Genomic DNA, 51,580 nt, shown 5'->3' with positions numbered 1-51,580 from the left:
GCACTCTGCAAACACGAAAGTGGACGTATAGGGTGTGACGCCTGCCCGGTGCTTGAAGGTTAATTGATGGGGTTAGCGTAAGCGAAGCTCTTGATCGAAGCCCAAGTAAACGGCGGCCGTAACTATAACGGTCCTAAGGTAGCGAAATTCCTTGTCGGGTAAGTTCCGACCTGCACGAATGGCGTAACGATGGCCACACTGTCTCCACCCGAGACTCAGTGAAATTGAAATCGCAGTGAAGATGCTGTGTATCCGCGGCTAGACGGAAAGACCCCGTGAACCTTTACTATAGCTTCACAGTGAACTTTGAACCTATTTGTGTAGGATAGGTGGGAGGCTTTGAAGATAGGACGCTAGTTCTATTGGAGCCAATCTTGAAATACCACCCTGGTATGTTTGAGGTTCTAACTCAGGTCCATTATCTGGATCGAGGACACTGTGTGGTGGGTAGTTTGACTGGGGCGGTCTCCTCCCAAAGAGTAACGGAGGAGCACGAAGGTGTGCTCAGCATGGTCGGAAATCATGCGTAGAGTGTAAAGGCAAAAGCACGCTTAACTGCGAGACAGACACGTCGAGCAGGTACGAAAGTAGGTCTTAGTGATCCGGTGGTTCTGTATGGAAGGGCCATCGCTCAACGGATAAAAGGTACTCCGGGGATAACAGGCTGATACCGCCCAAGAGTTCACATCGACGGCGGTGTTTGGCACCTCGATGTCGGCTCATCACATCCTGGGGCTGAAGCCGGTCCCAAGGGTATGGCTGTTCGCCATTTAAAGTGGTACGCGAGCTGGGTTTAGAACGTCGTGAGACAGTTCGGTCCCTATCTGCCGTGGACGTTTGAGATTTGAGAGGAGCTGCTCCTAGTACGAGAGGACCGGAGTGGACGAACCTCTGGTGTTCCGGTTGTCACGCCAGTGGCATTGCCGGGTAGCTACGTTCGGACGGGATAACCGCTGAAAGCATCTAAGCGGGAAGCCTCCCTCAAGATAAGATCTCACTGGGACATAAGTCCCCTAAAGAGCCGTTCGAGACTAGGACGTTGATAGGTTGGGTGTGTAAGTGCTGTGAGGCATTGAGCTAACCAATACTAATTGCTCGTGAGGCTTGACCATATAACACCAAAGTGGTTTTAGATGATAAGTGAAGAGAGAATGAAAAAGACTCTAAGCAAATGCATCAAAGATTACAGAGACACATTACGATAAAAACTGGTTTAACCTTGATTACCGTTATTTCAAAAAAGAATTGTTAAAGATCCAAGCATGTCTTCGCGTGTTTTGGTTGGAAGAAAGAGATGATAGAGATTATGATCTTAAGAAACCGCCAGAACGAACGCAGCAGAATTGCTTGACGATCATAGAGGCGTTGAACCACCTGATCCCATCCCGAACTCAGAAGTGAAAAGCGCCATCGCCGATGGTAGTGTGGGAGATCCCATGTGAGAGTAGGTCGTCGTCAAGCTTAAATTAAGAGAGCCCTGATAGCTAACGCTGTCAGGGCTTTTTTTTGGCTGGAGATAAATGATTGAGAGAAAGTATTTTGAGGTTAAGATATTTTTTGTATCACGAGTTGTTATTAATCGTTTCAAAGTTTGCAAGCAAATGTCGAAATTTTTCTCCTTGAATGGCAACGTGTCCGCGTAGTAATTGAGCTGCTTTGTCTGGGTCTGCAAGCTCGAGTGCGGCCACAACTTGCTCATGCTCGGACATGGATTGAGGCATACGTCCTCTGACTTGAAGCTGAAGGCGTCGATAAGGCTTTAACCTTTGGTGTAGCTGTTTGGTTTCCTGTTCTAAAAAGCGATTGCCTGATTGCTTATAAATGATCATGTGAAAAACTTCGTTAGCATAATAATAGGTATCGGCTTCTCCTGCCAACATTGCTGCTTTACACTTACTATTTGCTTCTCGTAGCTGTTGTAAGGCCTCTTCTGATATGCGTAATGCAGCCAGTCTGCCGCAGGAAGCCTCAAGTTCTGCCATCAGTTCAAATAGTTCAACCAATTCTACAGGGCTGTGCCTGCGGACAAAAACACCCCTTCGGTGTATTTGTTCTACCAACCCTGATTTACTTAACTTTTGTAGCGCCTCTCTAATAGGTGTTCGAGACACACCAAACTGACTAGATAGGCTGACTTCACTGAGCCGCTCTCCAATCTGGTAATCTCCCCGCAGGATAGATTCTTCTAACGCACTGGCAATAATGTCTGAATTTTTCATAAGTTTTAGTGTACCACAATGCATCAGAAGCGGAATAAATTGTATACAAGAATATCATTTCGTGTATCTTTATGGTCAAAGTGTATTACAAATGAGTCATTATTTATTCTAACACTTGTCTAAATAACTAAAAATTTATTTAGAAAAAATCTATGTAGTTCTCGATTCTCTAAAAAATAAAAATAAATTCCTAGGAGAAAAAAATGATCAATATCCTTTCAAAATCACTTATTGCATTAGCTTTATTGGGCGGCACAGTCGCCGCAAGCGCTGAAGAGCTAAGGTTATCCCATCAATGGTCAAATAACGATATTCGCCATCAAGTTGCTCAAATGGTTGCGGACGAAGTAAAGGCGGCAAATGTCGATTTGACAATCAGAATTTTTGGCTCCAAATCATTGTTTAAACCCCGTGAGCAGTATCGACCAGTTAGTCGAGGTCAGTTGGACATGACTTTGATTCCGCTTAGTTATGCTGGCGGTCAGCAGCCCGCTTACAACCTTACCTTGATGCCTGGATTGGTTAAAAACCATGACCATGCAGCTCGTTTGAGCGGGTCGCCTTTTATGAAGGCGATTGAGGCAAAAATGGCGGAAGATGATGTGATTGTTCTGGTTCATGGTTATTTAGCTGGCGGCTTTGCAGGTAAAGATGCATGTATTACTAAACCTGATGATGTCAAAGGTTTGCAAATGAGGGCGGCAGGGAAGTCCTTCGAACAAATGTTAGCTGGTGCTGGTGCTTCGATTGCCTCAATGGCGTCTTCAGAAATTTATAATGCGATGCAAACTGGTGTTCTTAATGGCGCAAATACGTCATCTTCATCATTCGTTTCCTATCGAATCTATGAACAATCTAAATGTTATACACCTGCAGCCGATGTCGCACTTTGGTTTATGTATCAACCTTTATTAATGAATAAAACGACGTTTGAAAACTTAAATAGTGAGCAACAAGCGGCGCTATTGGCAGCATCGAAAAAGGCTCAAGCTTTTTACTTGCTTGAAGCGAAAAAAGAAGACGCTGCATCGACAGAAGTATTCCGTAAAGCGGGTGTTGAGATTGCCGAAATGACACAGGATGATTTTGATCAATGGCGAGCTCTTGCTAAAGAAACATCATATAAAGCCTTTGTTGCTGATGTCCCTGATGGCCAAGCTTTGCTTGATTTAGCATTGGCGGTTGAATAGGGATTTAAAAAATGACGTTACCAAATCAATACTCTGAAGGTAACCAAGGGATACAGCATAAATTTATTTATGCTGTATCCTGGCTGTCGACCTTATCAGGCTGGCTGGCAGCGGTGATGATAGTTGCAGCTGTGGTTATTACTTGCCAGATGATTTTTGTTCGATCCATCCTCAATCTTTCTACGATCTGGCAAACAGAAGCCGTTGTCTATCTTATGATATCGGCTACCTTAATGGGGCTGCCTTATGTGCAGCTTCTACGAGGTCATGTCAATGTCGATCTTATCCCTATTTTGCTACCTGCATTTTTACGTAAATATCTTTATTTCCTCACACTTGTGTTATCGGTTTCGATTGTTCTTGTAATGGTCTTTTATGCCTTTGAGCATTGGCATCTAGCCTATGAGAGAAATTGGAGGTCAGATACCGTTTGGGGCATTAAATTATGGATTCCTTACCTGGCATTGCCTGTGGGTTTTTTCTTACTTCTTCTTCAATTAGTTGCAGACTTTTCAGCTGTGCTGGTTGGTAAAGATACGCCGTTTGGCTTGGAGGACAAATAATGGATCCGTTAGTTTTAGGCGGAATAGTCGCCATAATGACTATTGTTGTTTTATTTTCAGGTGTGTCTGTCGCACTTGGTTTATTGATTGTGTCTGGCGGTTTTTTATTAGCGTTTGATGGTTTACGCTCTTTGGAGCTTTTGCCTGAAATATTTTTTGGTAAGCTCGATAGCTTTGCATTATTGTCCATTCCCATGTTTATTATTATGGGTTCTTCTATCGCTTCTACTCGAGCTGGAGCCGATTTATATGAAGCCCTAGAGCGTTGGTTAACACGTGTTCCTGGTGGTTTAGTTATATCCAATCTGGGTGCTTGTGCGCTTTTTGCCGCCATGTCTGGTTCTTCTCCTGCGACTTGTGCGGCGATAGGTAAGATGGGCATACCCGAAATGCGTAAACGAGGCTATCCTGACGGCGTTGCGGCTGGTTCTATTGCTGCGGGTGGTACGCTCGGCATCCTTATCCCTCCCTCTGTTACTATGATTGTTTATGGTATTGCGACAGAAACCTCAATTGGACGATTGTTTTTAGCCGGTGTTATGCCTGGTTTATTGTTGGTTTTTTTGTTTATGGCGTGGTCTTTGTATTCGACGTGGAAGTCTGGCAATAAGCAGTTATTGGTGGCGGGCAATTATAGTTGGCGGGAACGTTTTGAAATTTTGCCTCGTGTAGTGCCATTTTTAGTGATCATAGCTGGCGTTTTGTATGCTATGTATGGCGGAGTGGCAACACCATCTGAAACGGCGGCTGTTGGGGCATTGTTATGTCTAATTATTGCGGTAATTATTTATCGTTTATGGCACCCAAAGGATCTCTGGGTTGTGCTTCGCGACAGTACTCGTGAAAGTGTGATGATCTTATTTATCATTGCGGCCGCTGGTGTGTTCAGTTATATGCTTTCTAGCCTATATATTACCCAATCAATTGCTGAATGGATTGGTACCCTAGACGTTAATAGATGGGTATTGATGATAGCCGTGAATATTTTTCTATTAATTGCAGGTTTTTTCCTGCCTCCTGTCGCGGTTATTTTAATGTCTGCGCCAATTTTATTACCCATTATTACCACTGCTGGTTTTGATCCCATTTGGTTTGCTGTGGTATTAACCATTAATATGGAGATTGGTCTGATTAGCCCGCCCGTTGGGCTAAATTTGTATGTAATAAACGGCATTGCGCCTGATATTTCGTTGAAAACTATTCTGATGGGGTCTTTGCCCTATGTCGCCTGCATGATTCTCGCGATCGTCCTGTTGTGTTTGTTCCCAGGTATTGCAACTTGGTTACCGAATGCCGTTATGGGAGCAAGTGTATGAGTATGATGATGGAGTTATTAAATAGTATTTTTGATCGACGTTATCGACCTCTAGCAAAAGATAAGGCTGAAGACAGTTCCATTATTACCTTGGCTGATAAGTTGATCGGAACGGCGGGAGAATCTTCAGGTATTACCTTAGCAACACAAGTCCTTGACCGTTTTGATACTTTAAATGATGTGGATAAACTGGCTTTCTTTCATCATCTAGCTGACAACATGGATATTGATTATATTGTCGTTGAGAAGGCCCTAGGGGCATACAAAGAACAACCATCTAAAAAGACATATTTTGATTACATGGCGGCCGCTGAACCTAGGCGACAAGAACTGATAAGACGCTTAAACCAAGTGGTAGGCGCCACAGGAAAGCTTGTTAATATGCGTGCTGATTTGCTTAGGCTGAAGGAAAAGTCAGATACTCTTGCGGCATTAGATTTAGATTTTCGGCATTTGTTTGTTTCATGGTTCAATCGTGGTTTTTTAGTATTGCGTCCGATTAATTGGGAAACGCCTGCGCATATATTGGAAAAAATTATTGCTTATGAAGCGGTTCACGCTATAGATAGTTGGGACGACTTACGTCGTCGCATGCAGCCAGAAGATCGTTGCTGCTTTGCTTTCTTTCATCTTTCTATGCCCGATGAGCCTTTAATTTTTGTTGAAGTAGCCTTAACTCAGGGTATTGCAAATTCTGTTCAATCTGTTTTATCTGATAATCGCCAAGAGATATCGGTAGATGAGGCTGATACTGCAGTTTTCTATTCTATTTCAAATTGCCAGCAAGGACTGAATAGTATTTCGTTTGGTAATTCTCTTATTAAGCAGGTTGTTGCGGATTTGTCTTCAAGGTTTAGTAACCTGAAAAGCTTCGTCACTCTATCGCCTATCCCTAGTCTAAAAACATGGATTCAGAAAAAAGAAATTAATACGACACAGGCGCCATTTAGCGATATGAGATCGTTAGCCGCTCATTATTTACTTAATGAAAAATCCCAAAATGGCAAACCTCTTGATCCTGTAGCGCGTTTTCATTTGGGCAACGGAGCTAAAATACACGCAATTCATAATGACGCTGATTTATCTACTAAAGGGCTTAGTCAATCGGGTGGTGCAATGGTGAATTACCTATATGAACTGAAACATGTGTCTGAGAACCATGAAAAGTTTGCCGCAACAGGGTGCATCTCTGCAGGTCAAGATATTCATAAACTAGGTGAACATTTATCTCCGTTACTAAGGGAAAAAAACAATGTCTAATCCACTTTATGATGGTTTGTTTGCCGTCCATAAGGGCAAACAAACGACTTTTATTTTTGATTCCTTAAATAACATAAATGTCTCGTATGATGCTTTTTTAAAGCAAGCATCACAATATGCGAATGTGATTACCCAGCAGGGGTTGCAGCCGGGGGACTGTCTTGCTGCACAAGTAGGTAAATCTGTTTCTACGTTAGCTTTGTATGCTGCATGTGTTCAGGCTGGCGTCGTCTATTTACCACTTAATACAGCGTATACTTTTTCAGAAATTGAGTACTTTGTTAAAGATTCAGAAGCTAAGTTAATAGTATGTAGTCCTGAATCAGAGAAAGGCATGGGGATTATTGCTGCGCAGTATACCGCCCGACTTATGACTCAATCAGATGATGGTTTGTCTGGTAGCTTGTTTCATGCTTCTCAAGGAGTACCAACAGAATTCCCTACGGTAGATCGTACTCATGATGATATTGCGTCGTTTCTGTATACCTCAGGGACGACGGGGCGTTCAAAAGGCGCTATGTTGACTCAGCAAAATTTGTTGTCGAATTGTGAAGTATTGAAAGAGGTATGGGAATTTACTGAAGACGATGTTCTGCTTCATGCTTTGCCGATATTTCATATTCATGGTTTATTTGTGGCAGTCAATATAGCATTAAAGTCGGGTGCGAAAATCCTTCTAGAACCGAGCTTTAACCTTGATCGTGTCATCGCGTTATTACCCAATGTCACTACTTTGATGGGAGTGCCGACTTTTTATACCAGACTATTAAGTGATGAACGGTTTAATCGTGATCTTACAAAGAATATGCGTTTGTTTGTGTCTGGTTCTGCCCCATTATTGCCTGAGACCCATATTCAGTTTGAGCAGCGTACAGGTCATCGTATTTTGGAACGATACGGCATGACAGAAACCAACATGAACACCTCGAATCCTTATCATGGTGAGCGTCGTGCTGGTACGGTCGGTTTCCCATTGCCAAATGTAGAGTTAAAAATTACCGATCCAACAACAGGTGAAACTTTGCCTAATGGAGATATCGGCCAGATCGAAGTGCGTGGACCTAATGTTTTTAAAGGCTACTGGAATATGCCTGAAAAAACGGCGGAAGAATTGCGCCCCAATGGTTTTTTTATTACCGGTGACTTGGGGCTGATTGATAAAGATGGCTATGTCAGTATTGTAGGCAGAAATAAAGACCTGATTATTTCAGGTGGCTACAATATTTATCCAAAAGAGATTGAGTTAATACTGGATGAGCAAGTTGGGGTATTGGAAAGTGCGGTAATAGGTGTTCCACATCCAGACTTTGGTGAAACAGTGGTTGGAGTGTTAGTGGCTAATGGTGATTTACTTGATCTTGAGAAAATTCAGCTGGCAATCAAAGATAGTCTTGCTAGGTTTAAACATCCTCGACAGCTTGTGGTTATTAATGCTTTACCAAGAAATACCATGGGAAAAGTTCAGAAAAACATTTTGCGTGAAGAGTATAAACAACTGTTTAAGTAGAGTGGCTAGAGGATTCAAGGATGAAGTTTTTTAGGTTGCCAAGATAACTTTCATCCACCGAGTTGAACATTTAAAAGCCGTAAATGCGGCTTTTAAATTATTCTAAATATTAATAACTTAGGCATTTTTCCACTTCATTCGCGGCACCTAAAATAACCGCCACACGTTGGTGTATGGCATCTGGTTGAATGTCTAGAATGCGTTGGGTGTGCGTATGCGCTTTACCACCGGCTTGTTCTAGTAACATTGCCATAGGATTTGCTTCGTACATAAGGCGCAATTTACCTGCTTTAGAAGGATCTTTTTTGTCCCAAGGGTAAATAAAGATGCCACCACGACAAAGGATGCGATGGACGTCACCCACCATAGCTGCAACCCAGCGCATATTGAAGTTTTTACTACGGTCGCCTTCCTTCCCTTTCACTAGGTCATTCACATAGTGCTGCATACTTGGAGACCAGAAACGTTGGTTAGACATGTTGATGGCGAACTCTTGAGTCTCTTTTGCGACCTGGATTCTCTCATGCGTCAGTGTGAATACATGTTTTGTTGGATCATAAGTAAACATGTTAACGCCATCGCCCGTGGTGAGGACTAGCATTGTGGATGGGCCGTAGAGAACGTAACCGGCAGCGACTTGCTCTTTTCCAGGAATTAGAAAGTCTGCTTCTGTCGCAGGTTCTTTACCAGTTTGACGATAAACCGAGAAGATGGTGCCGACCATGGCATTGATGTCGATATTCGAGGAACCATCTAACGGGTCAAATGCAATGAAATATTCCCCATCTGTGTTGGCTGGTACTATGTAGTCTTCTTCTTCTGAAGCAATCGCTCGAACCGCAGGGCAAGCTATCAGCGCTTCCTTCAGCATGTCGTTAGAAATAACATCGAGTTTTTTTTGTTCTTCACCTTGAACGTTTTCATTACCAGCCATACCTAGAATGCCAGCTAGAGAGCCTTGTTTTAGCGCATCTGAAATGGCGATACAGGTGTCTGTTGTGACGGCTAAAACGGACTGTAATGTTTTCGGGGTCGAACTGGATGCTAAAACATCAGGTAGGTTTTGCATGATTTGGCATTTCCTTATTATTTGAAGTGGTTGAAATTATGCCACTCTAGACTCTAAGTGTCAGCCAAGGTGGTGTGATGAGGATAAAATAAATAGGGAAAGCGAGTATTTTCAGATAGTCTACGAAAAATGCTAAGAGGAATGACTATGTCTGCGTTTTTAATACACAATTTAGAACTCGATGGTAAAGGTGGAGCAAGTGTATTGTCCGCAACGGATTTGCCCACTTCCCTTCCTATTCAAGGTTGTCGGTGGGTGCATTTAGATTGCAGTGACGAAGAAGGGTACAACTGGCTGTCTAGTTTAGAAGGTCTCCCTGAAACGGTAGTAGAAGCTCTGTTCGCCGAAGAAACACGTCCTCGTACGGTTAAAATGGGCAACGGCTTATTAGTGACGTTGCGCGGCGTGAATTTGAATCCAGAATCAAACCCTTCCGACATGGTTGCTTTGCGACTTTGGGTAACGCCGCATTTTATTATATCGAGTCGACGTCGTCGCTTATTATCCGTTCAAGACATTGTGAGAGACCTTGCGAGTAATGAAGGCCCGACGAGTACAGGAGACATTCTTTCAACACTAACGGAAACGCTGACAGGTCGTATGGCGAAGGTTATTAATGGACTGGAAGATGAACTGGCGGATCTGGAAGAAAGTATCGGAGAAGGAATTGAAGCGGGACAGCGCGACTCTCTGGTTCAGCGTCGTCTTGAAACAATTCGACTAAGACGCTTCTTAGTGCCTCAAAAAGAAGCGATTAATAAGTTGTATCAGGAATCCTTATCTTGGATGACAGTGGATCAGTCGGCCCAAATTCAAGAAGCGGCCAATGATATTACTCGCTATGTAGAGGGCTTAGAGTCACTGCGTGAGCGTTGCTTGCTTATGCAGGAAGAGTTCACCAACTTGCAAGCTGAAAAGATGAACGCCCGAATGTACGTGCTTTCCATTCTTTCTGGGATTTTTATGCCATTAGGGTTTTTGACAGGACTGTTTGGTATCAATATCGGAGGAATGCCTGGTACGGACAGCGGCGCGGCATTTTGGTTGTTTTGTACGGCTTTGGTGGTTTTAGGGGGTGGGCAGTTTATTCTGATGCGACGCAGTCGCTGGTTTTAGCGTGTCTAAACGATTCAAAGCCGCACCCTTAAGCGAGCGGCTCTGAATACATTTACACTATCGCTTTAGCGTTTTAATGCCGTCTTTGGTTGCTAGCAATAAAACATCTGCAGAACGTTTTGCGAATAATCCATTTGTTACTACACCAACGATCCCATCAATGCTTTTCTCTAAAGCGATAGGGTCAAGAATGTCTAAATTGTAGACATCAAGTATGTAGTTGCCGTTATCAGTGACGACGCCTTCACGATAAACTGGATCTCCGCCCAGTTTTACTAATTCACGTGCCACATGCCCGCGAGCCATAGGAATGATTTCTACTGGTAATGGAAAGTCGCCTAACACCTTTACGAGTTTTGACTCGTCAGCAATACAAACAAACTCATCGCTGCATGCTGCGACGATTTTTTCACGGGTCAATGCCGCGCCACCGCCTTTGATGAGGTGCAAGTTGTCATTGGATTCATCTGCGCCGTCCACATAAACACGAATACTGTCGACGCTGTTTAAATCATAGACTGGAATACCGTGTTTTTTTAGGCGTGCTGCCGACGCTTCAGAGCTTGCGACAGTTCCGTCAAAGATGCCTTTGTGCTTTGCCAGTTCATCAATAAAGAGATTCGCCGTAGAACCTGTGCCAACACCGACAATCGTATCGGCTTCTAACATAGGGAGAATATAATCAACGGCGGCTTTGGCAACCGCTTGCTTTAATTCGTCTTGAGTCATAGTGATTGTCGCCTTTTATTATGGTTTTGCTAGGGGCTGTATTATGGGGCTTATTTCTAATGATAAGCCTCCTCTGATGGTGCGGATATTATAAGCACTTCAAGTCTTGATTGTTACCCTGTTGGATCATGTCAATGACGGATTTTATGCGATTTTTATGTGTTGATAGAGAGCATCGGTCTTTGCGTGAAGGGGGTTGAAAGGGTATATTTCCTATTCGTTTTTTTTGACTAGCAAAGTCAGCGTAGGTGTCGTTAAGAATATCGCGTTGCCGATTTATATTCGTTTAGGAAGCACTATGCCCCATACCATGATCAAAAAAATTCTACAGGCGCGCGTTTATGACGTTGCCGTAGAAACACCATTGTCTCGTGCCAATCAGTTATCGACTCGATTAGGTAATGAGATTATTTTGAAACGAGAAGATTTACAGCCTGTTTTCTCTTTCAAGATTCGTGGGGCATACAATAAAATTTGTCAGCTAACACCTGAAGAGCGTGCTCGTGGAGTGATTGCTGCATCAGCAGGAAATCATGCTCAAGGTTTGGCGTTGGCGGCAAAAAAGCTTGGCATCCAAGCAACGATTGTGATGCCAGCGACTACGCCAGAAGTGAAGGTCAACGCCGTGCGTAATCATGGCGCTGAAGTGGTTTTATTTGGTGATGCCTTTGATGAAGCGTCTGCAAAATCCCTTGAAATTATGGCGCAGACAGGTCAGGTCTATGTTCATCCATTTGATGATCTTGATACGATCGCAGGACAAGGCACAATTGGCATGGAAATCCTCCATCAACATGAAGGCAATATCGATGCTATTTTCATTCCCGTTGGTGGTGGTGGTTTAATCGCCGGTGTATCTGCCTACATCAAATATCTTCGTCCAGACATTAAGATTATCGGTGTTGAACCCGTCGATGCGGCTTGTTTAAAAGTTGCCTTGGAAAACGGTAAGCCAACTCGCTTGGCGCAAGTCGGTATTTTTGCCGAAGGGGTCGCCGTAGCGGAAATTGGTAAACATACCTTTGCGATCGCTAAAGATACGGTTGATGAAGTGATTACCGTTACTACCGATGAAATGTGCGCGGCGATAAAAGACATCTACGATGATACTCGTGCGATTACTGAACCCGCAGGCGCGTGTGCCTTAGCGGGTTTGAAAAAATACATTGAGCGAGAAGACGCGAAAGGCCAAACATTGATTGCCATCAATAGTGGCGCGAACGTGAACTTTGATCGCCTTCGCCATGTATCTGAGCGAGCCGAGCTAGGCGAAAAGCGTGAAGCGATTATTGCCGTAAAAATTCCAGAACATCCTGGCAGTTTTAAAGATTTTTGTCAGGCGTTGGTTGGTCGAAACATTACCGAATTTAACTATCGTTATGGTGATGATCAACAAGCGGTAATTTTTGTCGGCGTGGCGTTAGGTGGCAGCCCGCACAGCCGAAAAGAGTTGTTAGAAGATCTAAAAGACTACGAAATTACGGACTTAACCGATGACGAAACCTCGAAGGTTCATGTTCGTCATATGATTGGCGGGCATTTACGCAGCGACAAAGGCGAATTGCTTTATAGTTTTGAGTTTCCAGAACGTCCTGGTGCGTTGTTGAAATTCTTAAATACACTGGGTGGACAATGGAATATTTCCATGTTCCATTATCGCAATCATGGCGATGCCTACGGCCGAGTCTTAGTTGGTTTACAGGCGGTTGGTGAAGAAGCCGATGTGACGCATTTTTTAGATGAACTTGGTTATCCTTATCAGGACGAAAATAACAACGAAGCTTGCAAGCTGTTCTTTCGCTAAAAGTACGAAAGTCAGTTATCATTAGCGCAACTATTTTCTTGAATTCAGCCCTCTGATTGTTACCGATCAGAGGGCTGTGTGATTCTGACATGTCGCCATCATTGGGGGCCTGTTTACTGTTTAAAGGTCTTCTTAGTGAATATTCAAACTCTTCTTAATCTACGTATTCAGGCGGCGATGGTTGCCGCTGGTGCGTCTGATACGGCGCCAGCGTTAGTGCGCCAATCGGCGAAATCCCTCTTCGGTGATTACCAAGCCAATGGCATTATGGGCGCCGCGAAAGCGCTTAAAATGAACCCGCGTGATTTTGCTCACGCGACGTTGGATAAATTGGACTTATCAGACCTTGCCGATAAAGTGGAAATCGCCGGTCCGGGCTTTATTAACATTTTTTTGAAAAATGTTTTTTTGAGTAAAGAATTGGTGAAATTACGCACCAGCGAGCGTCTTGATGTAAACCCAGTTGAGGCACCAGAAACGGTTGTTGTGGATTATTCAGCACCAAACCTTGCCAAAGAAATGCACGTTGGTCATTTGCGCTCAACGGTTATTGGTGATGCCGTTGTCCGCACGCTGGAGTTCTTGGGTCATCACGTTGTCCGTCAAAACCACGTAGGCGATTGGGGTACTCAATTCGGTATGTTGTTGGCGTACATGGAACGTTTGCGTGCTGAGAACACCAAAATCAGCATGGCGCTTGCGGATCTTGAAACCTTCTATCGTGCGGCTAAAACTTGCTTTGACGAGGATGAATCCTTCGCGGCTCGTGCTCGTGAATTAGTCGTTGCTTTGCAGTCTGGCGATGAAGAATGCTTGGTGCTTTGGGATGAGTTTATTAATATCTCTATGACTCACTGTGAAGAAACGTACAAAATGTTAGGTGTTTCTTTAGAACGTCAGCACGTGATGCCAGAAAGTGCTTATAACGATGACTTACAGAACGTTATCAATGAGTTAAAAGATCAAGGCTTGCTGCAAGAATCCAATGGTGCTCAGTGTGTTTTCATGGAAGAGTTTGCCAATAAAGAAGGCGAGATTACACCAATCATCGTACAAAAAACGGGTGGCGGTTTCTTGTATGCCACAACAGATTTAGCGGCGGTGCGTTTCCGTCAACATACCTTGAATGCCAATCGTGTGTTGTATTTTGTTGATGCACGCCAGTCTTTGCATTTCCAACAAATTTTCACCTTGTCTCGCAAAGCGGGCTTTGTGAAACCAGAAACACAACTGGAACACATGCCTTTTGGCACCGTGATGGGTAGTGATGGGAGACCTTTTAAAACTCGTTCCGGTGGCGTAGCGAAATTGTCAGACTTATTGGAAGAAGCGCAAGAGCGTGCTTATCAATTGGTGGCCGACAAAAATCCAGACATGGGAGAAGAGGAATTGCGTAACATTGGCCGCGTTGTTGGCATTGCATCGGTTAAGTACGCGGATTTGTCAAAAAACCGTACCAGCGATTACGTGTTCAATTGGGATACTATGCTGAGCTTTGAAGGCAACACAGCGCCTTACTTGTTATACGCATATTCTCGCGTAGCAAGCATTGTTAAGCGTTCTGAGATCGATGGCGCAAGTTTAGCGGGCGACATCGAGATTGAAGCACCACAAGAGCGAGCTTTAGCGATGAAGCTATGCCAGTTTGAAGAAGCTATTCAACAAGTTGCTAACGATGGTATGCCGCACTTCTTATGCGCCTACTTGTACGATTTAGCGGGAACCTTCATGAGTTTCTACGAAGCTTGTCCTATTTTGAATGCCGAAGATGATGTGAAAAACAGTCGTCTACAATTGGCATTGAATACGGCGTCAACCTTAAAAAAAGGTTTGTCTTTGTTAGGAATTGAAACCTTAGAGCGCATGTAATGTTTGCTTGAATAATGTTTAATTAATAAACGAAAGGCGCTTTCTTCTCGGAACAGCGCCTTTTTAATAGATAGAAAAATGCGTTAAAAGAGGCGAAAGAATGGCATGAAAATTTATATCGCGTACACCGGTGGCACGATTGGTATGGTACCGTCTGACAATGGGCTTGTGCCTGATGAGGCCTTTGCTGAGCAGCTGGCTCAACAGTTGGGTGCTTCCAACGAGATTACTCATGACTTTGTCATCCAACGTTATGAGCATTTAATTGATTCATCGAATGCGACACCGAAAGATTGGCAGACGATTGCTAGCGACATACAAAGCAAATGGCAGGCGTTTGATGCGTTCATTGTATTACATGGAACGGACACCATGGCTTATACCGCGGCGGCCTTGTCTTTTATGTTTGCTCATAGTGATAAGCCGATTATTGTCACTGGTTCGCAAGTGCCTATGTACAAAGTTCGAAGTGACGCCATGATCAATGTCATGGGCGCTATTTCTGCCTGTGAAGCGTCAGTCTATGAAAAAGCCGTGAACGGCGTGTTCCTATTCTTTGCCGGTCGATTGATAGAAGGCGATCGAGCTCACAAAGCGCACACCAGTGACTGGCAAGCCTTTAATTCGCCACACCAACCAGAGCGTGGCGTGTTAGGCATTGACTGGCGCTGGCGTGATGTTGATCTGACGCATCAACGGATGACGATTCAAATTCCAGAGATGAAAGAAAGTGCGGTCACCATATTGCCTGTATTTCCTGGTGTGCAAGCGGAACATTGGCAAGGCTTATTAAATGAAAACGTCAAAGGCGCGGTGTTATTGAGTTATGGTGCGGGCAACGCACCAGACAAAAACACGGCGCTTCTGGCGCTTTTAAACGCCGCCACAAGCCGAGACGTAGTGATTGTGAATGTTAGCCAGTGTGGCGCAGGAAGAGTAGCTGCAGGTGCTTATGCGGCGGGTTCGGCATTGGTTCAAGCAGGCGTTGTTTCTGGTGAAGACATGACCTATGAGGCAGCGTTTGTGAAATTGCATTTTCTAATTGGGTTAGGGTTAAGTGCTGAGGAAATAAAAGCTATTTTTTGAGTTATTTTAGTTTGGTGTGACGTTTTCTGTTCTTACTTAAAAGGGAATTTAAATGGCGTTTTTGTATGTGCTTTTAGTCGTTATTTGGTCGACGGGGTTTATTACCGGAAAACTCATCGTCGGTCTTATCGATCCTAACGTGTACTTGGGTATTCGCTTCTTTTGCGCTGGTTTGCTTTTCCTCGCCATTGCCTTGGTGCAGCGTCGACATTTTCCTAAGTGGAAAGAGCTGCCTAAACACATTATCGCTGGCATGCTGATGAATGGCTTCTATCTTGGCTTCGCTTATGTCGCCATCGCCAAAGGCTTGCCTGCAGGTATCATGGCGCTGATAGGTGCTTTACAACCGGCGTTAGTTACCTTGCTTGCTTTCTTAATAATAAAAGAGAAAACGTCGTTAAAAGGCATTGTCGGTATGCTGATTGGCATGGTCGGTTTAATGTTGGTGGTGAGCCCCGCCTTAGGGCTGGATATGAATCACGGCGGTGTGTCCTTATTTACCTTTGCTTTGGCTTGCTCGGCCATATTTGCTCTGTCTCTTGGGGTGACCTATCAAAAAATGTCGATATCATCCTCGGATATTTTCAGCTCAATGGCGATACAAAATCTCGCTGCCAGTGTGGTGTCTTTTGGTTTTGTGCTTATTTTAGGTGAAAGCCTTTTTCGCGTGCAGCTGGAATCGGTCTTACTGATGTTTTGGGGCGTGATTGTATTGTCCGGCGGCGGCGTATTTTTAATGGTGTGGTTGCTGAGAAAAGTCAAAGCCTCGCAAGTCTCAACCGTCTTATTACTAGCGCCACCTTTGGCGGCGATAGAAAGTTATTTCTTATTCACAGAGTCCATGACAACGATTCAGATCGTCGGCTTTGTGGTGACTATCACTGGGGTGTATTTGAGTCGAACTAAAGCCAATAAGGAATAATCACATCACACTGGCAGAAAATAACCATGATGCAAAATGTAGATTACTTTTTAGCGAGTAAATTCAATCTTGCTTCGGCTCTATCAATTAAGGTGCCGAAACGTTCGAGTTCATCGACGTGATGATCGAATTCAATTTTGCTGGGCAGAAGTTGACTGTTGGTTTGTAGATGGTGGACCAGTTGTATTCTGGTATTGGTGGTGAATTCTTTGCTCCAAGACCATTGCATGCGCAGCAAGCGAGCTAAAGCAGAAGCCGGCAAGTCACCGATGTAATCCGCCAGTAATCCTTCCCAATCGAGTTCAAAATTCTCCATGACTTTATGCAAGGTCATCAAAGCTTGTGCGTTGCCTTGGATGCGTAGGTCTCCATCAAAAAAGCCATCACCTTCAAGCAATTTTCGATACGCGTTACTTGGGCCTTGAACAAGCGTATCAAGGCGTGGGTCCAGCTCTATTTCGTCTAGACTTTCTGGACGATGCAGCATGACGCCTTGTTCGAGAATATGAATTTGTAATATGAACGAAAAATCTTCTACAAAGAGAAAGACTTGTTGTCCCGCTAATTTATTCAGGCGATGTTGAGAAGGCAGATCCTGCTTAAGCGCTAGGTTGATAGCATTTTCAATGGCGCTGATGGCGGACAAACTGAGTGAACCCATAGAGATCTTCCCGGTGATTAATGATAAAAGCTAAAGCTGATGGATTTGTATCACCGAAGTGTCACGCGTCTGGCCTTCTTTTTCAAGGCGATCTAGGTACATTTGCCAGAGTTCGTCATGATTCTGGCCGATATTATAAAGATAGTCCCAAGAGTAAAGACCGGTGTCGTGGCCATCGTCGAAGGATATTTTTAGCGCGTAGTTGCCAGCGCCTTCGACGTTACTAATGGCGACGTCTTTTTTACCAAACTGCAGAATCGGCATTTTCATACCGTGTCCGCGAACTTCGGCGGACGGAGAGTGAATTCGTAAATACTCGGCGCTTAGACGGAACGCTTGACCGTCGGCGAACGTTAGCGCCAACTCACGAGATTGCTTATGGTAGTGAATTTTTGTCGGCGCAGGCGTTGCCATGGTGCAGATTTCCTTTTTTAAAGTGTAGACACCTTCAGTGAAAGCGTCGTGTTACTCATTACAAAATGTATTTGCTCAAGTCTTCATTCTTAACGATTTCGCCCAGCTGCTCATCAACATACGCGGCTGTTATTTCAATGGTTTGATCGTCAGGCATGTCGCTGGCGGAATAAGACACTTCTTCTAGTAAACGTTCCAGCACAGTGTGTAAGCGACGCGCACCGATGTTCTCTGTACGTTCGTTCACCTGAAAAGCAATCTCAGCAATCCGCTGAATGCCTTCTTCGGTAAAGTTGAGGTTGATATTTTCTGTCTTCGCCAGAGCAACATACTGTTTAGTGAGAGACGCGCTTGGTTCAACCAAAATGCGTTTAAAATCGTCTACCGTCAAGGCATCCAGTTCCACGCGAATGGGCAAACGACCTTGCAGCTCAGGAATCAAATCTGATGGTTTAGACAGATGAAAAGCACCAGAAGCAATGAATAAAATGTGATCCGTTTTGATCATGCCGTATTTTGTGCTGACGGTACAACCTTCAATCAAAGGTAATAGATCACGCTGAACGCCTTCGCGCGATACTTCACCGCCTGAGCGTTCAGAGCTTTTTGCGACTTTGTCTATTTCGTCTAAGAAAACGATGCCGTTTTGTTCTACCGCGTACACCGCACGAGCTTTCAGTTCTTCTTCATTGACCAGTTTAGCCGCTTCTTCATCTCGGACTTGGCGTAAAGCTTCTTTTACCTTCAATTTACGTTTTTTGGTTTTTTGCGATCCAAAGCTTGAAAACATGTTTTGCAACTGGCTGGTCATTTCTTCCATGCCTGGCGGCGTCATAATTTCGACACCCATTGGTGAATCAGCAACGTCGATGTCGATTTCTTTGTCGTCCAATTGACCTTCGCGTAATTTTTTACGGAAAGTTTGACGTGTGCTGCTGTCTTCTAACTCTGGATCTCCGCCACGAGCTGGCGGTAATAAAACGTCAAGGATGCGATCTTCGGCTGCGTCTTCGGCTTTATGGCGCAGCTTATCCGTTTCTTGTTCGCGAAGCATTTTGATGGCCATTTCGACCAAATCACGAATAATGGATTCTACGTCGCGACCAACATAGCCCACTTCGGTGAATTTTGTGGCTTCAATTTTGATGAACGGCGCGTTGGATAGCTTGGCTAAACGGCGAGCAATTTCGGTTTTACCCACGCCCGTCGGCCCTATCATTAGAATGTTTTTTGGCGTAATTTCGGCGCGTATCTCTTCAGGAAGTTGCATGCGACGCCAGCGGTTACGCAGCGCAATGGCCACGGCTCGTTTTGCTTTTTGTTGGCCAATAATGTGTTTGTCTAAGGCGTTAACCGTCTCTCTTGGGGTCATGCTGCTCATTATCAATTCTCTTCTATTCTTGAATGATGTAGTGGATCGCGTATCGGCCTTGGGTTAGGCGGATTGGTCTTCAAGTTGTGGCTCAATCGCGATTTCTTCAATGGTTAAACTGTGATTGGTGAAGACACAAATATCCGCGGCAATGTTGAGACTTTTCTCAACGATTTCTTTGGCCGATAGATCTGTGTTGTCGATCAGAGCGCGAGCTGCCGCTTCTGCGAAGTTACCGCCAGAGCCGATGGCAAGTGCGCCGTGTTGAGGTTCAACGACATCACCTGTACCAGTGATGATTAAGGTGCTGTCTTTGTTAGCGACAATAAGCATGGCTTCTAATTTGCGCAGAGCTCTGTCTGAACGCCAGTCTTTAGCAAGGTCAACCGCGGCACGAACAAGATGCCCTTGGTGTTTTTCGAGTTGGCCTTCGAATCGTTCGAATAGGGTGAAGGCATCGGCTGTGCCGCCGGCGAAGCCTGCAATCACTTCTCCACGATATAAGCGACGCACTTTTCGAGCATTGCCTTTCATCACGGTGTTGCCTAAAGAAACTTGTCCATCGCCGCCTACGACGACTTGGTTGCCTTTACGTACAGTAAGAATCGTTGTCATGGTCTACTCCAGTTTCGATTCTAATAAAATGGGGGCGAGCGAGAGGATTTCAAGCAATGATTGCACACAAGAGACGCTTTCACTTTATGTATGCAATATGGACGGATATCTGAAGGGGACTATTGCTCTTTTTTGACTTTATAAGAGTAGGGCGATATTTCCATCGAAACGAGTTTGTCTTCAGCCCGATTCATTTTGGAACGAGATTCATAAGGTCCAAGAGTAACACGGTACCAAGGTTGCTCGCCTTTGCCGATGGTCTTGCGAACATTGGCTTCGACTAAGCCCGATATGATTAGCCTCGCTCTCATGCGGTCGGCGTCTTCTGGACTGCGAAAAGAAGCGGCTTGTAGCATGTAATAAAAATCTTGTTCGCCGCGAGGTGTTGACTGGTAAGCGTCAACATGACTGGTATCGACTTCGCTGTCCTGCAGTATTTGATAAAATTCAAACGTGTCTTTTTTAGGTACTGGTTTTATTTTCACTTCTTTGGGTGTGATTTTAATTTCTTTAGGCAGCGGTTTTACTATGGCTTTGATTTTTTCGACTGGCTTAGATTTGGGTGTTGGCGCAACTTGATTGAGTTGCATTAATCCGTAAATAAAAGCCACAAGAATAGCGGGAACTAAAAGCCATAACCACCAAGCGGTTTTGCGTTTCGGCGGAGGAGGTGAACGTCGAGTCGCGCCTTTTCTGGGACGACTTCCTTTTGCTGCTATTTGCATGGGATTAAACATAATTAGGGCTTTTGGCTTTTTTAAATATTAGACGTCAATTACGACGCGCCCATTATGCTTGCTAGATCAGTAAGTTTCCAGTGGATCGACGTCGATTGCGAAACGAATTTTATGCTGCCTTGTGGATTGTTCTAACCAATCTGTCATCATTTGGGTCGCTTGATGTAAAGGCGCACGATGAGCAGATTTGATGGAAATAAGTGCTCGGTGCTGGCCTGCTTTACGAACAATGATTGCCGCGTAAGGGCCAACCAGATAAACGTCTTTTGCAAAGAGGGGTTCAAGGTCATTGCGCATCGCAGACAAAAGCTGCATAGCTTCTTGTTCATTGCCGGATTCAGCTCGTACGATGACTTGATGGTAAAAGGGCGGTAACGAGAGCGATTTTCGCTCTGCTAATCCATCGATGGCAAAGTGTTCGTAACCCAAGTTGCACAAACATTCGATCGCGGCATGATCTGGATGATAGGTTTGCAGCAAAACATGCCCCGGTTTTTTTGCGCGACCTGCACGACCAGCGACTTGTGTTACAAGTTGAGCAGTGCGTTCCATACCTCTAAAGTCTGAGGAAAACAGCCCTGCGTCAGCGTCCATAATCACGACTAAAGTAACGTTCGGAAAATGGTGACCTTTCGCCAGCATTTGTGTGCCAATCAGAATGGCTTGGTCATGCTCATGGATTTTTTGGGTCAGCTTTGCCATCGCGGACTTGCGCTGAGTGCTGTCTCGGTCAATTCGTAAAATGGGCACGTCTTTAAAAAGGGTGCTGAGTTGAGTTTCAACCTGCTCGGTGCCTTCGCCCACGGTAAACAGTTCTTCTGACTGACATTCTGGACACGTGTGTAGCAAGGCTTTTTGCGTATCGCAATGATGGCAATGCAGTTTGTTGGCGCGTTTGTGGACAGTGAGATTGACATCACAGTGATCGCAGGCCGCAATCCAGCCGCATTGATGACACATTAACGTCGGCGCGTAACCGCGCCGGTTTAAGAATATCAATACTTGTTCTTTGCGATCTAAGCACAGTTTGATACTAGCAAGGGCGTGTTCGCTAAAGCCGTGAATCAAGGTTTTTCCTCGAAGATCCACTCGTTCCATTTTTGGAATGTGCGCATTGCCCGCTCGCTTACGAAGTTTAAGCCAAGTGAATTTCTTTTGAAGCGCATTAGTCAGGCTTTCGTAGGACGGTGTGGCCGATGCTAATAAGACAGGAATGTCTAAGCTTTGCGCGCGTTTAATCGCGAGATCTCGAGCGTGATAGCGAAAGCCTTCGTGTTGTTTGTAAGAGGTGTCGTGTTCCTCGTCTATCACGATGAGCCCAAGATTTGGTGCAGGAATAAACGCCGCAGAGCGCGTGCCGATGATGATTTTTGCATGACCGCTGGCGGCCAATAACCAAGCATCTAGGCGCTCTCGATCACTCATGTTGGAGTGCATCAGTACAATGTCGGTATTGAAGCGTATTTCAAAGCGCTTCAATGTTTGAGGCGTCAGACCAATTTCTGGCACCATCACGAGAATTTGCTTTCCCTCTTCTATGAGGCGTTCCATGACCCGTAAAAACACTTCGGTTTTGCCGCTGCCCGTTACACCATCTAATAATGCAACATTAAAATGATGACGCGAGTCTAATAACTCTTCTGTGGCAATCGCTTGTTCTGGGTTTAGCGTAGGAGGTACTTGAGTTTGGTGGGCGTGTTTTTCACCACCTTTATTAAAGGAGCGAGGCTCTCTTCGGAGTAGGCCTTTTTCTTCTAAGCTTTTCCCGGCAGCAGGGGCAAGATCTAGAACCGATGCCGCGTGTTGGCTCAAGCCATGCGGGTGTTGTTGAACGGCTTTAAGAAAGTCTTGCTGTCGAGGCGCTCGGCTGAGTTGGTCAAGAGGGAGCTTTTGCCCTTCTGGTGTCGTCAGCCACCAATTTTCTGTGCGGAACTCAGCGTTCTCGCCTTTTCGTAACAGTACTGGTAAGGCATGAAAAATCACATCCCCAATGGGGTGATGATAATAACGCGCGGCCCATTCGCACAATGCCATGAGTTCTTTTGTGATGACGGGGCTTTCATCATGCAATGACGTGAGAGGTTTGACTTGCGCTGGATCCCAGTCGCTGGTCTCGCTTAAGGCGACAATAACACCAAGGCGGGTGCTCTTTCCGAAAGGCACTTTAATCCGCATGCCTGGTTTTAGCTCGTGTCTTAATGCGATGGCTTTCGGTACTTTGTAGTCAAACAAAGTGCGCATCGGTACTGGTAAAGCGACTTTGATAAAAGGGTAAGGAGTAAGAAGCGCCTCGGACATGCGTTAGGTTAGACCTTGTTTAGTAAAGCAAAAATAGAGTATATCGACGAAGAATTAAGTGTACGTCAGAGTAGTGGTTCGGTGCGAGAGGCAATTTTATAAGAAAAGCATGATAAAAGGGTTGCTGATTAGGCAATAGACACCTAAAATACGCGATTCTTGGCACCACTGTACAATGTCTGTACAACGAAACGTGCGGTGCTTGGCGCGGCAATAGCCCATCTATATCGACCAAGTGGCGGCACACCAAACTTTAAGGTAAATACGATGAAAAATGATATCCACCCAACTTACTCTGCGCTTGTTGCTACTTGTACTTGTGGTAACACTCTGAATCTTAATTCAACTGCTGGTAAAGACATGCACCTTGATGTATGCAGCAACTGCCACCCATTCTACACAGGCCAACAAAAAATGTTGGATTCTGGTGGTCGTGTTGATCGCTTTAACAAGCGTTTCGGAGCACGTCGTACCGCCAAGTAATTGGTGGAATGACAGTGATTGCATTAAAAAAGCGCCAAGTTTTCTTGGCGCTTTTTTTGTTTTTGTCCCTTGCTGTTCAGGCAAATGAACCGTGTGAAGCAACAGGCGAACTCGAAAAAGCGCGAATCAAGAGAGTAGTGGATGGCGACACCATACACCTTAGCGATGGTCGAAAAGTTCGATTAGTTGGCATTGACACGCCAGAGCTCGACCATAAAAAGGGTCAGCATGAGGCTTATGCCGTGGACGCGACAGACTTTTTACGCTCCCGTCTTGATCGCTTTGTGTACATTCAAAAAGCAAAAGATGAGCGTGATAGATACGGTCGCTATTTGTACTACCTTTTCGATAAAGATCGTATTTCATTAACGAGTCAGTTACTATCCGAAGGACTTGGTTATCGTATTGCTGTCCCTCCAAATCTGGCATATCAAGCATGTTTTGAGGCAGCTGAGAACTCAGCTCGCAATGCGCATAAGGGATTATGGCAGCAAACTTTGCAATGGCAGCCAAAAGCTGGATTTGCATTTTCTCGTGTCACCATCACTTCAATTACTCAGAACCGAGGCGGTTGGTGGCTAGAAACCAATCGTGATCTAGTGATCAATTTGCCACCCAACGTAACCGATTATTGGCCTGCCCAAAAAGTGTTTTATCTTGAAGGTAAGGAAATAGAAGTGCGAGGTTGGCAGCATCAAAGAAAAAGTCGACATTCAGAGTTTAAGTCTTGGGTTCTGTCGGTAAGACATCCCAATGATTTGCTTGAAATTAAAGCGTCTACCAATCGTTGATTGATAGAATATTCCTATGGTTTTGCACTTTTAAGTAATGAGTAGATCGTCTATTCTGATATATCAAAAAATATAAGGTGCCACTTTTGAAGCTCTCTAGGCTTTGGAACAAGGCGCTATTTGGCTACGATAAAACTAATTAATTACACCAAACAGACGGAAACATCATAATGGCAGAAGATATTAAGCAAGCTGCACTGGACTACCATGAGTATCCAGTACCTGGAAAAATGAGCTCTACTATTACTAAGCCAACGGCAACGGCACGTGACCTTGCTTTAGCTTACAGCCCAGGTGTGGCAGAACCTTGTCGTGAAATTGCAAAAGACCCAGAAGCCGCTTACCGTTACACAGGTAAAGGCAATCTAGTGGCTGTTATTTCTGATGGTTCGGCGATTCTTGGACTAGGTAACCTAGGTCCATTGGCTAGCAAACCCGTAATGGAAGGTAAAGGGTTGTTGTTTAAACGCTTTGCTGGCATTAATTCTGTTGATGTGGAAGTTGAATCTGAAAGCCCGCAAGCGTTTATCGATACCGTTGCTCGTATCGCAAACACCTACGGCGGTATCAACTTAGAAGACATTAAAGCGCCAGAGTGTTTTGAGATTGAACGTCAGTTGATCGAGCGTTGTTCTATCCCTGTTTTCCATGATGACCAACACGGTACAGCTATCGTAACGGCGGCTGGTCTATTGAATGCGCTGGAACTTCAAGGTAAAGACATTGCCGACGCGAAAATTGTTTGCCTAGGTGCAGGTGCAGCGGCAACGGCTTGTATGAAGCTGATTATTGCTTGTGGCGCACAGCGTGACAACATTTTCGTTCTTGACCGTAAGGGTGTTATTCATTCTGGTCGTGACGATTTGAATCAGTTTAAAGCGATGTTTGCGATTGATACTGATAAACGTACTTTGGACGATGCGATTGATGGTGCTGATGTTTTTATTGGTGTATCAGGTCCTGATCTTTTCTCTGCTGATCAGTTGGCTAAAATGGCGCCAAATCCAATCGTGTTTGCTTGTTCAAACCCTGATCCAGAAATCAATCCTGAATTGGCTCGTGCGACACGTGATGACTTGATCATGGCAACAGGCCGTTCTGATTACCCTAATCAAGTAAACAACGTACTTGGCTTTCCTTTCATCTTCCGTGGTGCTTTAGACGTTCGCGCGACTAAGATCAACGAAGAGATGAAAGTGGCAGCGGTTCATGCATTGAAAGATCTTGCGAAAGAAGAAGCGCCAGCTGATGTGGTTGAAGCGTACGGCGGTTTAGCATTGAGTTTCGGCAAAGAGTACATCTTGCCAAAACCAATGGACGCGCGTTTGCTAAACGTGGTTTCGGCGGCGGTTGCTAAAGCAGCGGTTGATTCTGGCGTTGCTATGCTTCCATACCCAGATTTTTACCCGCTTGAGAGTCTTGATCACTTCGGTGCTTAAGTAACATGCGTATTGTTTAAAAAGGCGATTCCTGAATAAGGTATCGCCTTTTTTTATGAGCGTTTTTATCATTTGTTAATAGGGCGTATTAGCATGAAAGTCGCAATATATTGTGGTTCCTCAGAGGGCAATTCACCTGATTACGTGAAGGGCGTGGAAGCCTTGGGCGTATACCTTGCTAAGCAAGGCATTGATGTTGTCTATGGAGGTGGTAACGTCGGTTTAATGGGCGTTATTGCTAATGCGACATTACAAGCTGGTGGAAGAGTGATTGGCGTCATTCCTGCTCATCTTAAGTCAAAAGAAATTGCCCACCCAGGTTTAACTGAGCTTCATGAGGTTGCTAATATGCATGAGCGCAAGGCCAAGATGGCGGAATTAGCGGATGCTTTTGTGGCACTGCCTGGCGGCGTAGGAACGTTGGAAGAAATGTTTGAAATATGGACATGGGGTCAGTTAGGTTTACATGATAAACCTTGTGCTTTTTATAATATAAATGGTTTTTACGATCCGCTGTTCGCTATGGTAGATAGCATGCATCAAGCAGGATTTGTGAAGCAGTCTTATATAGATATGATCATTAAAGCGGAGGCCCCCGAGACATTAGTATCAGCATTTAAGACGTATAAAGCCCCGTCGCCTAAATGGTGTTAGAGACTTGAAAAACGTCAGGATGTAGACTGACGCTTTTTCTAAGTCGTATGCTATATGATCAAAAGAGGTTTTCGAGTGCGTTGTTTTCTTGTTTTTCTTCTTGAGACTCATTACCGCTATTATTGTTTAATGATGGCAAATTAAGGTCACGTTGTGGCGGTACGTGATCCTTTCTGAATATCTCAAAAATAGCATTTGATTGCCCCGGTAACGCACGTTCTCCTGTTTTGGGGTCGATTCGTACGGTTACCAAAGAAGACGGTTTTGGCACAAAATCAGGCGTTGTGTCTTTCAGCGCATCGCGCATGTAGTCAATCCATGGTGGTAGAGAGACTGAACCACCCCATTCGCCACGACCCAGAGGGGATGAATTATCAAAGCCACTCCAAACTGAGGTTACTAGGTTGCCATTAAAACCAGAAAACCAAGCGTCGCGGCCATCATTGGTCGTCCCAGTTTTTCCTGCAATGTCATCGCGCTGAAGTACTCTAGCGCGTCGCCCAGTGCCGTATTTAATAACGTCACGCATCATGTCATAGACGATATAGTTTACTTCTGGGTCCAGTACTTGTGGAGCGACAGGCAAACTACGGATGCCCTTTGGTGTATCAAATAGGCCCATTTGAGGTTCGCCATCAGTGGTTTTTTCAAGCAGGGTGCAGGTTAAGCACACCGTGATCGGGTTGGCCTGGAATAAGGTCTGATTGTTTCTGTCTATAACGGTATTTATTAGGTACGGCTGTACTTGATATCCGCCATTAGAGAACACGGCGAAGCCCGTTGCTATTTGCAAAGGGGATAAGTTCGCACTGCCTAAAGACAAAGATAAGTTGTGCGGAAGTTCATTCGGATCAAACCCAAAGCGGCGTAAGAAATCGAGTGTTGGGCGAACTCCTAGCTCGTCCAATAAGCGAACAGACACAATGTTTTGTGAGCGATAAAGCGCTTGGCGCAATCGTGTAGGCCCGTAAAACTTACCGCCGTCATTGGTTGGACGCCATGCCGAAGCGAGGTTTGTATCATTAAAAACCACAGGTGCGTCATTGATAATACTGGCTGCGGTATAGCCTCTATCCAATGCACTAGCGTAAATAAAGGGTTTAAAATTCGACCCCGGTTGGCGCTTAGATTGAGTGATTCGGTTAAATTTATTTTCATAAAAATTAAAACCACCTACTAGCGCCTGAATCGCACCATCTTTGCTGTTTAGGGAGATTAACGCCGTTTGTACTTCTGGTTTTTGTGCTAGCAACCATTCAAGATTATTGTCTGGACGTAAGCGAACAATGTCTCCAGGGACAAGGACATCTGCGACAGTCTTGGGCGATGGTCCCTGTGAATCTTCACTGAGGTAGGGCCTTGCCCATTTTACTGCATCCCAGGACAAGGTGGCACGTTTGCCGTTTGCCAAACGCACATCAGCCGTGGTCTCTTGAGTTGAGATGACAAGCGCCGTTTGCCAATCTTTTAATCCATCAATGTCTTGTAAGGCTTTTTCTTGTTCTTCTAGCGGTGCGTCAATCAGGTCGATGCGCGTTTCAATAGATCCCCGGTAACCGTGACGCATGTCGTAATTTAATACACCATCGAACACGGCGGCGTTGGCGGCTTTTTGTCTGCCTGCGTTGATTGTCGTGTAGACGGTCATGCCTGTACTATAAAGGTCATCTCCAAAGGTGCTATAAAGTTCTGAGCGGACCATTTCAGCGATGTAGCCAGCTTCTATGTCTGGCATGATACCGTGGTTTTTCGCGGTAATGGGGGCTTCAACTGCTGTTTGATAAGCGTATTTATCGATCATACCGAGTGACAGCATACGTTGCAGAATCCAGTTCCGACGGATCAGCGCACGAGAAGGGTTCACTACAGGATTAAAGCGAGATGGTGCTTTTGGTAGGCCGGCGATCATAGCCAGCTGAGCAAGGTCTAGCTCGTTTAGGTTTTTGCCGTAATAAACTTGTGCCGCGGCTTCGAATCCATACGCGCGATTCCCCAGGTAGATTTTGTTGACATAAAGCTCAAGAATTTCGTGTTTACTGAGTTCGCGCTCCATCTTTAGGGCAATAAAAATTTCAGTAAACTTCCGAATGTACGTTTGTTCGAATGACAAAAAATAGTTTCTGGCAACCTGCATGGTGATCGTACTACCACCACCTTGTTTTTGTCCGGTGGTGATCAATTGCATCACAGCTCGTCCTAAACCGAGAATATCGACACCTGGATGATGATAAAAATTGGTGTCTTCTGCCGCTAAAATAGCTTGTTCTAGACCTTGAGGAATTTCAGAGTAATTAATAGGGGTACGGCGTTGTTCACCAAACTCACCAATGAGTTGGTTATCCGCAGTGTAGATGCGTAATGGAATGCGTAACTCAATGTCTTTTAGTTCGGCAACAGTAGGAATGCGATCTTTGACCGTGTAATAAACTGCATACGTGATTCCAATTGCGCATAAGGCTCCAAAAAGCCCGAGGAAAAAGAGTATCTTGAATGTCTTAGCCATATAAGCCTAATTAATACTGGATGGAAAAATGGCATTATACCTAAGATGATCAAAGAATAGGCGGTTAACTTTGCATCAAATCGTGTTATCTTGTTAAAAATTGGCGCGCAAGCCAAACTGAAAACCATACTCTATTGCTTACTATTTCAAGGATGAATGATGAAGCTAATGCCTACCTATTCTGTGGCTGTCTATTCGGCTCAAAAATGTCTATATTTCGATTCTGCTGAGGCTGTCAGGTTTGCTGATTTGATGCCTGTAAGCGACGATACGATCCCTGATTCTCATCAATTAAAGTCGATTCAGCAAACCTTGTCGCTCGAGAGTGCGCCCAGTACGTCGCGAATAATTGTCTTAGTACCAGATAGTTGGCTGTCCGTATCGCAACATAGAATCGATCATCCTATCTCTTCTTCTCTATTGCCCTTGGCAGCGTTGAGCTACGCCGTAGAAACGACGTTTTCCCCGCCTGAAAGTGTGATGTTTAGCTATGTACAAGAGGCTTTACCAGCCAAACACACTCAACTTACCGTGTTCGCTTGCTCAAACGAGTGGGCACAGCAACTCCTTGAACCTTTTCAGCTGCTCGCTAAATCGTGTTGTATGATTCCGCAGGGGCAGTGGGTTGATAGGAAATCACGCGCTTACTCTTGGCTTCTGTGCACTCAATGTGCGCTGTCGTTTTATCAACCAGATAAAGAAAAACGAAAAAAGGCCAGACGTCTCTGGGGTTATTTATTGATGCTGAGTTTATTGATTCATAGCGTTGCTTCTGTCTATTTTTGGACGTTACAGCAGCACTCTGAAAAGGCGCTTATGACGTATCAAAAAACACGCTTAGTCCAGTCTGATTGGGTGTTGGCTCAAGAAGAGGGCAATATATTTTCTGAGTCCGTACTGGGTCTAGTTCAGGCGTTGCCTAAGTCGGCTCGACTTGGACAGTTTGATGGTAGCGCGTCATTTGTATCTTTCAAAATGGTACTGCCTAAGCAGGAGCTTGATCTATTGTTGGGCCGTTGGCAAAAGCAGCGCCCAGATTGGCGGTGGGAGATAGAGCAGAGTCCCTATTACTCGTCGTTGACTATGAATCAAGAGGAGGTGGTAGGTGTCTCTATTTCCGTATTTGAAAATTAAGATATCTTCTCTTTATACTATCAAGGGCTCGGTTGTGTTGCCTTTGGTGATGTTGCAGCTTGCCGCGTGGTACCCTTTTTTATCCCAAGTACAGGACGATATGAATCGCCACACTAGACAAAAAGATCGAGCAAATCATGAGTGGGAGCGGGTTAAACAACAGGCAATAAAGCTGCACACGATTAGTTTTATTGATGAACCTTGGGCTCGACATCATGTTGTCGCTTCTCAGACGAATATTCCGACAAAATGGTCATTAGAGGGCATCGCTTCGGTGGCGGAATGGCAGGGGTTACTTGAGAAAATTGAAGTGCAGTTCGCTGTAGGTTTGCTCTCTGTCTATTGGCAAAGAGAGGATGATGGGCAATGGCTGGGGCGATTTTTTTTTAATATTAATGTGCCTAAGGCAAATCGGGAATACCATAATTGGCTGCCATCCAAGTTGCGAGCTTATCGTTTTGAGAGAAAGGATTGGCACCTTCTGTCCACGGTGCGAAAGGACGAAAGTACATCTGCTTTAGTAACCTACAAAAAGAGCCGTTATTGGGTTCGTAAAGGCAGTTGGTTGCCTGAGGCCGGATTATCTGTAAATGCGGTGTCTTTCGATCAAGTTATCTTGGTCGCCAAGGATGGGTCGAAACAGTCGTTGATTATTCGAGAAGCGGATGGTCAGGATGATTAAATCTCTGGTTCACTGGTTTTTTGTATTGGCTTTTTTTGTGCCTCGTTCTGTATGGGCGATGGACGTGTATTTTGAATCGCGTTCTTTGCAAGAAATATTGCCATGGTTGGCGTCTCAAATGAACGAAAGTGTCGTAATTAGCCCAGAAATAAACGACGTATTAACACTATCGATAAAAGACGCAAGTTGGAAAGATGTGATGGAGGCGGTAGCAAAACAACCACATCTTCGACTTGAATGGCAAGGGCGTGTTGCAATCCTAATGCCTGCTGATGTCCCTTCAGCGAAAGACTCAGAGAAGGATTCTGCTTTTTGTCAGCGATTCTACTGGATGTTAAAACACACTAAAGCAGAAACCGTTGGCGCACACTTGCAGACTTTATACCCTTCACTGTCCCTAATTGTCGATAATCGTACCAACTCCATTGTTGCTTATTCTTGTGAGCCATTCGAAGGAATTCAAGAAACCTTAGCTTGGTTAGATACGCCACTTAGGCAAATTGAAATCAGCGCTCAGATAGCGCAAGTTAGCCGTACAGCACAATCACAATTTGGCGTTAACTGGCACACCAAACTGTCAGACGGAATTCGTTCATCCGTTGGGGGTGCTGTTGATTTAGGTGCGTTAACGCCGACCGCTAGCTTGAATTTTTCTAATTTGAGTGGTTCTGGTTTGTTGGCATTTACTTTGGATATGATGGAAAGTGAAGGCATGGCCAATGTTGTCTCTAAGCCAAAAATAGTGACTTCTGAAGGACAGCCTGCTCGAATTGAATCGGGTACGGAAGTGCCTTATCAAACAGTAAGCGATGACAAAGTCAGTATTGAGTTTCGTCAAGCCGCTCTGATGTTGGAGGTAACGCCATTTGTTAAAGACGGCGAGCATATTTTGTTGTCGCTTAACATTCATCAAGACTCGGTTGGAGACTTAGTGAATGGTATTCCTAGTCTAAATACGAATCGCTTAAAAACGCAGGTTGTGGTGAAAAATCAAGAAACGCTTGTTTTAGGTGGGATTTTTCGGGAAGAACGCTTTGAAACTGAGAGTCGAGTCCCTTTCTTTAGTGACATTCCGTTGTTGGGTGAGTTGTTTAAAAGACGTTCCGAACAGCAAGAAAAGGTTGAATTACTTGTATTTATTACGCCAAAGCTGCTACAAATGTCAGATAACTAGGCCGCAGTCTAAATCTGCTTAATTCCGACGTAATTGAATACAATGATAAAAGCCCCCAATATTATTTTAGTAGGCCCAATGGGCGCAGGAAAAACGACGATAGGCCGTTTGATTTCTCAATCAATGGGCAAAGAGTTCTATGATCTAGATAAAGTCATAGAAGACAATGCTGGCGCTGATATCCCTTGGATCTTTGAAAGAGAAGGTGAAGAGGGCTTTCGTAGACGTGAAACTCACGCGTTGTCAGCCATCGTACAATCGGACACAGGTGATTGTGTGTTCGCTACCGGTGGCGGTATCGTGATGCGAGAAGAAAACAGAGACATTCTTCGAGACAACGCATTAGTCGTTTATTTATATGCATCGGTTGCTCAGCAACTGTATCGCACATCCAAAAGCAACCATCGCCCTCTTTTACAAACGGGCGATCCCAAAGCGATTTTGAAAAAGCTATTTGAAGTACGTGACCCTCTTTACAGAGAAGTGGCGACTTTAATCATAGAAACCGATGCTCGCCATCCTAGGTCTGTCGCCAATAGGGTGTTAGATGCGATTCGGCGTCATCTTAAAATGGAGACTACTGTATCCTAATGCGCACGTTAACCGTTGATCTCGGCGACCGCAGCTATCCTATTTTTATTGGTAGAGGCATTCGTCAGCAGAAAGCTCTTTTCGACGATGCTATTCATGGCAAGCAAGTCATGATAGTGACCAATGAAACCATCGCGCCTTTGTATCTTGACTCTATGGTTGCCATGCTGTCCGTGGATTATCACGTAGACACGTGTGTGTTGCCTGATGGTGAAGTGTTTAAAACATTGGATACGTACGGCATGATCATGACAGCGCTGTTGGAAGCGAAGCACAATCGCACGACAACCGTAATTGCTTTAGGCGGCGGTGTCGTTGGTGATATGGCGGGTTTTGCTGCGTCAACGTATCAACGAGGCGTGCCCTTTATTCAAGTTCCGACGACTTTGTTGTCACAAGTGGACTCTTCTGTCGGCGGAAAAACCGGTGTTAATCACCCACTTGGTAAAAATATGATAGGCGCGTTCTATCAGCCGCAAGCCGTTATTATTGATACCGAAACGCTATTGAGTCTGCCTCAACGCGAGTTGTCTGCTGGCATGGCGGAAGTCATTAAATATGGTCTGATTTGTGATGTGCCGTTTTTCGATTGGCTAGAGCAAGAAATGCCTCACTTGATGGCGTTGGACAATGACAAAATCAGCGACGCTATTTATCGATCTTGTTTGGCGAAAGCCAATGTGGTTTCTCAAGACGAGAGAGAAGGCGGTATTCGTGCTATTTTAAATTTGGGCCATACTTTTGGCCATGCAATTGAAACGGAAATGGGGTACGGAAATTGGCTGCACGGCGAAGCTGTCGCTGTGGGTAGTGTGTTGGCGATTGACCTTTCTTGGCGCATGGGGAATTTAACGGAGCACGATGTCAGCCGTTCTGTGGCGCTTTTTCAAGCGGCCAATTTACCGGTATTGCCGCCTGAAAATATGACGGTTGATTGCTTTATCGAGCGCATGGCGTTGGATAAAAAAGTACTAGATGGCAGTTTACGTTTGGTTTTACTAGGCGCGCTGGGTGAGGCTATAGTGACATCGGACTTTCCGATGGAGGACTTCAATGCCTGCCTTCTGGACGCACTTGAAGCGAGTAAGCAAGCGAATCTTACTTAATTATGTTGGTAACTTATTGTTGAAGGACGAAGTATGTCAAAGCCAGACTTTCAGTTTGACCTAGAGGATGCGCTCAATCAGCCCTCAAAAGCGACGCTGAGGGATCCTTTTGGCTCGAAAGACGCTTCTGTCTATTTCGCCTCTGAAGAGGGTAACCAGCAGCTTGCGCTGCTTGAGCATTTAAGCCGTTATAGTAGCCTGCTCTCTGTGGTTCAAGGACCGCAAGGCAGTGGCAAAAGTCGTTTTTTGATGGAATTCGCTCGACATCAAGACGATACGACGGTCGTCAGTCACGTCAAAGGCACTATGCTGATGACGGCTGGGCAACTGCTGCAAGCCATATACACAGGGTTTTCTAGCCATTTCACACAACCTCCAAATGAGACAACCTTTGGGCCTTTGCTTAAGTTTTCTCATGATCTAGACGAGAAAGGCCAAGCGGCGTTGGTGTTGATTGATAATGCGCAAGAGCTAAACACCGATGCGGTGAGTATGTTGTTAGACATGATGTCTTTGGCAACAGACAATCAAACCGTCCCTCATGTTGTTCTATTTAGCGAATACCCTTTATCTCGTAATTTGGATGCGTATCAGCGCTCTCGCTATGAACAGCTAAGTCATTCGTTTACCTTGGCGCCTTATTCATTGGAGCAAACGCGAGCGTATTTATTGCATCGTGTTCGTGCCGTAGGCGGCGGGATCAATTTGCCGTTTAATGACAAGCAGGTAAAGCAGATTTACCAAGAGTCCGCTGGTTATCCTGGGCGCATTAATCAAATGGCCCAGGTCATGATGGGCAATGGCAATAAACCCGAAAAGTCGGGTATGCGTTTTAATCTTGCGATGGGATTTCCTTTGGCTCACATGGCATTACTGTCAGTGGTGATGCTAGGTATTTTAGTGGCGGTGTTATTCTCTGATAAACAGTCGGATAAACCTTCACCCTCCACAGGTTCAGCAGACAGGACCAGTAATGTGATTCCTTTGAGTCCACGACAAGGTCAGTCTTCTGCGGAGACCATTGCTCGAATCGATGCGATGCAACGTAAAATTGGGCAAGATGGTGAAATTGTCTTACCGCCAATTCCTATGAGCACATCATTACCCGCTATTAGTAAGTCCAATGTGCCGTCTATGGTGGCACCGACGATTTCCACGGCGCCTATTCGTTCTGAAGCGCCTTTGGCACAAGCGGCTCCTGTGGTCGACGTGCCTGTGACACCGCCGAAAAATGAACGGGCAAACTTGAAAATTTCGCAAGACCCATTTGATAAGACAGAATGGTGGTTATCGCAAAATCCTAACCGCTACACGCTGCAACTTTTAGGCACTTATAATAAATCAACCGTGCAGGATTTCATTCGTGATCAAGGTGGCGTCGATGCGTTTGGCTATTTCAAATCCAAACATAATGCCAAAGATTGGTTTGTGGTCGTGTACGGTTCCTATCGTAATCGCAGTGAAGCCATAGCGGCCTCAGAGACACTTCCCAAAGACATTCGAGACCTTAATCCTTGGGCACGCAGTGCTCGTGGTATTCAGGACGATATTAAGAAAGCTCAATGATACCGAGTTTTCTGTTGCGCTAGAACGTATAAAGCCTCACAAAAGTGCCGTTTTGTGAGGCTTTTGTATAGAGAATCTTTAAATTAAGTAAAAATCACTGTAATTCTCTGAAAAACATGAATGAACAGTGGAATTTTCTGTTTGGAAAAACTCCAGCCATAGATAATTCTCTAAGTCCCCGTTATTTGCCGCTAAACCCCCTGTAAAAACCGCCAAAATAACATAAAGTCGCTCTGCATCAATTTGAGTAGTGTCCTTGGGCAGGGTAGTATGATCGTCCATTTTGGTGGTATTTAGGGTAGATGATAGTCATTCTCGAAGTGATTTTTTTTACACATTCATTTTTTAGTCCAGCCACCTGATACTCAAATTTTTTCTCTAATTATTATTTTATGTTTCAACTGTGGGAGTTGGTGTATGAATGCAGGCCTTTATCGTCCTGGCGAGTTCAAAGACAACTGTGGCTTTGGCTTAATTGCTCATATGGAAGGCAATACAAGTCATGAGCTGCTAAAAACTGCGATTCAATCTTTGACATGTATGACACACCGCGGTGGTATTGCCGCCGATGGAAAAACCGGTGACGGCTGTGGTCTTTTGATACAGAAGCCTGATGCTTTTTTGCGTAACGAAGCCATTAATTTGTTTAGTCACACCCTGTCTGACCTTTATGGCATTGGCATGGTGTTTTTAGATCAGGATGAAGCGCTTGCGACGGAGCAGCGTGACGAATTAACCAGACAGCTTAAAGAACAAGACTTGAATGTTGTTGGCTGGCGTGAAGTGCCTACCGATGCGTCTTGTCTTGGTCGCATTGCTGAAGAATGTTTACCACGTATTGAGCAAGTCTTTATCGATAGTAATCGTATGGATGCTCGTACTTTCTCGACGCGCTTGTTTGTTGCTCGTCGTCAGACTGAAATGGCGCTCGCGCAATACGAAAATTTCTACGTCTGTTCCTTGTCAGATAAAGTGTTGTCTTACAAAGGCCTGATGATGCCAGCGGATTTGCCGTCTTTCTATAAAGATCTAGGCAATGAAAAATTGCAAACGGCGATTTGTGTGTTTCATCAACGTTTCTCTACTAATACGTTGCCAAAGTGGCCGCTTGCTCAGCCATTCCGTATGTTGGCGCACAATGGTGAAATCAATACGATAGAAGGTAACCGCAACTGGGCTCTGGCCCGTGCGAATAAATTACGTTCGCCTTTGATCCCTGAATTACAAGATCTTCAGCCATTGGTTAACTTGACCGGTTCTGATTCATCCTCAATGGATAATATGTTGGAAGTGCTTGTGACGGGCGGTATGGATATTTTCCGCGCGGCGCGTTTGATCATTCCACCAGCGTGGCAAAACGTTGAAAACATGGATCCAGAGTTGCGTGCTTTTTACGAATACAATTCTATGCACATGGAACCATGGGATGGCCCAGCAGGCTTGGTCATGACAGACGGCCGTCATGCGATATGCATGTTGGATCGTAATGGATTACGCCCAGCCCGTTGGGTTGTGACTAAGAACGGCTTCATTACGCTCGCGTCTGAAATCGGCACTTACGATTACAAACCAGAAGACGTCGTTGCGAAAGGTCGTGTTGGTCCTGGTCAAATGCTGGTGATTGATACGCAAACAGGCAAGATGCTTCACACTCAAGACATCGATAATCGCCTTAAGTCTCTTCATCCGTATAAAAAGTGGTTGAAGCAAGAAGCGATTCGTATCGAATCATTGTTAGAAGAATCGACTCAAGAGTTTGTGCCGTTTACTAAAGATGAAATGATGGTTTATCAGAAGATGTTCCAAGTGTCTTTTGAAGAACGTGAGCAAATTTTCCGCCCATTAGCAGAAAGCGGCCATGAAGCCGTAGGTTCTATGGGGGATGATACGCCAATGGCTGTTATGTCGAGCCAGACTCGTCCATTGACGGATTACTTCCGTCAGAAATTTGCGCAAGTCACCAATCCGCCAATCGATCCATTGCGCGAATCGATCGTCATGTCTTTGGAAACGTGCATTGGTGTCGAGCGTAACTTGTTTGAAGAAACGCCAAAGCATGCCAATCGTATTATTATGTCTTCGCCAGTATTGTCACCACGTAAATACAGTCGTTTATTGGCTCTGAATGATCACCGCTTCCGGTTGGTGCGTCTGGATACTAATTTCAACCCAGAAGATATTTCTCTTGAGCAAGCGGTTAAAAACTTGCAAGCGAAAGCAGAAGAAGAAGTTAAAAATGGTGCGGTAATTCTCGTACTGAGCGATCGTGATATTGCTAAAGGTCATTTACCGATTCCTGCGCCAATGTCAGTGGGCGCTGTTCACCACCATTTAACGAAGGTTGGTTTGCGTTGCGATTCTAACATTATTGCTGACACCGGCTTCGCTCGTGATCCTCACCAGTTTGCCGTCTTGCTAGGCTTTGGTGCGACAGCCGTTTATCCGTACCTGTCTTTCCGTCTGATCAATGACATGATCGATAAAGGCGAAGTATTGGGTGATCCAATTGCTTGTCATGCGAAATATCGTAAAGGTATTAACAAAGGTTTAATGAAGATCCTTTCAAAAATGGGGATCTCGACCATGGCGTCTTACCGTGGTGCTCAATTATTTGAAGCCATTGGTTTGGACACTGCCATTGTCGAGCTTTGTTTCAAAGGGGTTGCTAGCCGAATTAAAGGTGCGAAGTTTGAAGACTTCCAACGTGAGCAAACAACCATTGCTGGCAACGCTTGGAAATTGCGTAAGCCGATCCAACAGGGCGGTTATATAAAATACGTGCATGATGCAGAATACCATGCGTTCAATCCTGACGTTGTTCGTAACCTGCAACTGGCAGTAGGTTCGGGTAAGTTTGGAGACTTCACTAAATACACTGACTTGGTCAATAATCGTCCGGCGTCTATGTTGCGTGACTTGTTCGCTGTGTCTGATAAAGCCAAAGCCATTTCTGTGGATGATGTTGAATCGATTGAAAGCATCCTTCCGCGCTTTGACTCTGCGGGTATGTCATTAGGGGCTTTGTCTCCAGAAGCGCATGAATCTTTGGCGCAAGCGATGAACGAACTTGGTTGTCGCTCAAATTCAGGTGAAGGCGGTGAAGACCCTGCTCGTCACGGAACAGAGCGTCGCTCTAAGATCAAGCAAATCGCTTCGGGTCGTTTTGGTGTGACGCCGGAATATCTAGTCAATGCAGAAGTGCTACAGATTAAAGTGGCACAAGGTGCAAAACCGGGTGAAGGTGGTCAGCTTCCTGGCGGCAAAGTAAACGATCTGATTGCACGTTTGCGTTATGCGGTACCAGGTGTGACTTTAATTTCACCGCCGCCGCATCATGATATTTATTCGATTGAAGATTTGGCCCAGCTAATTTTTGATTTGAAGCAAGTTAACCCAGAAGCGCTAATTTCTGTGAAGCTAGTGTCTGAACCGGGTGTGGGCACAATCGCAGCGGGCGTGGCAAAAGCCTATGCGGATTTGATCACTATTTCTGGTTATGACGGTGGTACTGCCGCGTCGCCAATCACCTCGATTCGTCATGCGGGTTCACCGTGGGAATTGGGTTTGGCCGAAGCGCAGCAAGCACTTCGTTCTAACGATCTTCGAGGCAAGATTCGCTTGCAAACCGACGGTGGTCTAAAAACCGGTCTAGATGTGGTGAAAGCTGCCATTCTTGGAGCGGAAAGTTTTGGTTTCGGTACGACGCCGATGATTGCCATGGGGTGTAAATATCTACGAATTTGTCACCTAAATAACTGTGCAACCGGTGTGGCGACTCAGGATCAAGGTTTGCGTGATGATCACTTCATTGGCACGGTCGACATGATCAAGAATTTCTTCTTGTTTATGGCACAAGATACGCGGCTATGGTTGGCGAAGTTAGGTGTTTCTCGTCTACAGGATCTAATTGGTCGTACTGATTTATTGGTTTTGCTTGCTGGTGAAACGGAAAAACAGCGTAATTTAGATTTATCGCCAATCTTGAACAATGATTTTATCCCAGCGGATAAGCCACAATATTGCGATTTGCCGTTTAATCCTCCTCATGACAAGGGCCTATTGGCGCTTAAAATGTGGGACACAATGAAAGACGTCATCGAAGAAAAGGAAGGTGGCGAATTCGAATTTGCTGTGACCAACTGTGATCGTTCTATTGGTGCGCGTTTGTCTGGTGAAATTGCGAAACGTTACGGCAATCAAGGTATGTCTGACATGCCGATTACATTGAAATTGACTGGTACAGCGGGTCAAAGCTTTGGTGTATGGAACGCGGGTGGCTTGAACATGTACTTGGATGGCGACGCGAATGATTATGTGGGTAAAGGTATGACGGGCGGTAAACTAGTCATACGTCCACCACGTGGTTCATCGTTTAAGTCTCAGATTTCAGCGATCATAGGTAACACCTGTTTGTATGGTGCGACGGGCGGTAAATTGTTTGCAGCGGGCACCGCCGGCGAACGATTTGCAGTGCGTAACTCTGGTACACATACGGTGATCGAAGGCGCTGGCGACCACTGCTGTGAATACATGACTGGCGGTATGGTAACGGTGCTGGGTAATACCGGTTATAACTTTGGTGCGGGTATGACAGGCGGCTTTGCTTATGTGCTCGATTTAGACCGTACCTTCGTGGATAAATACAACCATGAGTTGGTGGAAATTCACCGCATTGGTACGGAATTAACGGAAGAATATCGCTCACACCTTCGCTCTGTGATCGAAGAATATGTCCGCGAAACTGACAGCGAATGGGGCCATGAAATCTTAGAAAACTTCTATGACTACATCGGCAAGTTCTGGCTAGTAAAACCAAAAGCAGCGAGTTTAGGCGCGCTCTTGGCAAATACTCGTCAACGTCCGGAATAAAACACGCTGTTATGGCGCTTTGTTTGCAGTAAGCAAAGCGTCGTGTACGAATCAGTCTGACCCATTTGAGAGAAGTGCCGCTTGTTTGCAAGCGGCCGAGGAGATAGCAGCTTATGTCTGAGCGCTTGAATAACGCATTTCAATTCGTCGAAGTGGACCGTAAGGATCCTAAGAAAAAGCCTTTAATTACTCGTAAGGCGCAATTCGTCGAAATTTATAAACCGTTTGAAGAGGCAGGTGCAAAAGATCAATCGCACCGCTGTCTAGAATGTGGCAACCCTTATTGTGAGTGGAAATGTCCTGTCCATAACTACATTCCAAATTGGCTGAGATTAGTCAGTGAAGGCAGTATTTTGGAAGCGGCTGAGTTGTGTCATCAAACCAACTCTTTGCCAGAAGTGTGTGGCCGTGTTTGCCCACAAGATCGTCTGTGTGAAGGCGCTTGTACACTGGGTGAAGGTGGTTTTGGTGCGGTTACTATTGGTTCTGTTGAAAAATACATTACGGATACGGCTTTTGCTTTAGGCTGGCGTCCTGATATGTCTAACGTTGTGCCGGTTAATAAAACCGTCGCTATTGTAGGCGCAGGTCCTGCAGGGCTAGCTTGCGCGGATGTCTTGGTGCGTAACGGTATTAAGCCTGTCGTATTTGATAAATACCCAGAGATTGGTGGCTTGCTGACGTTTGGTATTCCTGAATTCAAATTGGAAAAAAGTGTCATGACGCGACGTCGTGAAATTTTTGAAGAAATGGGCGTTGAGTTTGTGTTGGGCACCTCGGTTGGTGATGACGTGCCGTTTGAACATGTATTGGAAGAGTACGATGCGGTTTTCTTAGGCATGGGCACCTACAAATACATGAAAGGCGGTTTTTCAGGTGAAGATCTACCGGGTGTTTACGATGCTTTAGATTATCTGGTCTCTAACGTGAATCACTGCCTAGACTTCGAAGAAGATGAAGCCGATTACATCAATCTAAAAGGCAAGCAAGTGGTTGTTTTGGGTGGTGGTGATACCGCGATGGACTGTAACCGTACAGCCATTCGTCAAGGCGCGAAAAGCGTGTCTTGCGCATATCGTCGTGACCAAGAAAACATGCCTGGTTCTCGTAAAGAAGTGACCAATGCCAAAGAAGAAGGTGTGCAGTTCCTCTTTAATCGTCAACCAATTGAAATTATTGGTGACGGCAAAGTAGAAGGCATTAAGGTGGTCGAAACGCAAATGGGTGAACCGGATGAAAACGGTCGCCGTACGGCTGAAATTGTTGAAGGCAGTGAGCAGATTATTCCTGCTGACACGGTTTTGATCGCGTTTGGTTTCCAAGCCAGTCCAGCACCTTGGTTCGAAAAGTTTGGTATCGAAGTTGATGCTCGTGGCCGTGTTATTGCGCCTAAGAAAGGCAAGTACATGTTTCAAACCACCAATGAAAAAATCTTTGCTGGTGGCGATATGGTTCGAGGCTCTGACTTAGTGGTAACAGCGATAGATGAAGGTCGTAAAGCGGCCGAAGGCATCATGGACTTCTTAGACGTTTAAGCGCACGTCTTTATGCCGTAAACAGTATGAAAAACGTCAGTTTGGATAGCCAAACTGACGTTTTTTTTGCATTTCTAATAGGTTTTAATACCGATGAAAGTCGATAAAATTATTAAATCCGCCTATTAGTCATCCGAACTGGGCTCGCGAACGTATTAGATAGAATACCTAACTCAAAGGATTACTATGTTTTCATTTCTGAAGTCTGACCCTCTCAAAAAGCTCAATAAAGAATATGGCGAATTACTCGAAAAAGCCATGCAAGCGCAACGCGGCGGTGACATTCGGCTATATTCAGAATTAACGGAACAAGCCGAAGCGGTGAAAGTGAAAATAGATAAAGAGAGTTCTAAATAAAAACGCGGCGCCATACTAAGGGCGGCGCGCTTTTTTATGTCGCTCTAGTGGTTAAACCGTTGCTGTATTTTCTGGTATTCGAATCAATGCCAAGCTTTCTTCTGCGAAGCCAGTACCAGCCTCTGTGTAGAAGTTGAATACATTGTCTATGCCTGCGGCAAGAAGCGTTTCTCGTTCATCCTGATAGCGTGCAATCGCTGCGATTTGACCTTGGTAGTTAGCCTTACGTAACTGAATGGCAACATTGGTAGTGTCTTCAGCTGCAGGTAAAGCCAGCAAAACAAGGTTGATGCAAGAGGTATCCAGACGTTCCCATAAGTCCGCGTCTTCACCGTCACCATAGAAAACATTTTCGTTGTCTTCTTGCATTTGGTTAATACGATTTCTGTCCGCGTCCATGCCGGCGACGGTGCCATCCGATAAGGTTTTTAACGACTCAAACGCGCCACGGCCGACTCGGCCCAAACCAACGACGAGAATTTCAGTATTCACCGGCTGAACAAAAACGTCTTCTGGTAAGCAGTCTGTGTCTTCATAACGACGAATGACTTCTTTGTTTTTATGGTACAAGTGGTGAACATTGCGATACAACACACTGGTGATGACGAACGAGAAAGACACCGCCAGCGCTAACACCACCAACCATTCTTTTTCTAACCATCCATTTGTCACACTCAATGCCACAACGATAAGGCCGAATTCACTGTAATTGGACAGAATCATTGACGATAAAAACGCCGTCCTGCCGCGCAATTTCAGCTTGGTCAATATAAAAAAGAAGAGTGCGAATTTCGCCAAAATAACAAGAGTAATGATCAAACTCATGCCGACCATGCTTAAGGTGGGCAAAGCGGTAAAACCAATCGATAAGAAAAAACCGATTAAAAATAGATCCTTGAAATTCATCAGGGACTTATTCATTTCGGCCGCTTTGGAATGCGACGCGAGCAAAATACCAACGATCAAGGCGCCCAAATCGCCTTTGACGCCAACCAAATAAAATAACTCATAACCGCCTAACGCGAGGAAAAGTCCAGTGAGCGGCAGCATTTCTCCGTGTCCGGCTTTATCAACTACCTTGTTAATGATCGGACGAATCAGCAGTAAACCAAATAAACCCAGCGCCCAAATAGAAGGAATTTTTCCAGTGGCGGCCACCAAAAACACCACGGCAACAATGTCTTGCATGACCAAAATACCCAGTGACAATTGACCATGACGGGTTTTCAGCTCGCTGCTTTCTTCCAGCAATTTCATCACACAAACCGTGCTGGAAAAACTGAGCGCAAAGCCAAGTAGTGCCGCAGTTTTAAAATCGAGTACGCCGAAATAGGGTAGGCTCAGCGTACCAAGCAACAAGGCGATGCCGCCAAAAAGCAATGACCAAACTCCCATGTGACCCAGTGTCGACGCCCATACTTCACGTTTAAGCAGGTCTTTGACATGCAGCTTTAAGCCAATACAGAACAGCATTAAGGTGATGCCGATGTTGGCCAGCGAATCCAGCGTCGAGCTGGCTTCTAATCCCGCAAAATTGAGCAAAAAACCCGCCAGCAAAAAGCCGATTAATGGCGGTAGGTTTATCATTTTTACAGCGAGTCCGCAGGCAAACGCGAATAAGATCCAAATAAATTCCATGCAGCTTTTCTCAGTAAATGGCGTTGACAAAGGGGAATATAATACGGAATTTACGAGTATTGCGCAGCACGTAATACGGGGATTTAACACTTCTCCAACAATTCTATTCACATATCAAAAACGGTATGCAGTACAACATTTATTCTATTTGAATGGTATGTCTGTTTTCCATACTCTAAATAACAGGTTTTTAAGACCTGATTGGCTAGAAAAAATAATCATAATAACCCTATGGCCAACTGAGTTTGCTCTTCATTGTGCTGACTCGGCCGTAACAGGAGAAGCTAATGAACTATCTAAAGAATGCCATTGCTGGTTTAGTGCTTGGTGCGACTGTACTCAGTTCCGCTAGTACTTTGGCTGCGAATGGCTATGTTGGTATTGCCATGCCAACTAAGTCCTCTGCTCGTTGGATCACCGATGGCGATTCTATGGTGCAACTCTTCAAGGACGCTGGTTATAAAGTTGATCTGCAATACGCAGAAGATGAAATTCCAAACCAGCTCTCTCAAATTGAAAACATGATCGTAAAAGGCGTTGATGTATTGGTCATCGCTGCGATTGATGGTACTACCCTTTCAAATGCGCTGGAAAATGCTAATGCTGCTGGTATCAAAGTTATTTCTTATGATCGCCTGATCAAAAACAGTCCTTATGTGAGTTATTACGCGACCTTTGATAATTTCAAAGTTGGCGTGTTGCAAGCTAAGTCTCTAGTAAACGGAATGGAAAAACGCGGTAAAGGCCCTTACAACGTCGAATTGTTTGGTGGTTCACCTGACGATAATAACGCGTATTTCTTCTATAACGGTGCGATGTCAGTACTTCAACCTTTGATCGATTCTGGCAAGGTGAATGTCGTATCAGGCCAAATGGGTATGGACAAAGTGGGGACATTGCGTTGGGACGGTGCAACCGCTCAATCGCGTATGGATAACTTGCTTTCAGCCCATTACACCGATCAACGTATTAATGGCGTGTTATCGCCTTATGATGGTATTTCCATTGGTATTTTGTCGTCACTTAAAGGTGTCGGTTATGGTTCTGGCGGCGTGCCAATGCCGATAGTAACAGGACAAGATGCGGAAGTTCAGTCGGTTAAATCGATTATTGCCGGTGAGCAATACTCTACGATTTTTAAAGACACTCGCGAGTTAGCAAATGTCACAGTAGGTATGGTTCAAGCGGTTTTAAATGATGTGACACCTCAAATCAATGACACTAAAACTTACGACAATGGCATCAAAGTGGTTCCAAGCTATTTGCTTGAGCCTGTAACGGTTGATAAATCCAACTGGAAAGATGTTTTGTTAGGTAGTGGTTACTATATGAAGTCTCAGATCGAATAAACACACGATGACTGTGTTCGTTAATATCCTAATTCAACAATAATAAACCAGCGAGTACGCTATGAACTGTGTGTCGATGCAGTCGTAGCGTGCTCACTAATGGGATGTTTTATGGAAAATATTATTTTGGAAATGCGCAGCATTACCAAGACGTTTCCTGGAGTAAAAGCCCTCGATGCGGTGAACCTTAAAGTTCGAGATGGCGAGATTCACGCTTTAGTGGGTGAAAATGGTGCAGGTAAATCGACTCTTATGAAGGTGTTGAGTGGGGTTTATCCACATGGAAGCTATGAAGGCGATATTCTTTTTAATGATGAAGCGGTCGCGTTTTCCGGAATAACGGACAGCGAAGAAAAAGGCATCATTATTATTCACCAAGAGCTGGCGCTAGTGCCGCTTTTATCCATCGCTGAGAATCTATTTTTAGGTAATGAGAATGTCGAAAACGGCGTGATTAACTGGCCAAAAACCTATTCTCGTACACAAGAGTTATTAGCAAAAGTTGGTCTAAAAGAGTCACCATCCACCTTAGTTGGTCAATTAGGTGTGGGCAAGCAGCAACTAGTTGAGATTGCGAAAGCCCTTGCCAAAGAAGTGAAGTTATTGATTCTGGATGAGCCAACCGCTGCATTACAAGAGAACGACAGCGCCAAGTTGCTTGATCTGTTGCTGGAATTTAAAGCACAAGGCATTTCTTCTATCCTGATCACCCACAAGCTAAACGAAATCAGTCGTGTAGCAGACACCATCACCGTTATTCGTGATGGTGCCTCTGTATCGACATTAGATTGCCGTGCGCAAAGCATTAGTGAAGAAGACATTATTCGTGACATGGTTGGCCGAGATATGGCGAATCGTTACCCCGCAAGAAAGAAACCGATCCAAGAAGGTCACTTAGGCAAAACGCTGATGGAAGTCAGCAACTGGAATGTTTGGCACCCTGATGCGATAGATCGCCAAATGATTCATGACATCGCCTTCAATGTTCATGCTGGCGAAATCGTCGGTATTGCTGGTTTGATGGGGTCAGGTCGAACTGAATTGGCAATGAGCCTATTTGGAAAAAGTTACGGAAAAAATATTCAAGGCAAAGTGAGTTTGCGTGGCGAAGTCGCTGATTTATCGACGGTACCAAAAGCCATAAAAAGTGGCTTAGCTTACGTAACGGAAGACCGCAAAGAGTTGGGTTTGATCCTTGAAGAAAGCATTCAAACCAACACGACATTAGCGAACCTAGACCGTGTGTCTTCGAATGGCGTGATTGATGAAAATATAGAACGTCAGGTCTCCGAAGATTATCGCAAAGCACTTAATATCCGCACGCCGAGTGTGTTCCAAAAAGTGATGAACTTATCAGGCGGGAATCAGCAAAAAGTGGTGTTGAGTAAATGGCTATATTCACAGCCAGACGTGCTGATTCTAGATGAGCCAACTCGCGGTATTGACGTGGGGGCCAAGTTTGAAATTTACAGCATCATCAATCAGCTCGCCGATGACGGCAAAGGTGTGGTGATGATTTCTTCAGAGATGCCAGAGTTACTGGGTATGTGTGATCGTATTTACGTGATGAACGAAGGCCGTTTTGTTGGTGAGTTAGACAAAGCTGATGCGAGCCAAGAAAAAATCATGTCAATGATAGTGAAAGCGTAACGGAGCAATAATAATGACAACAAAAGAAACCTCTACAGTGATCCAGTCGGCACCTTCTGTTGCCAGCTACTTGAAATCGCATATGCGTGATTACGGCATGTTGATCGCACTGGTTGTGATTATGGGCATGTTTCAGTTTTTGACCGATGGCATCTTGATGCGTCCGGTTAACTTAACCAATTTATTTTTACAGAATAGTTACATCATTATCATGGCAATTGGCATGTTACTGGTCATTGTAGCGGGGCACATTGATTTATCGGTTGGTTCGGTGGCGGGCTTTATCGGTGCGTTAGCGGCGGTAATGGCAGTGAATTATGACTTGCCAACCATTATCGTGGTGCCAGTGTGTCTTATCGTTGGTTTGATCATCGGTGGCTTACAAGGCTATTGGATTGCCTACTGGAAAATCCCCGCGTTTATCGTCACCTTGGCAGGCATGTTGGTGTTTCGTGGTCTGACTTTGGCCTTGTTGGAAGGCCAGTCTATTGGCCCTTTTCCAGAAAGTTTTCAATTGTTGAGTACAGGGTTTGTGCCTGATGTGTTTGGTGTTGGTCGTCCTAATGTCACGGCTCTTGTATTGGGTGTGTTGGCAGCGAGCGCGATTGTCTTTTTGGCTGCACGCAGCCGATTTCGAGCGTTGAAATACGGTATCCAAGATGAGCCTTTTTCGTTCTTTATCGTTAAGAATGCTTTGATCGCAGTGGCTATTATTTATTTGTCTTACATGTTGAGCACTTACCGTGGCTTGCCAAATGTGCTGATGACCATGGCGGTGTTGATCGCGATTTATACCTTCTTGACCAACAGCACCACAATTGGTCGTCGCATCTATGCTTTGGGTGGCAATGTAAAAGCCGCTAAGCTATCGGGTATTAATACAGAACGCTTAACCTTTTTGACCTTTGCCAATATGGGCATGTTGGCCGCATTGGCCGGTTTGATCTTTGCCGCACGCTTAAATACAGCGACGCCAAAAGCGGGTTTCGCCATGGAGTTAGATGTTATTGCAGCCGTATTTATCGGTGGCGCTTCCATGTCGGGCGGCGTTGGTAAGATCATCGGCGCGGTGATTGGTGCCTTCATCATGGGCGTAATGAACAACGGGATGTCGATATTGGGTATAGGGATTGATTGGCAGCAGGTTATTAAGGGCTTGGTATTGCTCGCTGCGGTTATCTTCGACGTCTACAACAAACAAAAAGCGCGCTAAGAACGCGGGTTAAGGAGTGATTTATGTTGTTTTTATCTCAAATTAAACAGGGTGGCGTGGTCTGTCGTGAAGTGCTTTCTAATGGAAGTACGGCACACCTTGTTCTTCATGCGTCGAGTGTTTACGAACTCGCAAAAGAAGCGGTTAAAAATGGCGTGCCGCTGAAGTCCATTATCGAAAAACATGGTTTGGGCGAGTCTGTGAATTTGGCCGAACTTGCTAAGAACAACCAGTTAGATTGTCCTGTTCGTCATCCAGATCCGGCACACATGTATTTAACCGGAACAGGATTGACTCACTTAGGTTCTGCCGCGACGCGTAATGCGATGCATGCGAAAAGCGAAGAACTGACGGATTCGATGAAAATTTTTCAAATGGGCGTGGAAGGCGGCAAGCCTAAAGACGGTCAAAAAGGTGTACAGCCAGAATGGTTTTATAAAGGCAATGGCGCTGGTGTGATCGCACCGGGCGATGCTTTACCTTCGCCATCTTTTGCTTTAGATGGCGGTGAAGAGCCTGAAATCGCTGGTTTTTACTTGGTGGGCGAAGACGGTAAAGTACATCGTCTTGGTTACACCTTGGCGAATGAATTTTCTGATCACATAACAGAGCGCCAAAACTATTTGTATCTAGCGCATTCGAAATTGCGCCCAGCGTCGTTTGGCCCTGAACTGCTGGTGGGTGAACTACCAATGCATATTGATGGTCATTCACGCATTGAACGTGGTGAGAAAACCCTGTGGGAAAAAGGCTTTTTATCAGGTGAAGACAATATGTCACACACCTTCAAAAACTTAGAACATCATCATTTCAAATATTCGATTTTCCGTCAGCCGGGTGATCTGCATGTGCATATGTTTGGCACAGCAACCTTGTCTTTCGCCGATGGTATTCAGGCTCAAGAAGGCGATGTCTTTGAAATTTCCTCTCCGACGTTTGGTCTGCCATTACGCAATACCTTGGCGAGAGCGGATGAACTCGATACCGAGGTAGCGCCGTTATGAATAAAACAAAGAGTGCCGTTTATCCAGATTTAAAAGATCGCTCGGTGTTTATCTCTGGCGGTGCGACGGGTATTGGTGCGGCCATCGTTGAAGCATATGCCAAGCAAGGTGCGAAAACAGCCTTTGTGGATTTGGATGAAAAAGCCGGTACGGCGCTCGCCAAACGTCTGACCAAAGACGGTTGTGAAGTGCGCTTTGAAGTGTGTGACATCACTGACATTCAAGACTATCAAAGCAAAATACGTGCAGCAGCAGAGGCTTTTGGGCCTATTTCTGTGTTGATGAATAACGCCGCGAATGATGTGCGTCATTCTTTGGAATCGCTGACAGAAGAGCGCTTTGATGAACTGGTTGGGGTGAACATCAAGCACGCCATGTTTGCCGCGCAAGCCGTCGCGCCGATGATGCTAAAGCTTGGTGGTGGTTCGATTATCAATTTTGGTTCTGTGGGTTGGATGATGGCAACGGCCGGTTATCCAACTTACGGCACGAGCAAAGCAGCGACTCATGGTTTAACTAGATCCCTTGCCCGTGACTTGGGCGGCTCTGGTATTCGTGTAAATACCTTGGTGCCGGGCTGGGTGATGACAGAAAAACAACTGCGGATGTGGGTCGATGACGCCGCAGAAGAAAAAATTAAACAAAGCCAATGCCTTGCAGGCAAAGTGCTACCAGAACACATCGCTAACATGGCGTTGTTTTTGGGCGCTGATGCGTCGGCCATGTGCTCGGCGCAAAACTTTATTGTTGATGGAGGTTGGGTATGACTGAGTTTGAGAGAAACACGTTTGTCCCAAAAGAATGGCCCCGTAAATTACGTTCAACCGAATGGTTTGGTGGAACATCGCGAGATCATATTTATCACCGCAGCTGGATGAAAAACCAAGGCTTGCCTGCCGACTTATTTGATGGTCGTCCGGTCATTGGGATTTGTAATACATGGTCGCAATTAACGCCTTGTAACGCCCACCTTCGTGATCTTGCTGACCGAGTCAAACACGGTATTTATGAAGCGGGTGGTTTGCCCTTGGAGTTTCCTGTTTTTTCAGTGGGAGAGAGCTCACTTCGTCCTACTGCCATGATGTATCGCAACATGGCGGCGATGGATGTGGAAGAAGCGTTGCGAGCCAATCCGCTCGACGGTGTTGTCTTATTGGCGGGTTGTGACAAAACGACACCAGCATTGTTAATGGGCGCGTGTAGTGTCGATATTCCAGCGATAGTTGTGTCTGGTGGCCCGATGTTGAATGGCTACTTTAGAGGCGAGCGCGTGGGTTCTGGCACCGCGCTGTGGCAAATGTCGGAAGACATCAAGGCCGGCAAGATGACACAGGAAGACTTTCTTGAAGCCGAGCAATCCATGTCTCGTTCAGCGGGTTCATGTAACACCATGGGCACCGCCAGCACCATGGCGTCGATGGCAGAAGCCTTGGGCATGGCGTTGTCAGGCAACGCGGCGATTCCCGCTGTAGACAGCCGTCGTCGTGTTATGGCGCATTTAACAGGTCGTCGTATTGTTGACATGGTTAAAGACGATTTGAAGCCGTCTGACATTTTGACTCGCCAAGCCTTCGAGAATGCTATTCGTGTTAACGGCGCGATTGGTGGTTCGACCAATGCCGTGATTCATTTGTTGGCGATTGCGGGTCGTGTTGGCGTGGATTTAACTCTTGATGATTGGGATAAATTAGGCCAAGAAATTGCCACCATTGTGAATCTCATGCCGTCGGGCAAATACTTGATGGAAGAGTTTTTCTACGCAGGCGGTTTGCCAGTGGTGATCAAGCATTTGGCCGAAGCGGGCAAGCTGCATAAAGACGCGATTACGGTGTCCGGTGAATCAATTTGGGACGAAGTGAAAGAGGTTCGTAACTGGAATCCTGACGTTATTTTGCCGGTTGAAAAAGCACTGACACAAAAAGGCGGCATTGTCGTATTGAAAGGCAACCTTGCGCCTCAGGGCGCAGTATTGAAACCATCAGCAGCGTCGCCGCATTTATTGCAACATCGCGGGCGCGCGGTGGTGTTTGAAGACATTGACGATTACAAAGCCAAGATCAATGACGAAGCTTTGGATATCGACGAAAACTGCGTCATGGTGCTAAAAAACTGTGGGCCAAAAGGTTACCCAGGTATGGCGGAAGTGGGCAACATGGGTTTGCCACCAAAAGTGCTGCGCAAAGGCATTAAAGACATGGTGCGCATTTCTGATGCACGTATGTCGGGAACGGCCTATGGCACCGTGGTTCTGCATACCACGCCAGAAGCGGCTGCCGGTGGGCCATTAGCCGTGATTCAAAATGGCGATATGATTGAGTTAGACGTCGAAAATCGTCGTCTCCATGTAGACATTTCAGATGAAGAAATGGCGACACGTTTAGCAAACTGGAAAAGTCATTTAGAGCCGCCAAAAAGTGGCTACATCAAACTCTTCCATGACCACGTACAAGGTGCCGATACGGGCGCCGATTTTGACTTCTTAAAAGGTTGTCGTGGTGCTGCGGTGCCAAAAGACAGTCATTAAGTTAAGTTATTGATTTTCAATTATTAAAGAGAGGAGTAAGCATGTTAACGGGACAGCATTTTATTGCCGGTAAATGGTTAAAGGGCGACGCAACATTTTCTTCAACGCCTGCCACTGGGCCTTCTCATGAATTTGCTGTAGGTCGCGTCTCAGATGTGGATGCAGCGGTAGAAGCAGCCGAAGCGGCTTTTGAAGAATATGGTTACTCTTCTCGCGAAGACAGAGCGGCTTTTCTGAATGCTATTGCTGATGAAATTGATGTTTTGGGCGATCAAATTACTGAAGTTGGCGTACAAGAAACGGGTTTACCAGCAGCACGTTTGCAAGGTGAGCGTGGACGTACAACAGGACAACTTCGTTTGTTCGCTGAGCGTATTTTATCGGGTGAATATTTGGATCGTCGTTTTGATGAAGCCTTGCCAGATCGTGCGCCATTACCGCGTCCTGATATGTACATGATTCAGCGTCCAATTGGTCCGGTTGCTGTCTTTGGTGCGTCTAACTTTCCGTTGGCGTTTTCAACCGCAGGCGGCGATACGGCGGCGGCGTTAGCGGCGGGTTGCCCCGTGGTG

The 51,580-nt window shown here is 45.3% G+C and carries 41 protein-coding genes and 2 rRNA genes (2 of these 43 running past the window's edge); 32 read left to right on the top strand and 11 right to left on the bottom strand.

The window, feature by feature from the left end:
* Together MP3633_RS17525 and rrf are read left to right on the top strand one after the other, a co-directional pair.
* Positions 1-1,112 (top strand): 23S ribosomal RNA (locus MP3633_RS17525) (it extends 1,784 nt beyond the left edge of the window).
* Positions 1,113-1,346: 234 nt separating this feature from the next.
* Positions 1,347-1,461: ribosomal RNA gene (gene rrf / locus MP3633_RS17520) — 5S ribosomal RNA — on the top strand.
* Positions 1,462-1,562: 101 nt separating this feature from the next.
* Here rrf and MP3633_RS17515 read toward each other — a convergent pair.
* On the bottom strand, positions 1,563-2,219 hold the full coding sequence (locus tag MP3633_RS17515; RefSeq protein ID WP_112135094.1) for a GntR family transcriptional regulator: 657 nt from the start codon (positions 2,217-2,219) through the stop codon (positions 1,563-1,565).
* Positions 2,220-2,422: 203 nt separating this feature from the next.
* Here MP3633_RS17515 and dctP point away from each other — a divergent pair, with 203 nt between their 5' ends.
* From dctP to MP3633_RS17490, 5 genes are read left to right on the top strand one after another with little or no spacing between them, the layout of a single operon-like run.
* On the top strand, positions 2,423-3,409 hold the full coding sequence (dctP, locus tag MP3633_RS17510; protein WP_176336505.1) for a TRAP transporter substrate-binding protein DctP: 987 nt from the start codon (positions 2,423-2,425) through the stop codon (positions 3,407-3,409).
* An 11-nt stretch (positions 3,410-3,420) separates the two neighbouring features.
* Positions 3,421-3,972: a TRAP transporter small permease gene (locus tag MP3633_RS17505; protein WP_176336504.1), complete on the top strand. Its 552-nt coding sequence runs from the start codon at positions 3,421-3,423 to the stop codon at positions 3,970-3,972.
* Positions 3,972-5,288: a TRAP transporter large permease gene (locus tag MP3633_RS17500; protein ID WP_176336503.1), complete on the top strand. Its 1,317-nt coding sequence runs from the start codon at positions 3,972-3,974 to the stop codon at positions 5,286-5,288. The genes MP3633_RS17505 and MP3633_RS17500 overlap by 1 nt, the downstream gene beginning before the upstream one ends.
* Positions 5,285-6,547 carry a malonyl-CoA decarboxylase domain-containing protein gene (locus MP3633_RS17495; RefSeq protein ID WP_176336502.1) on the top strand — a complete coding sequence of 421 codons (1,263 nt, stop codon included), beginning with the start codon at positions 5,285-5,287 and terminating at the stop codon, positions 6,545-6,547. Before MP3633_RS17500 ends, MP3633_RS17495 begins: the two co-directional genes overlap by 4 nt.
* Positions 6,540-8,054, top strand: coding sequence for a malonate--CoA ligase (locus tag MP3633_RS17490; RefSeq protein WP_176336501.1), 1,515 nt, complete (start codon positions 6,540-6,542; stop codon positions 8,052-8,054). Before MP3633_RS17495 ends, MP3633_RS17490 begins: the two co-directional genes overlap by 8 nt.
* A gap of 109 nt (positions 8,055-8,163) precedes the next feature.
* Here MP3633_RS17490 and MP3633_RS17485 read toward each other — a convergent pair whose 3' ends face one another.
* Positions 8,164-9,123: a class 1 fructose-bisphosphatase gene (locus MP3633_RS17485; protein ID WP_176336500.1), complete on the bottom strand. Its 960-nt coding sequence runs from the start codon at positions 9,121-9,123 to the stop codon at positions 8,164-8,166.
* Positions 9,124-9,270: 147 nt separating this feature from the next.
* Between MP3633_RS17485 and MP3633_RS17480 the strand changes: the two genes are divergently transcribed.
* Positions 9,271-10,239 (top strand): zinc transporter ZntB, encoded by a 969-nt coding sequence (locus tag MP3633_RS17480; protein ID WP_176336499.1) that lies wholly within the window; start codon positions 9,271-9,273, stop codon positions 10,237-10,239.
* 57 nt (positions 10,240-10,296) lie between these two features.
* On the opposite strand, the gene rpiA is transcribed toward MP3633_RS17480, so the two are convergent.
* The gene (gene rpiA / locus MP3633_RS17475) at positions 10,297-10,968 is read right to left on the bottom strand and encodes a ribose-5-phosphate isomerase RpiA (RefSeq protein ID WP_112135081.1); all 672 of its coding nucleotides are present in this window, start codon (positions 10,966-10,968) and stop codon (positions 10,297-10,299) included.
* Positions 10,969-11,266: 298 nt separating this feature from the next.
* Here rpiA and ilvA point away from each other — a divergent pair, with 298 nt between their 5' ends.
* The 4 genes from ilvA (at position 11,267) to MP3633_RS17455 (ending at position 16,649) form a co-directional block, all read left to right on the top strand.
* Positions 11,267-12,772, top strand: coding sequence for a threonine ammonia-lyase, biosynthetic (gene ilvA, locus MP3633_RS17470; RefSeq protein WP_112135079.1), 1,506 nt, complete (start codon positions 11,267-11,269; stop codon positions 12,770-12,772).
* A 135-nt stretch (positions 12,773-12,907) separates the two neighbouring features.
* The gene (argS, locus tag MP3633_RS17465) at positions 12,908-14,641 is read left to right on the top strand and encodes an arginine--tRNA ligase (RefSeq protein WP_176336498.1); all 1,734 of its coding nucleotides are present in this window, start codon (positions 12,908-12,910) and stop codon (positions 14,639-14,641) included.
* Positions 14,642-14,746: 105 nt separating this feature from the next.
* Positions 14,747-15,727, top strand: a complete 981-nt coding sequence (locus MP3633_RS17460; RefSeq protein WP_176336497.1) for an asparaginase — start codon at positions 14,747-14,749, stop codon at positions 15,725-15,727.
* A 52-nt stretch (positions 15,728-15,779) separates the two neighbouring features.
* Positions 15,780-16,649 (top strand): DMT family transporter, encoded by an 870-nt coding sequence (locus tag MP3633_RS17455; protein WP_176336496.1) that lies wholly within the window; start codon positions 15,780-15,782, stop codon positions 16,647-16,649.
* Positions 16,650-16,692: 43 nt separating this feature from the next.
* Here MP3633_RS17455 and MP3633_RS17450 read toward each other — a convergent pair whose 3' ends face one another.
* The 6 genes from MP3633_RS17450 to MP3633_RS17425 form a co-directional block, all read right to left on the bottom strand.
* A complete protein-coding gene (locus MP3633_RS17450) occupies positions 16,693-17,310 on the bottom strand; it encodes a ubiquinone biosynthesis accessory factor UbiJ (RefSeq protein ID WP_176336495.1) in 618 nt (205 codons plus the stop codon).
* Positions 17,311-17,340: 30 nt separating this feature from the next.
* Positions 17,341-17,724 carry a gamma-butyrobetaine hydroxylase family protein gene (locus MP3633_RS17445; RefSeq protein WP_176336494.1) on the bottom strand — a complete coding sequence of 128 codons (384 nt, stop codon included), beginning with the start codon at positions 17,722-17,724 and terminating at the stop codon, positions 17,341-17,343.
* Positions 17,725-17,782: 58 nt separating this feature from the next.
* Positions 17,783-19,105, bottom strand: a complete 1,323-nt coding sequence (hslU, locus tag MP3633_RS17440; RefSeq protein ID WP_176336493.1) for an ATP-dependent protease ATPase subunit HslU — start codon at positions 19,103-19,105, stop codon at positions 17,783-17,785.
* A 54-nt stretch (positions 19,106-19,159) separates the two neighbouring features.
* Positions 19,160-19,711 carry an ATP-dependent protease subunit HslV gene (hslV, locus tag MP3633_RS17435; RefSeq protein WP_112135059.1) on the bottom strand — a complete coding sequence of 184 codons (552 nt, stop codon included), beginning with the start codon at positions 19,709-19,711 and terminating at the stop codon, positions 19,160-19,162.
* Between the two features lie 119 nt (positions 19,712-19,830).
* The gene (locus MP3633_RS17430; RefSeq protein WP_112135057.1) at positions 19,831-20,448 is read right to left on the bottom strand and encodes an SPOR domain-containing protein; all 618 of its coding nucleotides are present in this window, start codon (positions 20,446-20,448) and stop codon (positions 19,831-19,833) included.
* Positions 20,449-20,514: 66 nt separating this feature from the next.
* On the bottom strand, positions 20,515-22,746 hold the full coding sequence (locus tag MP3633_RS17425) for a primosomal protein N' (protein ID WP_176336492.1): 2,232 nt from the start codon (positions 22,744-22,746) through the stop codon (positions 20,515-20,517).
* A gap of 267 nt (positions 22,747-23,013) precedes the next feature.
* On the opposite strand from MP3633_RS17425, the gene rpmE reads away from it, so the two are divergent.
* The 4 genes from rpmE to MP3633_RS17405 all read left to right on the top strand — a co-directional run bounded on the left by rpmE (position 23,014) and on the right by MP3633_RS17405 (position 26,113).
* Positions 23,014-23,229: a 50S ribosomal protein L31 gene (rpmE, locus tag MP3633_RS17420; RefSeq protein WP_112135053.1), complete on the top strand. Its 216-nt coding sequence runs from the start codon at positions 23,014-23,016 to the stop codon at positions 23,227-23,229.
* Positions 23,230-23,237: 8 nt separating this feature from the next.
* On the top strand, positions 23,238-24,020 hold the full coding sequence (locus tag MP3633_RS17415) for a thermonuclease family protein (RefSeq protein WP_176336491.1): 783 nt from the start codon (positions 23,238-23,240) through the stop codon (positions 24,018-24,020).
* Positions 24,021-24,190: 170 nt separating this feature from the next.
* Positions 24,191-25,459 carry a malic enzyme-like NAD(P)-binding protein gene (locus MP3633_RS17410; protein ID WP_176336490.1) on the top strand — a complete coding sequence of 423 codons (1,269 nt, stop codon included), beginning with the start codon at positions 24,191-24,193 and terminating at the stop codon, positions 25,457-25,459.
* A 93-nt stretch (positions 25,460-25,552) separates the two neighbouring features.
* Positions 25,553-26,113, top strand: coding sequence for an LOG family protein (locus tag MP3633_RS17405; RefSeq protein ID WP_176336489.1), 561 nt, complete (start codon positions 25,553-25,555; stop codon positions 26,111-26,113).
* A 58-nt stretch (positions 26,114-26,171) separates the two neighbouring features.
* Here the strand turns inward: MP3633_RS17405 and MP3633_RS17400 are convergent, their stop codons facing one another.
* Positions 26,172-28,616 (bottom strand): penicillin-binding protein 1A, encoded by a 2,445-nt coding sequence (locus MP3633_RS17400; RefSeq protein WP_176336488.1) that lies wholly within the window; start codon positions 28,614-28,616, stop codon positions 26,172-26,174.
* 168 nt (positions 28,617-28,784) lie between these two features.
* On the opposite strand from MP3633_RS17400, the gene MP3633_RS17395 reads away from it, so the two are divergent.
* The 9 genes from MP3633_RS17395 (at position 28,785) to MP3633_RS17355 (ending at position 41,630) form a co-directional block, all read left to right on the top strand.
* The gene (locus MP3633_RS17395) at positions 28,785-29,750 is read left to right on the top strand and encodes a hypothetical protein (RefSeq protein WP_217909025.1); all 966 of its coding nucleotides are present in this window, start codon (positions 28,785-28,787) and stop codon (positions 29,748-29,750) included.
* On the top strand, positions 29,722-30,432 hold the full coding sequence (locus tag MP3633_RS17390; protein WP_176336486.1) for a hypothetical protein: 711 nt from the start codon (positions 29,722-29,724) through the stop codon (positions 30,430-30,432). The genes MP3633_RS17395 and MP3633_RS17390 overlap by 29 nt, the downstream gene beginning before the upstream one ends.
* Positions 30,425-31,606, top strand: a complete 1,182-nt coding sequence (locus MP3633_RS17385) for a type IV pilus secretin PilQ (protein ID WP_176336485.1) — start codon at positions 30,425-30,427, stop codon at positions 31,604-31,606. The genes MP3633_RS17390 and MP3633_RS17385 overlap by 8 nt, the downstream gene beginning before the upstream one ends.
* 42 nt (positions 31,607-31,648) lie before the next feature.
* Positions 31,649-32,197 (top strand): shikimate kinase, encoded by a 549-nt coding sequence (locus MP3633_RS17380; protein WP_112135038.1) that lies wholly within the window; start codon positions 31,649-31,651, stop codon positions 32,195-32,197.
* Positions 32,197-33,303 (top strand): 3-dehydroquinate synthase, encoded by a 1,107-nt coding sequence (aroB, locus tag MP3633_RS17375; RefSeq protein ID WP_176336484.1) that lies wholly within the window; start codon positions 32,197-32,199, stop codon positions 33,301-33,303. The genes MP3633_RS17380 and aroB overlap by 1 nt, the downstream gene beginning before the upstream one ends.
* A gap of 33 nt (positions 33,304-33,336) precedes the next feature.
* Positions 33,337-34,869: an SPOR domain-containing protein gene (locus MP3633_RS17370; RefSeq protein WP_176336483.1), complete on the top strand. Its 1,533-nt coding sequence runs from the start codon at positions 33,337-33,339 to the stop codon at positions 34,867-34,869.
* A gap of 417 nt (positions 34,870-35,286) precedes the next feature.
* Positions 35,287-39,738 carry a glutamate synthase large subunit gene (gltB, locus tag MP3633_RS17365; protein WP_176336482.1) on the top strand — a complete coding sequence of 1,484 codons (4,452 nt, stop codon included), beginning with the start codon at positions 35,287-35,289 and terminating at the stop codon, positions 39,736-39,738.
* 113 nt (positions 39,739-39,851) lie between these two features.
* Complete coding sequence (locus MP3633_RS17360; RefSeq protein ID WP_112135029.1) at positions 39,852-41,273, top strand: FAD-dependent oxidoreductase; 1,422 nt, start codon at positions 39,852-39,854, stop codon at positions 41,271-41,273.
* A 186-nt stretch (positions 41,274-41,459) separates the two neighbouring features.
* The gene (locus MP3633_RS17355) at positions 41,460-41,630 is read left to right on the top strand and encodes a DUF6435 family protein (RefSeq protein ID WP_112135027.1); all 171 of its coding nucleotides are present in this window, start codon (positions 41,460-41,462) and stop codon (positions 41,628-41,630) included.
* A gap of 51 nt (positions 41,631-41,681) precedes the next feature.
* Here the strand turns inward: MP3633_RS17355 and MP3633_RS17350 are convergent, their stop codons facing one another.
* Positions 41,682-43,268 carry a cation:proton antiporter family protein gene (locus MP3633_RS17350; RefSeq protein WP_176336481.1) on the bottom strand — a complete coding sequence of 529 codons (1,587 nt, stop codon included), beginning with the start codon at positions 43,266-43,268 and terminating at the stop codon, positions 41,682-41,684.
* Between the two features lie 287 nt (positions 43,269-43,555).
* On the opposite strand from MP3633_RS17350, the gene chvE reads away from it, so the two are divergent.
* The 7 genes from chvE to MP3633_RS17315 all read left to right on the top strand — a co-directional run.
* Positions 43,556-44,617: a multiple monosaccharide ABC transporter substrate-binding protein gene (chvE, locus tag MP3633_RS17345; protein ID WP_176336480.1), complete on the top strand. Its 1,062-nt coding sequence runs from the start codon at positions 43,556-43,558 to the stop codon at positions 44,615-44,617.
* Between the two features lie 111 nt (positions 44,618-44,728).
* A complete protein-coding gene (mmsA, locus tag MP3633_RS17340) occupies positions 44,729-46,267 on the top strand; it encodes a multiple monosaccharide ABC transporter ATP-binding protein (RefSeq protein WP_176336479.1) in 1,539 nt (512 codons plus the stop codon).
* A gap of 13 nt (positions 46,268-46,280) precedes the next feature.
* Positions 46,281-47,480, top strand: a complete 1,200-nt coding sequence (gene mmsB, locus MP3633_RS17335) for a multiple monosaccharide ABC transporter permease (protein ID WP_176336478.1) — start codon at positions 46,281-46,283, stop codon at positions 47,478-47,480.
* Between the two features lie 23 nt (positions 47,481-47,503).
* A complete protein-coding gene (gene araD1 / locus MP3633_RS17330; protein ID WP_176336477.1) occupies positions 47,504-48,484 on the top strand; it encodes an AraD1 family protein in 981 nt (326 codons plus the stop codon).
* Complete coding sequence (locus MP3633_RS17325; protein ID WP_176336476.1) at positions 48,481-49,251, top strand: SDR family NAD(P)-dependent oxidoreductase; 771 nt, start codon at positions 48,481-48,483, stop codon at positions 49,249-49,251. The genes araD1 and MP3633_RS17325 overlap by 4 nt, the downstream gene beginning before the upstream one ends.
* The gene (gene araD / locus MP3633_RS17320) at positions 49,248-51,008 is read left to right on the top strand and encodes an L-arabinonate dehydratase (protein WP_176336475.1); all 1,761 of its coding nucleotides are present in this window, start codon (positions 49,248-49,250) and stop codon (positions 51,006-51,008) included. The genes MP3633_RS17325 and araD overlap by 4 nt, the downstream gene beginning before the upstream one ends.
* A 41-nt stretch (positions 51,009-51,049) precedes the next feature.
* A protein-coding gene (locus tag MP3633_RS17315; RefSeq protein WP_176336474.1) for an aldehyde dehydrogenase (NADP(+)) crosses the window boundary here: on the top strand, positions 51,050-51,580 show its 5' portion. The gene runs 978 nt beyond the window's last position; the window shows 531 of its 1,509 coding nt (coding positions 1-531); it begins with the start codon at positions 51,050-51,052; its stop codon lies off the right edge, out of view.

The organism is Marinomonas primoryensis, from assembly GCF_013372285.1.
GTDB classification, from domain to species: Bacteria; Pseudomonadota; Gammaproteobacteria; order Pseudomonadales; family Marinomonadaceae; genus Marinomonas; species Marinomonas primoryensis.
This window is presented reverse-complemented; position numbering and strand designations above follow the sequence as displayed.

Excerpts from the sequence above, each read along its gene's own strand:
- MP3633_RS17515 (WP_112135094.1), bottom strand. The coding sequence starts at position 2,219 with ATGAAAAATTCAGACATTATTGCCAGTGCGTTAGAAGAATCTATCCTG.
- dctP (WP_176336505.1), top strand. The coding sequence starts at position 2,423 with ATGATCAATATCCTTTCAAAATCACTTATTGCATTAGCTTTATTGGGC.
- MP3633_RS17505 (WP_176336504.1), top strand. The coding sequence starts at position 3,421 with ATGACGTTACCAAATCAATACTCTGAAGGTAACCAAGGGATACAGCAT.
- MP3633_RS17500 (WP_176336503.1), top strand. The coding sequence starts at position 3,972 with ATGGATCCGTTAGTTTTAGGCGGAATAGTCGCCATAATGACTATTGTT.
- MP3633_RS17495 (WP_176336502.1), top strand. The coding sequence starts at position 5,285 with ATGAGTATGATGATGGAGTTATTAAATAGTATTTTTGATCGACGTTAT.
- MP3633_RS17490 (WP_176336501.1), top strand. The coding sequence starts at position 6,540 with ATGTCTAATCCACTTTATGATGGTTTGTTTGCCGTCCATAAGGGCAAA.
- MP3633_RS17485 (WP_176336500.1), bottom strand. The coding sequence starts at position 9,123 with ATGCAAAACCTACCTGATGTTTTAGCATCCAGTTCGACCCCGAAAACA.
- MP3633_RS17480 (WP_176336499.1), top strand. The coding sequence starts at position 9,271 with ATGTCTGCGTTTTTAATACACAATTTAGAACTCGATGGTAAAGGTGGA.
- rpiA (WP_112135081.1), bottom strand. The coding sequence starts at position 10,968 with ATGACTCAAGACGAATTAAAGCAAGCGGTTGCCAAAGCCGCCGTTGAT.
- ilvA (WP_112135079.1), top strand. The coding sequence starts at position 11,267 with ATGCCCCATACCATGATCAAAAAAATTCTACAGGCGCGCGTTTATGAC.
- MP3633_RS17460 (WP_176336497.1), top strand. The coding sequence starts at position 14,747 with ATGAAAATTTATATCGCGTACACCGGTGGCACGATTGGTATGGTACCG.
- MP3633_RS17455 (WP_176336496.1), top strand. The coding sequence starts at position 15,780 with ATGGCGTTTTTGTATGTGCTTTTAGTCGTTATTTGGTCGACGGGGTTT.
- MP3633_RS17450 (WP_176336495.1), bottom strand. The coding sequence starts at position 17,310 with ATGGGTTCACTCAGTTTGTCCGCCATCAGCGCCATTGAAAATGCTATC.
- MP3633_RS17445 (WP_176336494.1), bottom strand. The coding sequence starts at position 17,724 with ATGGCAACGCCTGCGCCGACAAAAATTCACTACCATAAGCAATCTCGT.
- hslU (WP_176336493.1), bottom strand. The coding sequence starts at position 19,105 with ATGAGCAGCATGACCCCAAGAGAGACGGTTAACGCCTTAGACAAACAC.
- hslV (WP_112135059.1), bottom strand. The coding sequence starts at position 19,711 with ATGACAACGATTCTTACTGTACGTAAAGGCAACCAAGTCGTCGTAGGC.
- MP3633_RS17430 (WP_112135057.1), bottom strand. The coding sequence starts at position 20,448 with ATGTTTAATCCCATGCAAATAGCAGCAAAAGGAAGTCGTCCCAGAAAA.
- MP3633_RS17425 (WP_176336492.1), bottom strand. The coding sequence starts at position 22,746 with ATGTCCGAGGCGCTTCTTACTCCTTACCCTTTTATCAAAGTCGCTTTA.
- rpmE (WP_112135053.1), top strand. The coding sequence starts at position 23,014 with ATGAAAAATGATATCCACCCAACTTACTCTGCGCTTGTTGCTACTTGT.
- MP3633_RS17415 (WP_176336491.1), top strand. The coding sequence starts at position 23,238 with ATGACAGTGATTGCATTAAAAAAGCGCCAAGTTTTCTTGGCGCTTTTT.
- MP3633_RS17410 (WP_176336490.1), top strand. The coding sequence starts at position 24,191 with ATGGCAGAAGATATTAAGCAAGCTGCACTGGACTACCATGAGTATCCA.
- MP3633_RS17405 (WP_176336489.1), top strand. The coding sequence starts at position 25,553 with ATGAAAGTCGCAATATATTGTGGTTCCTCAGAGGGCAATTCACCTGAT.
- MP3633_RS17400 (WP_176336488.1), bottom strand. The coding sequence starts at position 28,616 with ATGGCTAAGACATTCAAGATACTCTTTTTCCTCGGGCTTTTTGGAGCC.
- MP3633_RS17395 (WP_217909025.1), top strand. The coding sequence starts at position 28,785 with ATGCCTACCTATTCTGTGGCTGTCTATTCGGCTCAAAAATGTCTATAT.
- MP3633_RS17385 (WP_176336485.1), top strand. The coding sequence starts at position 30,425 with ATGATTAAATCTCTGGTTCACTGGTTTTTTGTATTGGCTTTTTTTGTG.
- MP3633_RS17380 (WP_112135038.1), top strand. The coding sequence starts at position 31,649 with ATGATAAAAGCCCCCAATATTATTTTAGTAGGCCCAATGGGCGCAGGA.
- aroB (WP_176336484.1), top strand. The coding sequence starts at position 32,197 with ATGCGCACGTTAACCGTTGATCTCGGCGACCGCAGCTATCCTATTTTT.
- MP3633_RS17370 (WP_176336483.1), top strand. The coding sequence starts at position 33,337 with ATGTCAAAGCCAGACTTTCAGTTTGACCTAGAGGATGCGCTCAATCAG.
- gltB (WP_176336482.1), top strand. The coding sequence starts at position 35,287 with ATGAATGCAGGCCTTTATCGTCCTGGCGAGTTCAAAGACAACTGTGGC.
- MP3633_RS17360 (WP_112135029.1), top strand. The coding sequence starts at position 39,852 with ATGTCTGAGCGCTTGAATAACGCATTTCAATTCGTCGAAGTGGACCGT.
- MP3633_RS17355 (WP_112135027.1), top strand. The coding sequence starts at position 41,460 with ATGTTTTCATTTCTGAAGTCTGACCCTCTCAAAAAGCTCAATAAAGAA.
- MP3633_RS17350 (WP_176336481.1), bottom strand. The coding sequence starts at position 43,268 with ATGGAATTTATTTGGATCTTATTCGCGTTTGCCTGCGGACTCGCTGTA.
- chvE (WP_176336480.1), top strand. The coding sequence starts at position 43,556 with ATGAACTATCTAAAGAATGCCATTGCTGGTTTAGTGCTTGGTGCGACT.
- mmsA (WP_176336479.1), top strand. The coding sequence starts at position 44,729 with ATGGAAAATATTATTTTGGAAATGCGCAGCATTACCAAGACGTTTCCT.
- mmsB (WP_176336478.1), top strand. The coding sequence starts at position 46,281 with ATGACAACAAAAGAAACCTCTACAGTGATCCAGTCGGCACCTTCTGTT.
- araD1 (WP_176336477.1), top strand. The coding sequence starts at position 47,504 with ATGTTGTTTTTATCTCAAATTAAACAGGGTGGCGTGGTCTGTCGTGAA.
- MP3633_RS17325 (WP_176336476.1), top strand. The coding sequence starts at position 48,481 with ATGAATAAAACAAAGAGTGCCGTTTATCCAGATTTAAAAGATCGCTCG.
- araD (WP_176336475.1), top strand. The coding sequence starts at position 49,248 with ATGACTGAGTTTGAGAGAAACACGTTTGTCCCAAAAGAATGGCCCCGT.